The following is a 57671-nucleotide window of genomic DNA, read 5'->3' as shown; positions in this document are numbered from 1 at the left end:
CCGTCCACGCTGCGGCAGCTGATGAGCACGGTGCCACGCTCGGTGTAACGCAGGGCGTTGTTGGTCAAATTCATGACCATGCGCTGCAGCAGCATGGGATCCGTCAGCGCCCAGTGCCGACTAGGGCGCACGCGCAGCCGCAGACCTTTGCCCTCGGCCAGCGGCACCAGCGCCTTGCGCAGACTGGCAAACAGTTCGCCGATGTTGACGGCCCCCCGCTGCACCTGCACAGCACCAGCGTCCAGGCGCGAAATGTCCAGCAGGCCGTCCAACAAATCCTGCATAGACTGCACCGAAGCTTCCAAGCTGGCTACTAGCTGGCGTGTGGGAATGTCCAGTGGCAGCTGCCCCAGCCGGGCGACGAACATGCCCAGCGCGTGGGTGGGCTGCCGCAGGTCATGGCTGGCTGCTGCCAAAAACCGCGACTTGGCCAGCGTGGCGGTTTCGGCCTCTTCTTTTTTCAGCCGCAACTCGCGTGTAGCCGACTCCACCCGGAATTCCATTTCCTCGCGACCCCAGGCCAGGCGCTGCGCCATCTGATTCAAGCGGGTTTGCAACACATACAGCGGATCGGTGGGCAAGGCTTCCGAGCTGGGAGTCAAGTCACCCTCGCCGATGCGTTCGATCATGCGTGACACGCGCAACACCGGTCGCACCACACCTTCGCCCATGCGAGTGGCCAAAAAGCCCCCCAGCACCAAGCCCGCAAATCCCACGGCCAAGGCCAGTAACAGCAACTCGCGTTCACGCGCCAGCAAGCGGCCACGGGAAATTTCCACCACCACGTGACCCAGCACCAGAGGCGCCGGCGGTGTGGGTGGGGCCACACTGGAGCCAAAGAAGTCATCCAGCGGCACGCTACTGGAGGCCACAGGCTCGGCCAGCACATCGATGTCGCGGCTGCGCTGAAAAGCCTGGTACACCGCTCCCGTGGCCTCTTGCAAGCCTTTGTACTGCAGCACCCCGGTGCTGGCCAGCATGCGACCGTCCACATCGAAGACCGCCACCGAGCGCACATCGGCCTCACGCTGCATGCCACCCAACACCACCTGCAGCGCCGACACATTGCCCGAAAACAGTCCGTACTCGCTGGCCAGTGCCGCCTGGCGCGCCATCAGTTTGGCGCGCAGGTCGTGCGACTCATCCAGGTCCGCTACACGGCTGGTCCAAAAAATCGCGACCAGCGCCACCACCACCAGAAAAACCGGCAGCAACGCAGCAGCCAGCATGCGGGCGCGAATGCCTGGGAACATCATGGACGTTTCTCCAGGCGGCGAAGGCGCTCACTGAGCACCCCTTCGTCCAGAGTCAACCCCAACGACCTGGCTACGTAATCGTTCACCAAGACGCTGAACTCCAACGGGTACTGCGACGCCGGCACGGCCCCTCCCTGCAACACCGCACGCGCCATGGTGGCGGCCTGCCCTCCGATCTGGCGCGGAGCGCTGTGCAAGGACATCAGGGCCCCAGCCTTGGTGTAAGCCGGCGAAAACGCCAGCAAGGGCACACGCGAACGGTAGGTCGCCAACAGGATGTTGGAAATGGTGGTGCCGTTGTAGACCGCGGGATCGGCCACCGCCAGCAGCACATCGGTGTCGCTGAGCACGGTTTTGAGCCCGGCGTACAGGGTGATCGGCGAGGTGACGGTGCCGCCCACAATTTCCAGTCCGCGCGACTGCGCGGCCGCGACCAACCCCACCTGCTGCTGCATCGACTCATGGCCCCACAGCACGCCCACGCGCTTGGCATCTGGCAGGGCCAGGCGCAGCAGGTCCAACTGGCGCGGAAAGGGTTGATCCAGGTACAGGGCAGCAACACCGGCAGTGGATTTGTGCACGGTCTCGCGCACGATGCGCTCAAAGCCCAGGCGCGGAATCAGGGCCGCGATGATGGGGGGACGCCCCTCCCGCGGCAAGGCACGGCCCAGGGCCTCCGCCCCCAAGGTAATCCAGACCTTGCCGCCCTGCAGTCCCGCCACCTCGGCACCAGGCGCGTCCGGCACCACCAGTTGCACAATCTCCGCGCGGTCCATACCCGAACGCACCAACTCGGCCACCACAGCCTGGGCGGCTTCGGAATACCCTGCGCTACGCTCGCTGCTGAGAATGACAACGTCCGCACCCCAGCACGCACCGGCGCACCCGAGCGCCAGCGCAGCCAGACATCGGAGAAGCACTGCCAGACCCTGCATCCGCTCAGTTCTCCACCCGCAGGCTGACCATGGCCCTGCGCTCGAACATGAACTTGGCGTCGCCATCGCGCGATGGCACGTCGAGGTTTTGCAGTGTGAAGGCCCATTCGGCCTTGTTCTTGCCGAGTAAAAATCCCTTGGCAATCCGCAAGTCGGTGCGACCCACGGAGTACAGCTTGTCGCTGCCCGACATGAGGCCAATGTCCTCGGACTGTTGGTGCATCAGCGACAACGTGGTGCCCGACGACAGCGTATGCACCGCCATCAGCGATGCTGCAAAGCGTGCCGCGCCATGGGTGGTTTTGAAGCGCTCAGCCCCGGCAATTTGGGTCCAGGTCTGGGAGGCAAACAGTTGGGTGGCCGCGCTGGGCTTCCACTGGATCTGGTGCTCCACCCCGGTGATGCTGAAGTTCTCGATGTTCTGGTAGTCCTCAGGCGACAGATTGGCAGGGCGCTCAATGCCATCCGTAATGCGTTCATCGAAGAAACGCACGTCGCCAGAGATGCCTTGTTTCAGCAGGTTGTAGTTGTAGCCCAGCTCACGGGTGTAGATTTTCTCGGGCAGCAATTGCCCGGTACTTTGCACCGTGGTGATGGGACTGGCGCCATTGATGTCGTAGTAGCGCACCGCAGCGTATTTCTCATAGGCACTGGGTGGGCGGAAGGCACTGGACACACCGGCACGGAGCGTGTGGCCTGGCAGTGCATGCCAGTTCACCATCAGGCGTGGCGAGAAGGTGCCCCCCCCCATGTCGCTCTGCTCAGCCATGGCGCCGGCATTCAACACCCATTCGGGTTGCAGGCGCCATTCAGCGCTGCCAAACAGGCGCGAGAAGTTGGACGTCACCTGGTCACGCATGTCGAAGCTGGAGTGCGAGGTCACCTGCTCGCGCCGCACCTCCAGCCCCCATACCGTACGAAGACGCAGGGTGTGCACCACAGTGTGTTGCAAGCTCAGGGCGTCGTTCACCTCGCGCGCGCTGAAATCAATTGGAATGCCGTAGTAGTTCACGCCCGCGTCATTGCTCAGGTAAGGGAACCTGTCTTTGTGCGTGTTCTCAGTGTGCGAAAAGCTGAACTGGAGGTCCTGGTCGTTCTCCAGGGGTTTGCGCCAGTCCACCTGCACAAACTGCGACCCCAAAAACCGCATGCGCTGCATATTGCCTGGGGAATCGGCGGAGCCACGCCCGGCGTCGATATCCAAGGCGCCCACGCGCATGTCCAGCTCTGCACCGCCATCCATATCCAGCGACGCCACCCCATTTACCCGCGACACGCGGTTGCCGCCGTAAGTCCTTTTCAGGCCCTGGTCACCGCGGGTATCCACGCTGAGCCGGTAGGTGGTGCCCGGCAGGCCCCAACCAATGCTGGCACCCGCGTCGGCCACGTTGTTGTCACCCAGGGTCAGGGAGGCCGTGGAGCCCACTTCGCGTACATCGCGCGAAATAATGTTGATCACGCCCAGGAAAGCACGGGCGCCATAGGTGGCGGAGTTGGACCCCCGCAAAACCTCAATGCGCGCAATGTCGTCCAGCGCCAGGGTTTGCAAACCCAGCCCCGCCGAGCCCTGCAAATGGCCGGAGTACACCGAGCGACCATCGACCAATACCTGGATGCGGTTGGCCCAGTCGTCACTGCGGCCATGGTAGGAGGCCAATGGCGCATCGGTTTCAAAGGATGTGGTCGTCTGAAAGCCAGGCACCAGGCGCAACAGGTCGGCCACATCACGCGCGCCAGAGTTGCGGATAAATTGCCGGTCCAGCACGGTGACGGCCCCCGGTGCTTCGTCCACGGGCTGCGACAGGCGCGATACCGACAACACCACCGGCATGTCACCCAAAAAGTCGCGTTCGCTCACAGCCGTGCCCGTTTGGGCTTCGGCCAGCGCACTGGACAGCAGGAGGGTGACAGCGATAAGTTTGGTAGACATAGGCGTTTCTCCAACGAAAGACCTTGTATTACTTGTAGGGTGATTTTGCACTGGGTTTCTGGGTGTGCCGGGCAAGGCGTGGACAATATGCCCATGGCTGCACCCAGTACACAACGGATAGTCCCTTTGGTCGACCAGCGCTCGGCATCGCTGCAGGTGCCGCGCTCTGTGTTGGAGTCGGCTGTGCACGTCCCAGCAACGGGTCACCTGGGTGACCGATTGGGTCGGCCTCTGCGAGATTTGCGCATCAGCGTGACGGACCGCTGCAACTTCCGTTGCAGCTACTGCATGCCCAAGGACGTGTTCGACAAGGATTACGCCTACCTGCCTCACAGCGACCTGCTCAGCTTTGAAGAAATCACCCGCCTGGCGCGCCACTTTGTCGCCCATGGGGTGTCCAAGATCCGCCTGACAGGGGGGGAGCCTCTGCTGCGCAAAAACATCGAAGTATTGATTGCCCAACTGGCGCAGCTGCGCACGCCCGAGGGATATACCCCCGACCTGACCCTGACCACCAATGGATCCTTGCTCGCACGCAAAGCCACAGCATTGAAGGAGGCAGGACTGCAGCGGGTCACGGTGAGCCTGGACGGCCTGGACGACACGGTGTTTCGCCAGATGAACGATGTGGATTTTCCTGTAGCCGATGTGCTGCATGGCATCGACGCCGCACTGGCCGCGGGCCTGGGACCGGTGAAGGTCAATATGGTGGTGAAACGCGGCACCAACGACCAGGAAATTTTGCCCATGGCCCGCCACTTCAAGGGGACCGGCGTGGTGCTGCGCTTCATTGAGTACATGGACGTGGGTGCTACCAATGGCTGGCGCATGGACGAAGTACTGCCGTCGGCCCAGGTGGTGGAACGCATCCGCGAGGAATTCCCCCTGCTTGCGCTGGACCACAGTACCCCGGGAGAAACGGCAGAGCGCTGGGGCTATGCCAACCCCCAAGGCTTGCACGACACCACGGCCGGAGAAATTGGCGTGATCAGCAGCGTGACCCAGGCATTCTGCGGCAGCTGCAACCGTGCCCGCCTCTCAACAGAAGGCCAGCTCTACACCTGCCTGTTTGCCAGCCAAGGCCACGACCTGCGCAGCCTGCTGCGGGGCGGCCACAGCGAGGCCGATCTGGCGTCGGCCATTGCCCACATCTGGCGAGGCCGAAGCGACCGCTACTCGGAATTGCGAGTCAGCCAGCCCGCTGACGCGGCCACCAGCGCCCGCCGTGTGGAGATGAGTTATATCGGCGGGTAAAGAGGTAGATCGCCTGGCCTCAGGCCGTGTCTTTTTTGGCACCCGGCGCATGCTTGCGCGCCAGCAGCGTGTACATGGTGGGCACCACAAACACGGTGAGCAAGGTGCCCACGGTCATACCGCCCACAATCACCCAACCAATTTGCTGACGGCTTTCGGCTCCCGCGCCTTTGGCAAAGGCCAGCGGAATGGCGCCCAGCACCATGGCGCCGGTGGTCATCAGAATGGGGCGAATGCGCTGCGAGGCCGATTGTTGGATGGCCTGCAGAGTCGCCATGCCCTGCTCACGCAGCTGGTTGGCAAACTCCACCATCAAAATGCCGTGTTTGGTGATGAGCCCCACCAGGGTGATCAAACCGATCTGGCTGAACACGTTCAGAGTCCCACCCGACCATTTGAGCGCCACCAGGGCGCCCGCCATGGAGAGCGGCACGCTCAGCATGATCACCAGCGGGTCCACAAAACTTTCAAACTGCGCCGCCAACACCAAGAAAATGAACACCAGCGCCAGCAAGAACACCAGCGTCAATGAATCCGACGACTTCTTGAACTCGCGACTGGAACCGTTCACGTCGGTGGCATAGCCGGGCTTCAAAACCTTTTTGGCGGTTGCATCCAGAAAATCCAGCGCCTGGCCCAGCGAGTAGTCGGCCGACAAATTGGCCGTGATGGTGGCAGAGCGCCGCTGGCCAAAGTGGTTGAGCTCGCGCGGCACCACCACCTCACGGATTTTTACCAGGGCAGACAGGGGCACCATGGCATCGCCCTTGGCCCGCACAAAGATCTTGTCAATGTCTTCCGGTGCGTCGTGGCCGCTGGCCAGCGTCTGCACCACCACGTCGTACTGCTCACCTTCGCGCTTGTAGCGCGTGACGTTGCGACCACCCAGAATAGTTTCTACTGAGCGGGCAATGGTGTCCACACCCACCCCCAGGTCGGCAGCGCGCTCACGGTCTACCTCCATGCGGAACTCGGGCTTGTTCAAACGCAGATCGGTGTCCACTTGCAGGAAACCGGGGTTCTTGGCCAACTCGTCCTGAAAGGCACGCACGGTTTGTGACAGGTTCTGGTAGCTCTCGGAGGTGATGATCACGAAGTTCACCGGGCGCTGGGTAAAGCCCTGCCCCAAGGACGGAGGGGTGACGGGAAATGCGGTCACACCCGACAGGCCCGAGATGCGCGGCGTCATCTCCTTGGCCATTTCCAGCGTGGTGCGCTTGCGCTCTTCCCAGGGTACAGCCCGGAAAAACACGTTGCCTTGTGCCACGGTGGGGTTGCCGATGGTGGAAAAGACGCGGTCAAACTCCGGGTAGCTCTCGCCCACCTTTTCAATGGCTCGTGCATAGCGGTTGGTGTAGTCCAGCGTCGAACCATCGGGTGCGTTGAGCTGCGCCAACACCACGCCCCGGTCTTCCAGCGGGGAGAGTTCGCGCTTGATGTCAGACATCACCGACCAGGACACCACGCCGCTGCCCAGCATGGCCAGGACCACCAACCAGCGGTGGCGCAACGTCCACGCCAGCACCCAGCCATAACCCTTGGTGAAGGACTCTAGTAGATGCTCCATGGTGCGGTCAAACCAACCCGGTTTGGGGTTGTGGCGCAACAGCACCGAAGACATCATGGGCGAGAGTGTCAGCGCGACCACACCCGACACCGTGACGGCGCCTGCCAGTGCCAGCGCAAATTCAGTGAACAGGCGCCCTGTGCGCCCTGGCGCAAAGGCCAACGGCACGTACACGGCCACCAGCGTGAGCGTCATCGCCACAATAGCAAAACCCACTTCGCGCGCCCCGCGGATGGCCGCCTGGAAGGGCGGCATGCCATCTTCAATGTGGCGGTAGATGTTTTCCAGCATCACGATGGCATCGTCCACCACCAAGCCAATTGCCAACACCAAAGCTAGCAGCGTCAGCGTGTTGATGCTGAACCCGGCGAGTGCCATCAGCGCAAAGGTGCCAATCAAGGCGACCGGAATCGTGACCAGCGGGATGATGGCGGCACGCAGCGTACGCAGGAACAGAAAGATCACCAGCGCCACCAGCACCGAGGCTTCCACAATGGTCTGGTATACGGCCTTGATCGAGCGGTCAATAAACACCGAGTTGTCGTTGGCCACATCCACGGTCACGCCGGGTGGCAGGTCTTTCTGGATCTTGACCATCAGCTGGCGCACGCCGGCTGACAGGTCCAGCGGGTTGGCTGTAGCCTGACGAATCACGCCTACACCAATCGCATCGCGGCCGTTCAGCCGCACACTGGTACGTTCATTAGCGGGGCCTTGCTGTACGCGGGCCACATCGCCAATGCGTACCGGAAAACCGTTCACCGATTTCACCACCACCTGCGCGAACTCCTGTGGGCGACGCAAATCGGTGGCCGCCGTCACATTGAATTCGCGTAGGGTACTTTCGATGCGTCCCGCAGGCACTTCGATATTGGATCGGCGCAGGGCATCCTCCACATCCTGGATCGTCAGGCGGTAGGCCGCCAGCTTGGCAGGGTCCAGCGCGATCTGCATGGAGAACTTGCGCTCACCCTGCACCGTCACATCGGCCGCGCCGGGTGCCGTCTGCAAAATGGGCTTGACCAGGGTATTGGCCATTTCCGAGAGCTGCAATGCGGAATGCGTGTCCGAACTCAATGAAAGGAAAATCACGGGAAAGGCATCCGCTTCCACCTTGGCGATCACCGGCTCGTCTATACCCTGTGGCAGACGCTGCCGCACGCGTGAGGTCTTGTCGCGCACATCGGCCGCGGCCGAGTCGGCATCGCGTGACAGCGCAAAACGAATGGAGATCTGGCTGCGCTCCTGGCGGCTGCTGGACGTGATGACGTCCACTCCTTCGATACCGGCCAGGGAGTCTTCCAGAACCTTGGTGACCTGGGCTTCCACCACCTCACTGGATGCACCTGAAAACTGGGTGGTGACCGTCACCACGGGCTCGTCGATCTTGGGATACTCGCGCACCGAAAGTCGGTTAAACGACACCGCCCCCACGAGCATGATCAACAGGGACAGTACGGTCGCGAAGACCGGACGACGAATAGAGGTTTCCGCCAACTGCATGGTGCGCTTGCCTCAGTAAATTAGCGGGGTGTGGATGCGGTGGCCACTGGCGCGGACGCGGCACCCGCAGGCGCCCCGGCTGGCCGACCCAACTCCACGATGCGCAGCGGGGTACCGTCTTTTTGCAGGCGCTGCTGACCGGCCACCACAATGGTCTGGCCCTCACTGACACCTTCCTGCACCTCCACCTTGCCCTGGCGGCGCACCCCCAGCTTGACCTCCTGGCGCAACGACACCCACTGGGTGTCGGCCGGCAAACCGGTGGCAGCCGGAACCTGTGAAGGCTCTACCACCCGAATCACAAACTGCTTGCCACCCTGGGGAACAATCGCCTCCTCGGGCAATACCAATGCCGAATCATTGACGCCAAACACCGCGGTCACGCGTGCAAACATGCCCGGGCGCAGCGGCCCAGTAGCTCCACCCTTGGCAGCGCCAGCCGGTTTCCCTGCATGTGCAGACTTTTGTTCGGGTTTGGTGGGGGCTTTGGCAGCCTCTTTGGTCGCAGGCACCGCGGCTTCGCCCGCCGTGTTGGGCAACATGGCCCGGATTCCAATGGAGCGGCCATTGGCGTCGAGCAGCGGATCAATCGCCTCAATGCGCGCCTTGAACAAGCGCCCGGGAAACGCGTCCAGCGCCATTTCCACGCCCTGCCCCAGCTTGATCTTGCGCTGGTAACGCTCTGGCAGGCGGAAGTCGACCAGCATGCTGCTGGTGTCTTCCAGGTTCACCAGGTCTGCGCCGTCTTTCACATAGTCGCCCAGGTTCACATTGCGCAGGCCCACGGTGCCATCAAACGGCGCCACGATCGCCATGCGCCCTAAGCGCGCCTGAGCCAGCGCCAGTTGGGCTTGGGCCACCTGCACATTGGCAGCGCTCTCATCGAGCACGCGCTGGGCCACGAAGTTCTGTGCCACCAACTCCTGGTTGCGCTTGAGGTTGGCCTGGGCAATGGACACCTGGGCCTGGGCCTGGCTCAACTCGGCACGCTGCAGCGTGTCATCCAGTTGCACCAACAGTTGCCCTTTGCGTACCTGCGCACCATCCTGAAATCCCAGGCTCACTACCCGGCCCGCCACTTCGGGGCGCAGCATCACGCTCTGGCGAGAGCGCAAACTGCCCACCGATTGGGCATCGTCTTGCAAGGACACCTGCTCCACTTTGGCCACTTCCACCCCCGCAGCACGGGGAGCAGCGCCTGCCGGCGATTTGGTGGCCGAGGCAGTGCTGGTCGAGTTACTCGTAATCTCTAGCGGACCTTGTGGCCGGGATTGGTACCACCACGCAGCAGCAGACAAGCCTGCGATGCCTAACACCGCGACCGAGGTATAGATAACTTTAGATGCCATGAGGTGGTAACCGAAAAGAATGGAAGACAGCGCTCGCGAATGTAACAGGACGTTATTTAATGCCCATGTCAGAGCGGAGAAAGCGTGCCGGCTAGCGCGCTTTCAGCGCAACTTCTACGCCCTGGTTGGCCAGTGCATCGGCGCGCTCGTTGCCGGGGTCACCAGCGTGGCCTTTCACCCAGCGCCAATCGATCTTGTGGCCACCGCCGGACACCAGGGCGTCCAATTGCTGCCACAGGTCCACATTCTTGACGGGCTGCTTGGCTGCCGTTTTCCAACCCTTGGCCTTCCAGCCCACCAGCCACTCGGTGATGCCCTTGAGCACGTACTGGCTATCTAAGTGCAGCACCACGGCGCAGGGGCGCTTGAGCGCGGTCAGCGCCTGGATCACTGCCATCATCTCCATGCGGTTATTGGTGGTGCCCAGTTCACCACCACACAGTTCTTTTTCAGTGCCATCCGGCGAGCGCAGCAACACGCCCCAGCCACCAGGGCCGGGGTTGCCCTTGCAGGCGCCATCGGTGTAAATCACCACGGAATTCAATGCTTGGTTCAATCGTTTTTCCTTGTTTCAATCGGATGCATTCTCTGCGCTGCGGGGGCCACTTGCTTCGCCAACGCCGGTGTCGCACGCCAGGCTGCCCCCAGCATGCGCACACCGCGCACGCGTTTGACGGCCACCACAAAATAGGCAGCGCCAAAAATCGTCCACCAGCGCGAGCCCACGCTGTCCATCCAGGCCGTACGCTGCAGCCACTTCTGGCTGTCCACCGCTGGGCGGTAGCAGCCAAAGCGCCCCACTTCTACCTCGAAACTCAGCAGGCGCAGCCAATCGCGCAAGCGCCAGTAGCCGATGTGGTCGCCACAGTCTGGAAGAAACAGCGTGCCAAAGCCCAGTTTTTGGTACAGACGCGCGCGCCGCTGGCGCAGGCCCCATAGGCTGGTGGGATTCATGCCGCACAGCACCACACGCCCGTCCGGTACCAGCACACGCTCCACCTCGCGCAAAGTTGCGTGAGGGTCAGCGCTGAATTCCAGGGTGTGGGGCAGTACCACCAGGTCCAGGCTGCACGCCGGGAACGGCAGGGCCGCAAAGTCGGTCAACAAATCAACAGTCTGCAAACCTTCACCCTGGGCAGCACCTGCGTGCTGTACGGCCATCCAGCGATGCGGCATGCGGTTGGCCTGCAAGCCGGCAAGCTCGGGCACGCCCAGCTGCAGGGCGTGGTAGCCAAAAATGTCCGCAACCGCGCTTTCCAACTGCTGGTGCTCCCATTCCAGCAGGTACTGACCCGCCGGTGTCTGGAACCAATCCTGCAAACCTATAATTTGTTCGCTCATGAAGTTAATACCACTGCCCGCTTTTACTGACAACTACATCTGGATGTTGCACGATGGACAAGGGGCGCTGGTGGTGGACCCGGGGGACGCTGCGCCCGTATTGCAGGCGCTGCAGCGTGAAGGCGTACAACTTCGTGGCATTCTAGTCACTCACCACCATGCCGACCACACGGGCGGTGTGGATGCTTTGCGAGAAGCCACGGGTGCCCAAGTGTTTGGCCCGGCCCGCGAGACCATCCCCGAACCCCTACAGCGCCTGACCCAAGGCGACCGCGTGGAATGCCTAGGTCTGCATTTCGAGGTGATGGATGTTCCGGGCCACACCGCGGGACATATTGCCTATTTTTGTCCCAACATGGATGGACTACCGTTGGTGTTTTGTGGCGACACGCTGTTCAGCGGCGGCTGTGGGCGTCTGTTTGAAGGTACCGCAGCACAGTTGGACCATTCCCTGCAAAGCCTGGCGGCGTTGCCGCCCGAAACGCGGGTATGCTGCACCCACGAATACACCCTGAGCAACCTGCGCTTTGCCATGGAAGTCGACGCCGGCAATGCTGATCTGCAGGACTACCAGGGCCATTGCCAAGCGCTGCGCGCCCAAGGCCTGCCGACCCTGCCGTCCTCCATCGCGCTGGAACAACGCATCAACCCTTTTTTACGCAGCACGCAACCCGCCCTCCAGGCCTCCGCCCGCCGCTTTGACAGCCGCAGCGTGGACCAGCATGGCGTGTTTGCCACCCTGCGACTATGGAAAAACGAATACCGATGAGCCTTTTCAAAATCGCTGGCCTGGCCGCCGTACTGCTGCTCGGCGCCTGTGCCACCACCGGCCCTGACACCACTGCAACGCCGTCGCCCCAGACCACCACCTCCACGCCAGCCCCTCGCTCTAGCGATGGCCTGACACTCCAATCGAGCCGCGAACTCAAACGCCCTGCGCCCGCCCCTGCCGCGGCGGCACGAGCCACTGAGCGCAGCGCCGACAACAACAGCCCGCTGAGTCCGATCGACACCCAGAGCCTGTCCTCGCGCACCGTGGTCGCGCTAGCACCGCCAGCCGACTTGTGGGAGCGCATCCGCCGTGGCTATGCCATGCCCGATCTGCAAAACGACCTGGTGCACGACCGCGAGCAGTGGTACGCCACGCGCCCGGACTACATTTTTCGCATGACCGAGCGTTCCAAGAAGTACCTGTTCCATATCGTGGAGGAGCTGGAAGTGCGTGGAATGCCGACCGAGTTGGCCCTGCTGCCCTTTATCGAGAGCGCTTTCAACCCTCAGGCTGTATCGGGTGCCAAGGCCGCCGGCATGTGGCAATTCATGCCGGCCACGGGCAAGTACTTCGAGCTCAAGCAAAACACCTTTCGCGACGACCGCCGTGACGTGCTGGCATCCACCCGCGCTGCGCTGGACTACCTGCAGAAGTTGTATGGCATGTTTGGTGACTGGCACTTGGCGCTGGCTGCCTACAACTGGGGCGAAGGCAGTGTTCAGCGCGCTGTTGGCAAAAACAAGCGCGCTGGCCTTGCCACCAGCTACGTGGACCTCAACATGCCCATGGAAACCCGGTTTTACGTGCCCAAGCTGCAGGCCGTGAAAAATATCGTCTCCAACCCCGCACAGTTCGGCTCCAAGCTGCCGCTGATTGAAAACCACCCGTATTTCCAAACCGTCACCATCCGTCGCGACATTGATGTGGCGCTGGCTGCCAAGCTGGCCGAGGTGCCCGTGGATGACTTCAAGGCACTGAACCCCTCGATCAACCGCCCCGTGATTCTGGCCGCGGGTACGCCCCAAATTCTGCTGCCCTGGGACAACGCCGAGGTGTTCCAGTCCAACCTGGAAGCCTTTGGCGGTGGCCGCCTGGCCAGTTGGACCGCCTGGGTGGCCCCGACCACCCAACGTCCGGCCGATGTGGCCAAGCGCGTGGGCATGTCGGAAAGCGAACTGCGCAGCATGAACAACATCCCGCCGCGGGTGTTGATCCGTGCTGGCTCAACCCTGCTGGTGCCACGCTCGGCCAACATGCAGGATGTGACCGTCAAGGTGGCGGACAACGGCCAGCTGTCCCTGGCACCCGAGGTCGTGCTCAAGCGCAGCACCGTGCGCGCCAGCAAGGGCGAAACCGTAGCCAGCATTGCCCGCAAATACAAGGTGAGTGCGGCCACAGTGGCCGAGTGGAACAAGGTCAGCGCCAGCGCCAGCTTCAAGGCGGGACAGCATGTGGTGGTCTACCTGCCCGCGGGCAAAGGCCACGCACGCACTGTCAGCGCCAAGGCCGGCGGCAAACACGCGGGCACCAAGGTAGCGGCCAAGTCTGGCCACGCTGCGGCAGCCAAGGGCAAGGTAACCGCTAAAAAGAGTGGCAAGTCCAGCGGAACCAAACTGGCCCGCCACTGACCCTGCCCGTGCAGCGGGGCTTAGCGGTAGCCCACCAGCAGAATGCCGATATTCACCGCAAAGCCCGCACACCACACCACTGAGCGGGCGGTGCCCATGCCGGACACATACATCATGATGTAGAGCATGCGCAGCACCACAAACAGGAAGGCCAGGATATCCAGGCGCGCCTGGTGTGCCCCCAATTGGTGGGCAATGATGACCGCACCGATAAAGAAGGGAAGCGCCTCAAAGCTATTGGCCTGGGCGGCGTTGGCACGTGCGCGCCAGTCAGTTTGGCGGGCCAGCCAGTCGCGCGGATTCACATTGTCAAAGCCACCCTCGCGGCGGGGCAGGCCGATGCGGCCGGACTTGGCCAACCCCGCACAGGCAATCGGCAGCACGGCGGCGATCAGCACACACCAGTAGGCAACGGTGAAGTGGGCGTATTGCATGAACAACTTACTTTCTCAAAAACAGACGGTGCACCGCGCAGTTCAACGCCGGTCCACCAAGGCATGGGCAATGGTGCCCAGATCCACATACTCCAGCTCACTGCCCACAGGCACCCCACGCGCCAGGCGCGTGGGCCGCAAGCCCCGAGTCTTCAGGCCCTCGGCGATCACGTAGGCCGTGGCCTCGCCTTCGGCGGTGAAGTTGGTGGCCAAAATGACCTCCTGCACCACGCCATCACAGGCGCGTTCAAACAGCTTTTTCAGCCCCAGGTCATTGGGGCCTACGCCGTCCAGCGGGCTCAGCTTACCCATAAGCACAAAGTACAAGCCCTTATAAGCACCGGTGCGCTCCATGGCCGACTGGTCAGCCGGGGTTTCCACCACACAGAGCTGGCTGCGGTCGCGCCGCACGTCTTCACAGGTGGCGCAGACCTGCGCCTCGGTGAAGGTGTGGCAGCGCTCGCAGTGGTGCACATGGGCAGAGGCTTCATGCAAAGCCTGTGCCAGCAATTGGGCGCCAGGCCGGTCGTGCTGCAGCAGGTGAAACGCCATGCGCTGCGCAGACTTCACCCCCACGCCCGGCAAGCGGCGCAGCGCCTGGATCAGGGCGTCAAGGGCGTTGGTGTCAGACAAGATGGGAGCGCGTCAGAACGGGAACTTCATGCCGCCAGGCAGACCGGGCATGCCCGCGGTGAGCTTGCCCATCTTCTCGGTCGAGGTCTCTTCGGCTTTGCGCACGGCGGCGTTGAAGGCCGCGGCCACCAGGTCTTCCAGCATGTCCTTGTCGTCTGCCAGCAGGCTGGGGTCGATGGTGATGCGCTTGACGTCGTGCTTGCAGGTCATGGTGACTTTCACCAGGCCGGCACCGGACTCACCGGTGACTTCGATGTTACCCAGCTCGTCCTGGGCCTTTTTCATGTTGTCCTGCATCGCCTGTGCCTGCTTCATGAGGCCAGCGAGTTGTCCTTTGTTGAACATGGATTTCCTTGAGAGTGAGGGAGAAAAAAAGCAAAGCGCCCCGTTACAGGGGCTTGATGGAGCCGGGCACGATTTTCGCGCCAAAGTCCCGCATCATGGTTTGCACGAAAGGGTTGCCCAGAATTATCTTCTCGGCGGTGAGCTGTTTTTCGGCCGACGCCGCGGCATTGCGCCGGCCAGGGCAATCGGTGACGCGACCAATTTCCACAGCCAGCGTAACCGGAAAGCCCGCCGCGTTCAGCGCCTGCGTCAGGCGGTCGCGCGTGCCGGGCTGGTTCAATGTTTCGCGCTCCAGGCGCAGCAGCCACTGGTCGGTGTCACGCGCCACCAGTTGGCTTTGCAGCGCCAGCTCCCGCACAAAGGCGTTGATGGACTCGGCCGCAATCAGCTGCTGCACCGTGGCATGCCAGAAATCGCCCTCTTCGGTAGGAATCAGCACCGCGGGCGCCTGAGACGCCACGGCATCGGCCCGGTTTTCCACCTGCGTGCGCACGGGAACCGCTACAACTTTAGTAGCTACTGGCGCAAGAACCACGGGGGCTAGCGGCCCATTTTCTTCTTCATAGAGGTCGTCTGGCTCTTGCGACTCAGCGGGACCACTCTCGCGCACCGACAGCACCTGGCCCGGTGGAATCACCTCGGTTTCGACGGGGGCAGCCTGTGCTACGGGTACCGCTTCGGCGGGCGTGGGGGCGTCTTCCCAGGGTTGCACCGGGGCCGGTAACGGTGGCTTGGCGGGGGCAGCGACTGCCACAGGTGCAGCGGGTACAACCGCTGGCGGTGCAGTGCGCAAGGGCGTTGGCGCAGCAGCCACGCGCGGTGCGGCGTCAACTAGAGTTTTTTTTTCAGCCAGTGGCATCGTGCCAGCGCGGGGTGCAGCGCCCTCCACCGCAGGTTTGAAGGCCAACAGGCGCAACAGCACCATGGTCAACGCGGCATATTCGTCGGGCGCCAGGCCCAGATCGGCCCGGCCATGCAGGCAGATGCTGTAAAGCAACTGGGTTTCATCTGCCGCCATCAGGTCGGCCAAGCGTGCCGTGTCGGCAGCTTCGGGGTCAGAGTCGTCCGCCGCCCCGCCGCCCACGGCTTGCAGCACCGCCATGCGCTGCAGCACGGTGGACATTTCCTCCAACGTGGACGCCGCGCTTAAGCCATTCAGGCGCAGAGCCTCGGAGGTTTCCACCACCGTCTTGCCATCACCCAGCGCCAGCGCCTCAATCAGGCGGAACACGTAGCTGCGGTCCACGCTGCCCAGCATCTGGCGCACCGTGGCTTCCTGCAACTGGCCAGAACCAAAGGCAATCGCCTGGTCGGTCAGGCTCAAGGCGTCGCGCATGGAGCCGCGTGCGGCGCGGGCCAGCAGTCGCAGCGCCTGCACTTCGGAGCTGACCTGCTCCACTTCCAGCACCTTGGTCAGGTGTTCACGGATGGTCTCAGGCGCCATAGGCCGCAGGTTGAACTGCAGGCAACGGCTCAGCACGGTCACCGGCACCTTTTGCGGGTCGGTGGTGGCCAGCACAAATTTCAAATACTCAGGGGGCTCTTCCAGCGTCTTCAACATGGCGTTGAAGGCCGTGTTAGTGAGCATGTGCACTTCGTCGATCATGAAGACCTTGAAGCGCCCCTGCACCGGCTTGTAGACCGCCTGCTCCAGCAGGGCCTGCACTTCGTCCACGCCACGGTTGCTGGCGGCGTCCAGTTCGGTGTAATCGACAAACCGGCCGCTATCAATATCAGAGCACGCCTGGCAGACCCCACAAGGGGTAGCGGTGATTCCACCACTACCATCGACACCCTGGCAGTTGAGCGATTTGGCCAGAATGCGCGACACCGTGGTCTTGCCCACGCCGCGGGTTCCCGTGAACAGGTAGGCATGGTGCAAGCGCTGGGTGGTCAGCGCGTTGGTCAGGGCTTGCACCACGTGGTCCTGCCCCACCATTTCGGTGAAGTTGCGCGGACGGTACTTGCGGGCGAGCACGAGATAAGACATGGCTGGATTCTAGTGTGCCGGCGTCACCGCTCTCAGGTAGACTGGGCAATAGGAAAGCCACTTTCTCCATCCACACCATGCTGTCCCGCCTGCGCCAACGCCTGCCACAGCTGCTCTGTGCGTGGCTGATGTGCGTCATGCCTCTGGTGGCCCACGCTGGCGATGTGTTGCGGGTACTGGCCTGGCCCGGCTACGCCGACCCCGACGTGGTCAAAGCCTTTGAGCAGCGCACTGGCGCCCGGGTAGAGATCACCTTCGTCGATTCGGACGAAGTGCTGTGGCAACGCATCACCCAAAACCAGGCCGAAGACTTCGACCTGTTTGCCGTCAACACGGCCGAGCTACAGCGCTATATCCCCAAAGGCTTGGTGGTGCCCATCAACACCCGCGCCATCCCCAACACCCACCTGCAGTTACCCCGCTTTCAGCAGCTCAAGAGCATTCCGGGCATCGTGCATGGCAACCAAGCCTATGCGGTGCCCTACACCTACTCCGAAATGGGGCTGATCTACGACCGCGCGCAATTTGCCACACCGCCCAACTCCATACAGGCACTGTGGGATCCGAAATACAAGGGCCGGGTGCTGGTCTACAACGGGGGCACGCACAATTTCTCTCTGGCAGCCCAAATGCTGGGCGACAAAACCCCCTTTCAGGTAGACGCCAAGGAATGGCCCGCCGCCGTGCAACAGTTGTTGGCACTGCGGCGCAATGCGTTGACCTTCTACACCCAGCCCGAAGAGTCGGTGGAGTGGTTCAAGCGCAGCAAGGCCGCCCTGCTGTTTGCCAACTATGGCTCGCAACAGGTCAAGCTACTGCAAGCGGCCGGCCTGAATGTGGGCTACACCATCCCCAAGGAAGGGGCGTTGGCTTGGTTGGACTGCTGGGCCATCACGCGCGGCGCCAAAAACATGGCGCTGGCTGAGGCCTGGATCGACTACATGCTGGAGCCCGAACCCGGTCAAGTGCTGCTGAGCCGCCAGGGCCTGGCCAACACCACGTCCGAGTCGCCCTACCTGCACCCTGGTGACCGGCTGATCTGGCTGGAACCCGTAGAAGACGTAGACCGCCGTAACTTGCTGTGGTCGCGCATTGTTTCGGGTGACCGGGCCAACAAGGTGCTGGCGCCGTGAAGTTCGGCATCACCTCGCGCCTGGCGCTGGTGCTGGCACTGGTGGGCATGCTGGTGTCCGGGTTCACCGGGTTTTACGCCTTCAGCGTGAGCCGCAGCCTGCTGGTGCAAAGTGCACAAAACGAACTGCTCACCTCCACGCAGGTGCTGGCACGGCGCCTAGCGCTGACCCGGCAGGAAATCTCGCGCAACCTGCTGGTACTGGCCACCCACCCGGCAGCGCTGGCCAGCTTGCAGGGCAAAGGCCCGGCATCCGAACAACAGCTGGTCACCCTGTTCGAATTGGTCATGGAGGCCAACCCGGCTTACTTTCAGGTGCGGCTGATCTCCGTGCAAGACGGCGGCCCGGAGCAGGTGCGGGTGGACCGCGACAGCGGCACGCTGCTGCGCGTCACCGGTGATGATTTGCAGGAAAAAGGCCACTTCCCCTACGTCTATGAAACCCTGAAGCTGCCTTTCGGCGAGACCTACTTGTCGCCCATCACCATCAACCATGAGCGTGGCGCCCACGCCGGGCTGGAGCGCCCCACGGTGCAACTGGCCACACCGGTGACCGACGCCCGGGGTACCGTGTTTGGCGTGTTGGTGATCAATGTGGACCTGAATGGCGTGTTTGCCATGCTGTCGGCAGATTTGCCGCCAGATTTCCAGCTGTTTCTGGCCAACCGCAACGGAGACTTTCTGATCCACCCTGATCCCACACACGCCTTTGGTTTCGACAAGGGCCGACGCTACCTGGTGCAGCAGGAGTTTCCTGAAACCGCAGACTTGGTCACCGGAAAAGCTACCAAAGCCTTCGCCCAATCCAACCAGGGCGCCTATGCCGACGCGCCTATTCTGCTCAGTTTTATGGGGCGCCCGCTGGATGTGGCCAGCGGTGAAGACCGCTTGATTTTGGGCCTGGCCCAACCCCTAGAGAGCGTGCTGCGACAGGCCGACCAGCTGGGTGCAGGCATCCTGCGCATCGTGGCACTGGTATGCCTGGGCTGCCTGGTGTTGGCCATATTTCTGGCACGCGCCATTACCCGGCCCATCAACATGATGAATATGGCCATCCAGCGCTTCTCCAACGACAACCATATGCTCAGCCTGCCGGTGGCGCGCCAGGACGAAATCGGCATGCTGGCGCGCAGCTTTCAGCACATGCAAAACCTGATCAAGCGCCAGGTGGAAGACCTGCAGGACAGCCGCGAAGAACTGGAACACCTGGCCCAGCACGACATGCTGACCGACCTGCCCAACCGGCGCATGTTCATGGAGCGGCTGGAGCAGGCCATCGCACGTGCGCTGCGCAATGATGAAGAATTTGCGTTGCTGTTCATTGACGTGGACAACTTCAAACAGATCAACGACACGCTGGGTCACGCCGCGGGCGATGCCGTACTCCGAACGGTAGCCCAGCGCCTGGCCGGCAGCACACGCAAAGTGGACACTGTCGCCCGTCTGGGAGGCGATGAGTTTGTGGTGCTGCTGGACAATTTTTCGCAGCGGGAACAGATTGCAGGCTTCACCGAGAAGCTGCTGGCGGTGCTCAAGACGCCGATGCCCTTTGGAGAAAACCCGATACATGTGGAGTTCAGCATCGGCATCAGCCAGTTCCCAGAGAACGGGGCCACCTCGGAAGACATCATCAACAACGCCGACCGCGCCATGTACAAAACCAAGGCCGGTGGACGCAATGGCTACCGCTTCACCTCGGATGCCAACACCCAGCCCAACCTGTTGTGAGAATTGAGAAAGCGCCGCCCCGCATTGGGTACAATGCGCCTTGACGGGCCTTCCCGCATGGTGAAGCGGCCAACCGGGTCAGGTGGGGAACCAAGCAGCCCTAACTGTGGAGCCAGTGCCGGGGTCAGGCTCGTCAACTCCCCTTTCTCACCCTTGAGGAATTCCAGGATTGAGTTTCAAGGCGCTCTCTCGTTGGATTTTCTCAGCGTTGCTGGCGCTTGGCGTTAGCGCGACCTGCGCACTCACGGCGCCTGCCGACCCTAGCTTCCCCACACTCCTGCTGTCCGAAACCACCGGAACCAGCCAGGACATTGGCACCCGCATGGGCTACTTGGTGGACGGCAGCCGCGCCGCCAAACTGGAGCAGGTCCGATTGCCCGGCCAGGCCTGGCAAACCATAGACCGAACCAGCCCCAACTTTGGCTTTACCGACAAGGCCTACTGGTTCCGGTTTGTCATCAACAACCCCACCGACAAACCCCAACAGCGCCTGCTGGAATTGCCACGGCCTTTTCTGGACGATGTGCGGCTGTTTCACCTGGTAGCCGGCGAGGTGCAGACCCGCTATGCGCTGGGGGACGAGCAACCCTTTGCCCAGCGCGTGGTGCAGCACCAAAACTTCGTGATGCCGCTCACGCTGGTGCCCGGCCCGCAAGAGATCTATCTGCGCCTGGCCTCCAGCGGCACCATTGAGGCGCCCCTGCGCCTGTGGGAGCCCGCCGCATTTTTCGAAGCCGCCGCGCGCGAACACCTGCTGGCCGGTGCCGTGCTGGGCATTCTGGTGGTGATGATTGTTTACAACCTGTTCGTGTTCTTGGCCACTCGCGATGTGAACTACCTCTACTACATCGCCTTTGTGTCCAGCTACCTGCTGTTCTGGGCCACGCTGTGGGGCTATGCCTTTGCCTACCTGTGGCCCAACGAGATCCGCTGGAACAGCGAGGCGGTGCCGGTGTTCATTGCCACAGCCTGCATCTCGGCCTGTTTGTTTGCCAGCAGTTTTCTCAAACTCAGGCGCTTCTCCAAAACCGCCTATTGGTCGGTCCAGACCCTGGCATGGGTCAATGGGGGCCTGCTGTTGACCAGCTTTTACATCCCCTACGAGCTCATCATCCGGGTGAACTCGGTCATGATCCTGACGGTGGCTGTGGTGGCGCTGGGCATTGGCTACTGGCGCTGGTGGAAAGGTGCGCGGTTTGCACGCTTTTACTGCCTGGCCTGGACATCGGTGCTGGTGGGGGTGTGCGTGCTAACGATTGGCAAGTTCGGCATTCTTCCAGCCAACTTCTGGACCGAGAACGCCTCACAAATCGGCGCACTGATGCTGGTCATACTGCTCTCGTTCACGCTGGCCGACCGCATCAACACCGACCGCAGCCTGCGCATCGACGCCCAGGCCATTGCCTTGGCGCATGCCCGCAAGGCGCGCGAATCACAGCGCGCGCTGATCGAATCCACCGCCCAGGCCAACCGCGAGTTGGAAAGCCGGGTACGCGACCGTACCGACGAACTCAACGAGGCACTGTCCAAGCTGCAGACCGTGAATGCAGAGTTGCAGCGCCTGTCCCACACCGATGGCCTCACTCAGGTGGGCAACCGCGCCTACTTTGACCTGGCACTGGCCTCCGAGCACAAGCGCGCCAGCCGACTCAAGCAGCCACTGGCATTGATGTTGTTTGACATCGACCACTTCAAGTCCGTCAACGACACATGGGGCCACCCGGCGGGCGATGCCTGCCTGCGCTACCTGGCCGAATACATGCGCCAGAAGGTGCAGCGCGCTGGCGACGTGCTGGCCCGTTACGGCGGGGAAGAGTTTGTGGTGCTATTGATCAACAGCACCCTGGGCGACGCGCTGGAGCTGGCCGAAGAGTTCCGCGAAGACATCGCCGGGTTGGCAATTCCGATCGAAGGGCAAAGCCTGCGCATCACCGCCAGCTTTGGCGTGGCCAGCGCCATCCCCGACGCCAGCACCACCCCGGCCACCCTGGTGGCCGACGCCGACAAGGCCCTCTACGAGGCCAAACACGGCGGACGCAACTGCGTGCGTGCCGCCGCACCCCGCCTACCCGTCTGACCCCGCCGCAGCGGGCGAGCCTCAGCCCCGCAAATAGGCCAGCACGCCCTGCCCGGCCTTGGCGCCGCTGGCGAAGCAAGCCTGTAGCAGATAACCCCCGGTGGGGGCCTCCCAGTCCAGCATCTCGCCCGCACAGAACACGCCAGGCAACTGCGACAGCATCAGCTCCGATGTCAGCACTTCAAACAACACCCCGCCAGCCGTGCTGATGGCTTCATCCAGCGGACGCGTGGCCTGGAGGGTGATGGGCAAGGCTTTGATGGCAGCGGCCAAGCGGGCTGGGTCGTTCACCGCCTCCTTGGGAAGCAACTCATGCAGGATGGCAGACTTGATGCCATCCAGGTGCAGGCGGCTTTTCAGGTGGCTGGACAGCGAACGGCTGCCACGTGGGTGGCTGACCTCGGTCAGCACCTTCTCCAGCGGCATGGCGGGCAGCAAATCCAGATGGAAGGTGGCACTCCTGGTGCGCAAAATCTCATCGCGCAGCAGGCCGGACACGGCGTACACGAGGCTGCCCTCCACCCCGGTAGCCGTGGCCACAAATTCGCCCTTGCGTTGAAACGTCACCCCTTCGGTGTTGGAAAACGCGATCGCCACCGACTTGAACGGCTGACCCGCAAACTTGGTGCGGAAAAACTCGCTCCAGCCTCCCTGCACTTCAAAGCCACAGTTGGCAGGCAGCAGTGGCGCCACAGTCACGCCCTGCTGCGCCAGCAAGGGCACCCAGGCCCCATCAGACCCCAGGCGAGCCCAACTGCCGCCGCCCAGCGCCAGCACCGTGGCTTTGGCCCGCACGGGCTGGCGCCCTTGCGGAGTGTCCAACAGCAATGTTTGCGCATCCCAGCCCACCCAGCGGTGGCGCATGTGGAATTGCACGCCCACCGCATCCGCCTGCGTCGGGTTGCGCAGGCGCTGCAGCCAGGCGCGCAGCAGCGGCGCAGCTTTCATGTCCTTGGGAAACACGCGGCCCGAGGTGCCGACAAAGGTCTCAATGCCCAGGCCGAGCGCCCAGGCGCGCAGGCCGTCGGCATCCAGCCCCTGCAGCAGCGGGGCTATGACTTCACGCCGAGCGCCATAGCGGCTGGCAAAGCGCTCGGGCTCGTCCGAATGGGTGAGATTGAGCCCGCCCTTGCCGGCCAGCAAAAACTTGCGGCCCACGCTGGGCATGGCGTCAAACAGGTGCACTGCCACACCGGCATCGGCCAGCACCTGCGCGGCCATCAGGCCCGCGGGGCCGCCGCCAATGACCGCGACCTCCACCTCCAACAAGGGCAATGGAGACAGGGTGACGGGCGAGGAATCAGAAACAGTCATTCAAGGAATATCCGGGGTAAGTTCTATCAGGCGCCCCTGGGGCGTCAAAAAGGCAGCGCGCACGGTCTGGCCGGGATAGGCCAGTTGCACGACGCTGCGGTAGGTCAAAAGTTGGGCACGCAGCTCGGCCTGTTCTTGCGGGCGGGCGGTGGACTTGTAGTCCAGCACCCACCAGCTATTGTCGTCGCGGCGCTGCACCAGGCGGTCCATGCGCAGCACGCGGCCCTGGTGGGTGATGGCCACCTCGTTCGCGTGCCACTGCAGCACCTCTGCGTCCCAGGCCCAAGCGCCCTCGCCTTGCAAAATGGCCTGCGCCATACGGGCCGCCGTCTGGGTCTGCGCAGCGTCCAGCGCAAAGGCCTGACCCGCGCGCAGCAGGTGTTGGTCATTCCAGGGCGCCCATTCCAGCAGCCGGTGCATGGCCTGACCGACGCGGGAATCCAGGCTGTCGGGCACCACCTCTGCTACCAAAACAGGAGCTGTTCGCGCACTATCGACGGGGGCTAGAGGCAGATTTGGCAATACTTTCAGAGCGACAACGCCAGTATCAACCCCTGCCAACGCCAACGGTGCAGCAGGTGCGGTGTCGCCCAGCGGCCATGGCGCCTCGCTGGCGTGGGCCTGCAGACGCTGCCACCAACTGCCCGGGCTCTCGCGGTGCGGCGCCATGCTGGAAAGCACCAGCGTGGTCTGGGTGCGGGTCAGCGCCACGTAGAGAGCGTTGAGCTCTTCGCGGCTGCGCGCCTGCTGCTCGGCCGCCAGCGTGTCGGCCACGCAGGCGGGTGGGCGTGATTCGCTGGCCAGGAATACAAAGCGGCGCGGGTACGCGTCTTCACCCGGCCAGTCCACCAGCACACCCATGGTCTCGGATTTGTTGGGCTCGCCATCGGTGTCCAGCATCAGCACCAGCGGTGCCTCCAGCCCCTTGGCACCGTGGATGGTCAGCAGACGCACGGCGCGTGAATCGGCCCGCACTGGCGCCGCAATGCCACCGGCGCGCAGTGCGCGCACCAAGCCATAGGCCGTGGTGTAGCGCCCACCGTCTACCTGCAGCACGGCGTTGAGCAGCGCCCGCACATTGGCCAGCACGCTGTCGCGCAGTGTGGCGGGCGCCGCCGCGGCAAAGCGCGCGAGCACATCGCCGTCGTCATAGATGGCACTCAGTGCATCGTGCGGGGGCAGCGTGTCCAGCCACTGCTTCCATCGGGCCAGCGTGGCACCCAAGGGTTGCAGGGCAGGCGGCAAAGCGGTGGCCGTCTGCAGGGTTTCCAGCCAGCTCACAGTGGGGGGGGTGTCGTCCACCGCGCGGGCTTGGGCCTGCAGGGCGCGCTGCTGCAGCACCAGAGCCACCAGATCGTCATCGCTGGCACTGAACAGCGGAGACTTGAGCGCGCGCGCCATGGAGAGGTCATGCTGGGGCGACACCAGCACGTCGAGCAGAGCCACCAGGTCTTGCACCTCGGGGGCATCGCCCAGTTCATTCTTCTCGGGCTGCTGGGCGGGGATGTGCAGTTGCGCCAGTTCCTGCTGCATGAGCGCCAAACGCTCACGTTTGCGCGCCAGCACCATCACGTGCTGGGGCAGCAGAGTGCTGCCGGGCTGTGCCAGTTGCTGCGCCAGCCAGCGGGCGGCTTGGCGACATTCCAGGGTCTTGCGTGTGTCCTCAACCTCGTGGCGCGGCACAGTCAGGCTGTCGCGCCACACGGCCTCGGGTGCGCTGGCGTCCTCCGCCTCGCCGATGTCGCGCTCTATGCGCGGCAGGTGCAGCACCGTGCCCAGTGCCTGCGACTCGGTGCTGTGGTCGCGGAAGCCGTCAAACGCGCCTTCGCTCTGCGCCTGCGCCATCACGGCGTTCACCACGCCAATGATGGCGGGCGCGTTGCGTCGCGTGTGGTCGCAGCTCAGCAGGTCACCGCCCAGCCCCTGCACCACAAAGGCCTTGGCTGCGCGGAACACCTGCGGCTCGGCGCGGCGGAAGCGGTAAATGCTTTGCTTGGGGTCGCCCACAATGAACACACTGGGCGCATTGCCCGCCCCAGCGTACGACGACAGCCAGCTGCTGAGCGCCTGCCACTGCAGCGGGTTGGTGTCCTGAAACTCGTCAATCAGCAAATGGCGCACGCGGGCATCCAGCCGTTCCTGCACCCAGCCGCTGAGTTCCACATCCGACATCAGCGTGAGCGCAGCGCGCTCCAGGTCGCCCATGTCAATCCAACCGCGCTCGCGTTTGAGGGCCGCGTAGTCCTCCAACAGGCCACGTGCCAGTCGCGCCATGCGCTGCTGGTGCAGCCAGGCTTCGTGCTGTGCCCGCGCATCCACCACCTGGGCCAGCAGCGCCTGCGCGGCTTGCACCGTGGCAATACCCGCCAGCTTGTCACTGAACTTGCGCGGCGTGCCCTTTTGCGTCATCAGCGCATCCACCATGCCAGCCATGTCACCGTCGGTCAGGGCGCGCTCCAGGGCGGAGGCCTGTTTGGTTGCGGTAACCAGCGTGCTGGCACCCAGCGCACGCGCGCTGTCCCAAAGCAACTGCTGCACCGCTGGCTGGGCCAAACGGTCTTGCGGGGCCAGTAGTCCGACAAAGTCCGGATACTGCGCTACGAAGTGGGCCACTGAGGCATCCACCACGCCCTGGGCATCGGCCAGTGCAAATTCGGTGCGTTTGTTGAGTGCGGCCTCCAGCGCTTTGTGCGTCTGGTGGCGGCCAAAGGTGGCTACGGCGACACGGTAGTCGGCGCTGGCTATGTCGTCCTGCACGATGCGGCTTTGAAAACGCCCCCACACCTGCGCCACGGCCTGGGCATCGTTTTCCAACAGCTCGTACTGCGTGGGCAAGCCCATCTGGTGCAGCACCGCCAGCGGCGCGCTACGCAGCAGCGCCGCAAACCAGCTGTGGAAGGTGCGTATCTGCACCGGCCGCCCGCTGCCCAGCAGCTGAGCGTGCAGGCCACGCAGGGTTTGCAGCTGTGCGGCCGTAGGCTCGCCACGCAGACCGCGCTGCTGCAAGGCCCCCCGCAGCGCAGCGTCATCCGCCGCAGCAAATTCGTGCAACCATTCCTGCAGGCGCTGGCGCATTTCGCCGGCTGCCTTCTTGGTAAAGGTGATGGCCAGAATGTCTTGCGGCGCAGCACCCTCCAGCAGCGCCCGCACCATGCGCGAGACCAGCATCCAGGTCTTGCCCGCACCGGCACAGGCCTCTACCGCCACGCTGCGGCGCGGATCACAGGCAATCTCGTAGAAGCGCTGGCGCTCGACCAGCGCGCCGTTGTGTTCAAACGCGGCGGCGGTGCTCATGCGGCGGCCCACCCGTCTTTGCGGCACAGGCCGCGCGCCTGGCAAAAGTCGCAGGCCACACCATCGCCCAAGGCGGGCAACGGTTCGCCCTCGGCAATGCGCTGCATGTCGTCCAGCATGCCGGCGATCAGCGCATCGCGCGCGTGCACCACGTCGGTCTGCTCGCACAGCACGGTGCCATCGCGCTCGCCCACATTCACATAGGCCGCACGCAACGTATCGTGCGGCAGCAGCGCCGCATAGAAGGCAATCTGCGTGTCCTCCATGGGGTCCTTCACGCGCAATCGCGTCTTCGCCGTGGGCTCGGTCTTGTAGTCCAGCACCATCACCGAACCGTCCTTCAGGGTGTCGGTGCGGTCAATCCGACCGACCAGCTTTAAACTGCCAATGCGCTGGGTGTGCGAGGTCTCACCACTGGCAAACATTCCGCCTTCTGCCTCGTACTTGTCCAACCATTGCAGATAGCCATCCCGCACCGCGGGCCAGGCCGCAGCAAACGGCAAGAACTCGCCCTGTGGCAAGGCCATGGCCGCGGTCTGCGCCTCGGCCATCTGGTCCAGCAGCGCGGAGCGCCTGGTCCGTTCGGCCATCGGCTGCGCAGCCAGCGCCTCATGGAAGCGTTGCAGCACTGCATGCAGCCAGAGGCCAAAGTCGCGTTTGTCGACACCGGCATCCAACTCATCGTCTGATTTCAGCCCCAGCTGGCGCAGGGCGAAAAACCGATAAGGGCATTGGCGCAAGTCTTCGTAGGCACTGGCAGAAAGTTGCGCCACGGGGACTTGGTCGCCATGCGGCTGGGGCGGCGCCACGGGAGCCATCGGCATTGCGCGCAAGGCACGCGGCTCCTTGGCCCAAAGAAGATCCGGTTGTTGAAGTTGCAGCAGTTGCACCAAGGCGCTGGGCATCAAGGCCTCGCCCGCGTCGTCACTGGTGCGCCACAGCACATCGCACTGCGGCGACTGCAACGCAAACTGCCAGGCTGCGCGCAGTTGCACCTCCAGATCAGCGCGCGCGGGCAAGCCCAGTGCCGCGCGTTGCACGGGCGTCCAGCCGCCGGGAGGTTCAGGGGACGGGTTCAGGCGCACCTCGTCGCATCCCGCCAGCACCACGGCCGCAAAGGGTCGGCCCAGCATCTGGCTCATGGGCAAGATCACCACCTGCTCTTCATCGGGGTAATCAGGCTGAAAACTGGTGCTCTCCAGCGCATGGTTCACCCAGGCGGTGAATTCAGTCAAATCCCATTTGCTCTGGGCCCACAGGGCTTGCGCCAGCAACCCGGTCCAGCGGGCCGGGTCTTCAGGTGCCAGACGCAACGCCGCCAGCACCTCGGCACCAGCACCGTCCTGCTGTAGTTGCGGCCACAAGCCGCCGGCTTGCAGCGCCTGTTCCAGCGCTGCCAGCCAAGCCTGCAACGACTTGCGCCCCGTCAAGCCACCTCGCCAAGCCTGCACGGTGGCATGGGCTTCCACCAGGCTGGGATCACGCACCAGGCTTGGCATCGTCGCAGCATCGCGCCAGTCCCGTATCTGGTCGCGCCGCAACGCGCGCTCCAGCCGGTGTACCCAAGGCTGGGCCGCCGGCGATTGCTTGAGCCAGGCCAGCACGGCATCCGCCGAGGCATTCCACACTGCCGCGCGCAGCCCCGCCATCACAGAGGCGGCCGCCAGGCTGGTTGATAGCTTCCAGCCGTTTTCATCGCGCATGCGCACACCGGCGCCCTCCAGCATGGCGCGTACCCGGCGCGTCAGCGCCCGGTCGGACGACACCAGCGCCAATGGAAACCGGTCTTCTGCAATATGGCGCAGAGCGCAGGCCGCCGCGCGCTGGGCTTCGTCTTCTGCGTCCAGACAGGCATGCAACGCCACGGCAACAACGGGCTCCACAATGCCAGTGGCCAGTGGCAGTGCGACCAGCTTGTGTTGCCACAGCGGCTGTAAGCCCGCGGCCAACGGGTCTGCAGCCAGCCCCTGCACCAGAATCAAACAGTCCAACGACGCCACTGCATCGGCATCAAACAGCGCATCGCTGGCATAGGCCGAGGCAGCAGCCCATTCCACAGCGACCCGCGCCACCTGCGCCTCCCAGGCCAGGGCCTCACTTTCCATGCCCAGCACCGCCTGAAACCTGGCCGACTGCGCCCAGGCGGCACGCCCCTGCGGCCCCACGGCAGCGGCCAAGGGTGCCAATTGGCAGGCGGCCTGTACCAGCAAAGGTGCCAGGTCTTCCCTCCCCGCCATGCCGCTACGGGCCAGCAAGGCCTGGGCAGTCAAGGTGTCCATGGCCGCATCAAAGGTAATGTCCAAAGGACTGGGCGTAAACCCACCGTTGGCCGCCACCCAGTTCAAGGTGGTTTCAAACCGGGGCGCAAACCCCAAGGGAAAGGTGCTGGGCCACAGGCGCTGGGCCAGCGGCAACAATTGGGCATAGGGCAGCAGCACCAGCGTGCGGGCGGGGTGGGCGCCCAGACGCTGTATTTCGGCGGCAATGCGCGCCAACAGCCCGGTTTCGGGGGCCACCCACAAGGCCATAGCGGGATGTTCTACGCCATATGCAAAGGCCCTGAGCGCCTTTGGAAAATCGTTTTTGGCTATGCTGGCCATAGGCGCAAAGGCATCGGTGGTGGGCTTGGTTTCTGTCACAATGCCGCAACTTTAGCTGTTATAGCAATCTCCCAAAGGAAACCATCATGGCCAGCGAACTCATCAAACACGTTACCGATGCCACATTTGAAGCCGATGTACTGGGTGCGGCACAGCCCATCCTCGTGGACTACTGGGCAGAGTGGTGCGGCCCTTGCAAGATGATCGCCCCCATCCTGGACGAAGTTTCGACCACCTATGAAGGCAAGCTGCAAGTGGCCAAGATGAATGTGGACGAAAACCGCGACATCCCTGCCAAGTTCGGCATCCGCGGCATCCCCACCCTGATGCTGTTCAAGGGTGGCCAATTGGCCGCTACCAAGGTTGGCGCCCTGAGCAAGGCCCAACTGACTGCGTTTATCGACCAGCAACTGGCCTAAAACGCCAAATCTGCAACCCGCAACCGTGACACTGCAGCACGGTTGCGTTTTCCTGTCATAATAAATCCCGTTCACCCGCCCATTCCAAGGCAGGCGCCGATTCCCGGCACAGAACGCAGAGGCGCTTACCCAGTTTTGCCTCTCCCCCATTCCCCCAGATTTTTGTAATTCGCCGAACATCGGTCAACGCCCTTACCGGGACTCACTCCATGCACTTAAACGAACTCAAGGCACTGCACGTGTCTGAAGTCCTCAAGCAAGCCGAAGAACTTGAGATTGAAAACACGGGCCGCATGCGCAAGCAGGAGCTGATGTTCGCCATCATCAAGAAGCGGGCCCGTACCGGAGAGCAGATCATTGCGGACGGCGTGCTGGAAATCCTGCCCGACGGCTTTGGCTTTCTGCGCAGCCCGGACACCAGCTACACGGCTAGCACGGACGACATCTACATCAGCCCGAGCCAAGTGCGCCGCTTCAACCTGCACACCGGCGACATGATTGAAGGCGAAGTGCGTACTCCCAAGGATGGCGAGCGCTACTTTGCACTGAACAAGCTGGACAAGGTCAACGGTGGCCCGCCCGAAGGCAACAAGCACAAGGTCATGTTTGAAAACTTGACGCCGCTGTTCCCCAAAGAGCAGATGAAGCTGGAACAGGACATCAAGGGCGAAGAGAACATCACCGGTCGCGTGATCGACATCATTGCCCCTATTGGCAAAGGCCAGCGCGCCCTGATCGTGGCCCAGCCCAAGAGTGGCAAGACGGTGATGATGCAGCACATTGCGCACGCCATTTCCGCCAACTACCCCGACAGCTATTTGATGGTCTTGCTCATTGACGAGCGCCCAGAAGAAGTGACCGAAATGCAGCGCACCGTCAAGGGCGAGGTGATTGCCTCTACCTTCGACGAACCCGCGGCCCGCCACGTGCACGTCGCCGAAATGGTGATCGAACGCGCCAAGCGCCTGGTCGAGCTGAAAAAAGACGTGGTCATCCTGCTCGACTCGATCACCCGTCTGGCCCGCGCTTATAACAACGTGGTTCCCTCCTCCGGCAAGGTCTTGACCGGTGGTGTGGACTCCAATGCCTTGCAGCGCCCCAAACGCTTCCTGGGCGCCGCCCGCAATGTGGAGGAAGGCGGCTCGCTGACCATCATCGCCACAGCCCTGGTCGACACCGGCAGCCGCATGGATGAAGTGATCTTTGAAGAATTCAAGGGCACGGGCAACTCCGAAATTCACCTGGACCGCCGCCTGTACGAGAAGCGCGTCTTCCCGTCCATCCAGCTCAACCGCAGTGGCACGCGCCGCGAAGAATTGCTATTGCAGCCCGAAATTCTGCAAAAAACTCGCATCCTGCGCCAGTTCCTCTACAACATGGACGAAATCGAGTCCATGGAGATGGTGCTCAAGCAAATGCGTGCCACGAAGAACAACAGCGAGTTCTTCGACATGATGCGTCGGGGCGGATAAGCTATAATCTTGGGTTTAGCGACAAGTACACGGGTTTTGAATTGGGCAGAGGTTTGCCCGAGGGCCTGATGCGGCTAGCGCAACTGATGGAGAAGATATGAAAGAAGGCATTCACCCCAATTACCGCGAAGTGTGCTTCCAGGACATGTCCAACGGCTTCAAGTTCGTGACACGTTCCTGCGCCAACACCAAGGAAATGATCGACATGGAAGATGGCCGCAAACTGCCTCTGTTCAAGCTCGACACGACCAGCGAATCGCACCCTTTCTACACTGGTACACAAAAATCCGTGGACAACATGGGTGGCCGCGTGGAGAAGTTCCGCAACCGCTTTGGCAAGACCGCAGCCAAGTAATCTCTGGTTTCAGGCCTTGGCCTGTTGACCCACAAGAGGCAGCCCGGAGAACCGAGCTGCCTTTTTTTTGCCTGACTTTGAATTCCTCCCTCCGCCTGTGAACCACCCCAATCCCGCCATCGTGGCCCAAGCGGCCGTGCGCCGCCTCCCGCGCTGGGCCCTGGTGCTTTTGTGCCTGGCCTATGTGTGTGCCGGATTTCTGGGCCGCGAAGCATGGCGCAGCGAAGACATGGCCGCTTTGGGCTACATGGGCGCTTTGGCCCAGGGCGTGACAAGCTGGATGCAGCCTGAACTGCTGGGACTAACGCCCGACAACGGCGCCCTGCTGCCCTACTGGCTGGGGGCTTGGGCCATCCAGTTGGCACCATCGTCCGGGGTGCCACTGGACTTTGCGGCGCGTGTGCCGTTTGGCTTGTTGATGGCTCTGGCCCTGCTGTCCACCTGGTACGGAACCTATTACCTAGGCCGCAGCCCCTTGGCGCAACCGGTAGCCTTTGCTTTTGGCGGCGAGGCACTGCCGACCGACTATGCGCGTGCCATGGCCGATGCCGGAGTGCTGGCCTTTGTGGCCAGCTTGGGGCTCGCCCAGCTGGCACATGAAACGACGCCAGCACTCGCCCAACTGGCGTTTAGTGCCCTGCTGTTTTATGCCGTAAGCGCCTTGCCTTACCGCAAGGTGGGGCCAGCCGTGGCGATGCTCGTCGGCTTGGCGGGCCTGGCCCTCTCGGGCGCACCGGCGCTGGCCGTGTTGTTTGGATTGGGTGGTGCGGTGGTGCACTGGCGCGAACAACCTGAAGAAGCCTCGACCTCAGGCAAACTGCCACAACGCACGTGGGAAAGCCTGGCCATGTTGCTGGCTACCTTGGCGGTTGCCCTCTTGGCCAAGGAGCTGAACTTGTGGCGTTGGAAAATTGTGTGGCCCAGTTGGAGCTGGGCGGACTGGAACGGTTATGCCCAACTGCTGATCTGGTTTACTTGGCCTAGTTGGCCGCTAGCGCTATGGACGGTATGGCGATGGCGCCACCAGTTGTTTACCCTGCGCATGGCACGTCACGTGGCATTGCCGACTTGGTTTGCCCTAGTCACCATTCTGGCCACACTGCTATCCAGCGCGTCAGACCGTACGCTGTTGCTAGCGCTGCCCGCCATGGCATCGTTGGCCGCCTTCGCGTTGCCTACCCTCAAGCGGCAGGTGGCAGCCCTGATTGACTGGTTCACCCTGCTGTTTTTCTCGGGCTGCGGTTTCACCATCTGGGTGGTGTGGATTGCCATGCAAACCGGTGTGCCGCACCAACCAGCCGCCAACGTCGCGCGTCTGGCCCCGGGTTTTGAACCCAGCTTCTCCGCTGTGGCGTTGGGCTTCGCTCTGGCGGCTACGCTGGCCTGGGCATGGCTGGTGCGCTGGCGCGTGGGACGCCACCGTGCGGCTATTTGGAAGAGTTTGGTGCTGCCCGCAGGCGGTGCAGCTCTGTGTTGGCTGCTGTTGATGACCCTGTGGATGCCGCTGCTGAACTATGCGCAAAGCTACACGCCTTTGGTGCGAACTACTGCGCAGTTAGTGGGCAAGAGCTGTGTGGAGGTAGCCAATGTCAACCCCGCACACGTCGCCGCCCTACAGTGGTACGGTCATGTGGACTTGCAGAACCGCAACCCCACCACACCCTGCCCCTGGCTGGTGAGCGAACCAGGGCTTGACATGGAAGTCAGCGAGCAGATCGACACCACGGTGTGGGCCCCTCACACGCTCGTGCGCCATCCTGTGGACAAGGGCGAAGCGATCTGGCTGCTGCACCGCCGCTAGATGCTCCGCAGCTGCCCGACTAGGCAGCGAGGCGAATAGGCTGCAAGGTTGGACGCACCCGCGGTGGGGAGAAGAAGATCGAAAAACTCGATCCTTTGCCCGGCACACTCTCAATGCTCAACTCTGCCGCGTGGCGTTGCGCCACATGCTTCACGATGGCCAAACCCAGACCCGTGCCACCCGTATCGCGCGAGCGGCTACGGTCTATCCGATAAAAGCGTTCGGTCAGGCGTGGCAAATGCTCAGGGGCAATGCCGGGCCCGGTGTCTTGGACGGAGAGCATGCCTCCGCCCACGGGCGAAGCCCGCCACACCACACGGATGCTCTTGTCCGCCGGCGTGTAACGGATGGCATTGCCAATCAGGTTGAACACCGCGCTGTGCAGCTCGGTCAAGGAACCGGCGATTTCCGAGTCCTCACCCATGTCAAACGCAATGTCCTGGGTCTCGCCCCACAGCATGCGCGACAAGTCACCGGCTTCTTGCCGACATTGCCGCAACAGGCCGTGCACCGACACCCAGTCCTGGGCCGATGGCAAGGGGCTGCCTTCCAGGCGCGATAGCATGAGCAAATCATTCACCAAGGTCTGCATGCGCTCGGCCTGCTGGGACATCAGCCCCAGATAGCGCTGACGCTCGGGCTCTTCCAATGGCAACGACTGCAAGGTTTCCACAAACCCGGCCAGGACCGTCAGCGGCGTGCGGATCTCGTGAGAGACATTGGCCACAAAGTCGCGGCGCATGGCCTCGGCCTGCTCCACCGCTGTGATATCCCGCGACAGCAGCAAGTTGCGCCCTTCGCCATAAGGGTGCAGATGCACTGAGAGCTGAACCGGTTTGGAGCTGGTGCTATCGCGGCCTGGCATGACCACGTCGTGCCGGAAATCACGGTCAGCGATGTAGGCGGCAAAACCGGGGTCGCGCACCAGGTTGCCAAAGTGCTGCAGCATGTCGCGCCGCACATCGAAGCCAAAATGCTGGGCTGCCGTCTGGTTGAACCACTCGATACGCCCCTGCGCGTCTAGCAGTACCACGCCATTCGGAGAGGCCTGCAGCGCCGCCAGAAAATCCTGCAGCTTGCTTTCACTCTCAATGACTTGGCGTTCGCGGGTGCGCAACAGGCGGCGCATGCGGTCTGCCGCCTCGCCCCACAGGCCCTGGCCCAGCGCAATATCTGTGGATTCGCCGCGGCGCAACCACCCCAGCAAGCGCATGCCGCGCGATGCATCCAGCAGCAGCCACACATAGCCACCGCCGACAGCAGCAATAGTGGCACCCCAGATTCGGTCCACCTCGGGAGACAAATACCAACCCAACGCCCCTGCCACACCCTGCAAGAGCACAAACGACAACAAACGCCACACCATAGAGGGGGCGCCGCGTCAGGCGCTGGCCTTGTCAGCCACCACGGCGACGGCAGGCTTGGCGGTCAGGCGGTAGCCCGCGCCGCGCACAGTCTCCACCATGGCACCAGCCTGGGCCAGCGCTTCGCGCAGCCGCTTCACATGCACATCCACCGTGCGTTCTTCGATATACACATGGTCACCCCACACCTTGTCCAGCAACTGCGCGCGGCTGTGCACGCGCTCGGCGTGGCCCATGAGGTAATGCAGCAGCTTGAATTCGGTAGGCCCAAGTTTGAGCGCCTGCTCTTGAAACGACACGCGGTGCGTGGCGGGGTCCAAGCTCAAACCGGCAATCGCAATCAGCTCACCCGCATCCTCGGGTGCACGGCGGCGCAGCACTGCGCGCACGCGGGCCAGCAGCTCCTTGGTGGAAAACGGCTTGGCAATGTAGTCGTCTGCGCCCGCATCCAGTCCTGCCACACGGTCCGCCTCATCGCCACGGGCGGTGAGCATGATGATGGGGATGTCCTTGGTGCGCGGATCGGTGCGCCAGCGCTTGGCCAGGGTCAGTCCACTTTCACCGGGCAGCATCCAGTCCAGCAGGATCAGATCGGGCAGGCCCGCGTCAATCTCGCGTTGGGCGGAATCGCTGTCCATGGCCCAGCGCGGACGAAATCCGTTGTGCCGCAGGTTCACGGCAATCAACTCGGCGATGGCCGATTCGTCCTCCACGATCAAGACGGCGGGCATGTTTCTCATTTGACGATGGACTCGATTTTTTCCATGGTGGTGTGACGAACATCTTCGCCCTTGACCACGTAGATGATGAACTCCGCAATGTTCTTGGCATGGTCGCCGATACGCTCAATCGCCTTGGCCAGGAACAACAGGTCCAGGCTGGGGGAGATCATGCGCGGGTCTTCCATCATGTAGGTGACCAGCTTGCGCACAAAGCCATCGAACTCCGCGTCGATCAGGTCATCCTCTTTCAGGATGGTGACCGCCGCGTTCACGTCCAGGCGGGCAAACGCGTCTAGCGCTTTGTTCAGCAGGCCAGAAGCCAGGTCCGCCGCCACGCGCAGCTCCAGCGACGGCAAGCTGCGTGGTGCGCCGCTCTGGATGATGGAGCGCACCATGCGAGCAATCTTCTCGGCCTCATCCCCCACGCGCTCCAGGTTAGCGGTGGTCTTGGAGATGGCGATCAGCAAACGCAGGTCACGTGCGGTGGGCTGGCGGCGGGCAATGATGGAGGACAGATCGCGGTCAATCTCGATCTCCATGGCGTTGACACGCACTTCGCGAGCGGTGACTTCATCGGCCACCTCCACGCTGAATTGCGAGAGCGCGTAGATGGCCTGGCGGATCTGGGATTCGACCAGACCGCCCAATTCCATCACCTGCGAGGACACGGAAGTCAGTTCGCTGTCGAACTGCGTAGACAAATGTTTATCGGACATAGGTTCCTCTCTGCTCTCAACCGAAACGGCCGGTGATGTAGTCTTCTGTCTCTTTGCGTGTGGGCTTGAAGAACATCTGTTCCGTGGCACCAAACTCCACCAGGTCGCCCAGGTACATATAGGCGGTGAAGTCGCTGCAGCGGGCGGCCTGCTGCATGTTGTGGGTCACGATGACGACGGTGTAGTCGTTCTTCAGTTCGACGATCAGCTCTTCCACCTTGGCGGTGGAAATCGGGTCCAACGCCGAGCAGGGCTCGTCCAGCAGCAGCACCTCAGGCTTGATGGCGATGCCGCGCGCAATGCACAGGCGCTGCTGCTGGCCGCCCGACAGGCTGGAGCCGCTTTGGTGCAGCTTGTCTTTCACCTCGGTCCACAGGGCCGATTTGCGCAGTGCCCACTCCACACGCTCTTCCATGTCAGTGGCGTTGAGCGACTCGAACAACTTCACGCCGAAGGCGATGTTGTCGAAGATGGACATGGGGAACGGTGTGGGCTTCTGGAACACCATGCCGACCTTGGCGCGCAGCAGGGCCACGTCTTCCTTGCTAGTCAACAGGTTTTGACCATCCAGCAGGATTTGGCCTTCGGCACGCTGTTCAGGGTACAGCTCGAACATACGGTTGAAGATGCGCAGCAGCGTGGACTTGCCACAGCCCGATGGGCCGATGAAGGCAGTGACCTTCTTCTCGGGGATTTCCAGGTTGATGCCTTTGAGGGCGTGGAACTTGCCGTAGTAGAAGTTCAGATTCTTGACGGAGATCTTGGACTTCAGGGGGGTATTGAGGGTTTGGATCATGGTTTTACTCGGTTCGGTGTGGGCGCTTGGGCCTCAGGCCTTGGTACGGGTCAACACGCGGGCCAATATGTTCAGGCCCAACACAGCCATGGTGATCAGGAACACACCGGCCCAAGCCAGTTGCTGCCAGTTTTCATAAGGGCTCATGGCGAATTTGAAGATGGTGACCGGCAGGCTGGCCATGGGTTCGCTCAAGCTGGACGTCCAGAACTGGTTGCTCAGCGCGGTGAACAACAGTGGTGCAGTCTCACCCGCAATACGGGCCACGGCCAGCAACACACCCGTGATCACGCCAGCACGGGCCGACTTGAGGGTGATGCTCAGAATCACCTTCCACTTGGGCGCGCCCAGGGCATACGCCGCTTCGCGCAGGCCGGAGGGAACCAACTGCAGCATGTTCTCGGTGGTGCGGATGACCACCGGAATCACGATCAACGACAGTGCCATGACGCCGGCATAGCCCGAGAAAGACTTGAAGCGCGACACCACCACGGCGTAGACAAACAGGCCCACGATGATGGATGGTGCCGACAACAAGATGTCGTTCACAAAGCGCACCAGGGATGCCAGCCAGCTCTTGCTGTCGAACTCGGCCAGGTAGATACCGGCCATGATGCCAATCGGTGTGCCCACAAAGGTGGCCAGCATCACCATCAAAAAGGAGCCGTAGATGGCATTGGCCAAGCCGCCCACCTCGTTGGGCGGCGGTGTCATCTGCGTCAGCGTGGCGAACGTCATGCCGCCAATGCCCAAGCGGAAGGTTTCCCACAGGATCCAGAACAGCCAGACTAGGCCAAAGGCCATAGCGGCCATGGCCAGTGTGGTGGCAACCACGTTGACCCGCTTGCGCTGGGCAAAGCGTGCGGCGCGTACTTGGTGCAGTGCGGTACTCATGTTTTAACGCCTTCTGCCTTGCGCAGACGCGACAACAGCAGTTTGGAAAGAGAGAGGATCACAAAGGTGATGAAGAACAGCACCAACCCCAGGTACATCAGCGCGGCCTGGTGCAGGCCTTCGGCGGCCTCGGCAAATTCGTTGGCCAGGGCCGAGGTGATGCTGTTGGCGGCCTGGAACACACTGAGCGAGTCCAGTTGGTTGAAGTTACCGATCACAAAGGTCACAGCCATGGTCTCGCCAATGGCGCGGCCCAGGCCCAGCATGATGCCGCCGATGACACCCGTCTTGGTGTAAGGCAGCACGACCTTGTAGACCACCTCCCAGGTGGTAGCACCCAGACCGTAGGCCGACTCTTTGAGCAGCGGGGGCGTGACTTCAAACACATCGCGCATCACCGCCGAGATGAACGGGATGATCATGATGGCCAGGATGATGCCGGCCGACAAGATGCCGATACCTACGGGTGGGCCCGACACAAAGGCACCCAGGTAGGGCACACCGGTCAGCAGCGCCTGCAGGGGCTGCTGCACATAGGTGGCCAGCACCGGGCCGAACACCAAGAGACCCCACATGCCGTAGACGATGGAGGGCACGGCAGCCAGCAGTTCGATGGCAGTACCCAGCGGGCGCTTGAGCCAGGTGGGCGACAGCTCGGTCAGGAACAGGGCGATGCCAAAGCTCACAGGCACCGCAATCAACAAGGCGATCAACGAGGTCGCCAGCGTGCCGTAAATCATGACCAGACCACCGAAGTCCTCCTGCACCGGATCCCAGACGGTCCGGGTCAGAAAGCTCAGGCCGTATTTGCTGATGGCTGGCCAGGCGCTGATGGTCAGCGAGGTCAGGATCGCCAGCAGCAGGGCCAGTGTCAGCAGGGCCGCACCCTTGGCCATCCAGCCAAAAATGCGGTCTGCCATGGGGCCCGAACGGGCACGTTTCACAGGCGGTGGTTGGGTCATGGCACGCGAAGAAAAAGTAGCAGTCGGGCTGGACGGGGAATCCCCATGCACGAGTGTAGATGACATGGGGAGGTTCTCCATCAGGTCCGTGTCAACGCGCTTTTACTTGTAGGCAACGGCCTTGCCAGCGCCGTCCTTGATCTCGCCCCAGGACTTCTGGATCAGTGCAATCACCGATGCAGGCATGGGCACGTAGTCCAGGTCAGCCGCTGTTTTTTCGCCGTTGGCGTAGGCCCAGTTGAAGAACTTCAGGGCTTCGGTACCGTTGGCGGGCTTGTCCTGCTTGGCGTGCATCAGGATGTAGGTGGCGCCGGTGATGGGCCACGAATCCTTGCCAGCCTGGTTCGTCAGGATTTGGTAGAAGGACTTGTTCCAGTCAGCACCAGCAGCAGCAGCCTTGAAGGTGTCGTCTTCAGGCTTTACGAAGTTACCGGCAGCGTTTTGCATCACGGCGTAGTTCAGCTTGTTTTGCTTGACGTAGGAGTACTCCACATAACCCATGGAGTTGGGCAGGCGGGATACGAAAGCGGCCACGCCTTCGTTGCCCTTGCCACCGGCGCCCACGGGCCAGTTCACGGCTGTACCCTCGCCCACTTTGGCCTTCCATTCAGCATTTACCTTGCTCAGGTAGTTGGTGAAGATGAAGGTGGTGCCGGAACCATCGGCGCGGCGCACTTGGGCGATAGCTGCGTCAGGCAGGGGCAGCGTGGGGTTCAGCGCCTTCAGGGCGGGGTCGTTCCACTTGGCAATCTTGCCCAGGTAGATGTCGCCCAGCACTTGGCCGTTGAGTTTCAGTTGGCCGGGTTCTATGCCCTTGACGTTGATCACAGGAACCACGCCACCGATCACGGTGGGGAACTGCACTTGGCCCTTGGTCTTGAGCACGTCGTCGGTCAGGGGCATGTCGGAAGCGCCGAAATCCACGGTCTTGGAGTCGATTTGCTTGATGCCGCCGCCGGAGCCGATGGACTGGTAGTTCACCTTCACACCGGTGGCCTTGTTGTAGTCAGACGCCCATTTGGCATAGATGGGCGCGGGAAAAGTTGCGCCCGCACCGGTAATTTCCTGCGCCGAAGCGCCCGTTGCAAAGCCCAGCATGGCCGTCATGGCGGTTGCCAAGGCTGCGCGTTGGAACAAGTTTTTCATGGATGACCTTCAGTCAGTTGGTTAAGGAACTAGGAACGGCTGAACTTTAAGAAGCTTTTATGACAAGCATGTGACATCAATAGCGCCGAGCGCCCGCACTGCATTTTTGGCATTTGTCATTCATTTTTCAAACTGGCGTCACAAAGTCGTCATAAAAACTTTTTACGCTGCACGCTTGCCTGCTGCACACCCGTCCGGCTGAGGTTTATGCATCAAATAGCCTTCTAGCCCTTATGGAATATGCGCAAGCAGCTCCTGATTCAATAGCAAAAAATACCCATGAACCCATCGCTGGACACCTCCACCCCCCTGCTCACCCGCCGCCGCCTGCTGCGCGCCCTGCCCCTGGGGGCCGCTGCATGCGCCTGGCCCGCCTGGGCCCAGGGCCCCAAGGCGGGCACGCCCGGCCCCACGGTGCTGCAGGTGGTGGACACCTCGGCCAGCCAAATCGACGTATCCCGAGACTTTCTGGTCGGTGCCCGCGCAGCGTGGCAAGACACCAATGCCCGCGGTGGCCTGCGCGGCAAGGCTGTGCGCCACCTGGTGCTGGAGGTGGACGGCAGCGCCAGTTCGGTACGTTCCGCAGTGGACGCCCTCAAGAACCTGACCGATTGCGTGGCCGTGGTCGGCACCGCCGGCGACCGGGCGGCCAGCCAGCTCGCCACCCTGCTGCGCCGCGAGGCGCCCGACATTGCCCACGTGGCGCCCTGGTTGCACAACGCCGGTGCGGACAACCAGGACAGTACCTTTGGCATCTTTGCCACGCGGCAAGAGCAAATCGCCCACGCGGTGAAATCACTGTCCGTCATGGGCGTATCGGAGATCGGTGCCGTATTTGGCTCGCAAGCCGAGTACGCCAGCTACCGCGACGACCTGGAGCAGGTGGCCAGTGGCCTGGGCATGCGCCTGAAAACCTACTACCCGTCCAACGGTCTGCAGGCCCTGGCTGGAACCCTGAATGCCCAGAGCCCGCGCATCCTGATTTTTCTGGGCGGCACGCCCGAGCTGGTGCAGTTTGCCCAGGGCATCGAAAAACAGGCCGCCCAGCGCTATATCGTGGCCATGTCCGACGTCAATCTGCAGGCTTTGCAACAACTGGGCGTCTCGCGCTTCACCCCAGTGATTGCCACCCAGGCCGTGCCCCTGGTCAATGGCAACCAGCCCATTGTGCGCAGCTACCGCGAGACACTCACCCGCCTGTACGACGAACCGCCTACGCCGCAAAGCCTGGCTGGCTATATCTCTGCCCGCTACGCACAAGAGGTGCTGCAGGCCGTGGAAGGCCCGCTGAACCGTGCCAGCGCCCTGCAGGCGTTTGCCCGGCGCACCCCTATGGACCTGGGTGGCTTTCGCATCAATCCCGACAACAAGCGTAAAAACAGCGCCTTCGTGACCCAAAGCATGGTGGCCGCAGACGGACGGCTGGTGGGCTGACGCCAAGCCCCCCGGTGGACAACGCCGGTGCTATGCTCCGCCACGCTTTTCACATTTTTTACCTTTGGCAACGTCGATGCAAAACGGAAACCGCCTGGCCGCTGTGGACTTGGGCTCCAACAGCTTTCGCCTGGAAATTGGGCGGGTAGACCACGGTGAGTTTCTTCGCACCGAATACCTCAAAGAGACCGTGCGCCAAGGCGGCGGTTTGGACGAAGACCGCAACCTGACCCCCGCCGCCATGGAGGCCGGCTGGGAATGCCTGGCCCGCTTTGGCGAACGGCTGGCCGGCTTCAAGCCGCACGAGGTGCGCGCCGTGGCCACACAGACCCTGCGCGAGGCCCGCAACCGTGACGCCTTTCTCGAGCGCGCCAACGCCGTGCTCGGCTTCCCCATCGACGTCATTTCAGGCCGTGAAGAGGCCCGCCTGATCTACCAGGGCGTGGCCCAAATGCTGCCCGCCTCCGACGAGCGCCGCCTGGTCATCGACATTGGTGGCCGCTCGACCGAGCTGATTTTGGGCACGGGCCTCACGCCCACGGTGATGGAATCGTTTCGCGTGGGCAGCATCGCCTGGTCCAAGCGCTATTTCCCCGATGGTGGTTTCAGCAAGAAGTCTTTTGAGATGGCTGAGATTGCCGCCAAGGCTGTGCTCGACGAGGCACTGGACGCCTATCCGCGCGACCGCTGGGACACGGCCTACGGCTCGGCCGGCACCGTGGGCGCCATTGGCGACGTACTGGTGGCCGCCGGTTGGCCAGCGGGCGTGGTCACCCAAGACGGGCTGGATTGGCTGCTGGAACGTCTGATTGCCGCCCAAAGCGCCGACCGCCTACGCATGCCCGGCATGCGTGAGGACCGCCGCGCCATCATTGGCGGCGGCGTGAGCGTGATGCGCGCCGTCTTCAGCCTGCTGGGCATCACTGAGATGCAGCACGCCGCAGGCGGATTGCGCCACGGCCTGATCTGCGACCTGCTGGGCGCCACCCAGCAATTTGGCGACATGCGCGTCAAAAGCGTGGAACGCCTGGCCCACAAATTCAGCGTGGACACGGTCCACGGCGAGCGTGTGGGCAAAGTCGCCACACTGCTGCTGCAACAAGCCTTGGGTATTTCCGATGCCCAGGCGAAAGACGAAGAGTCAGACGTGGGTAGTCAGCTGCGCAAGCTGCAATGGGCTGCCATGCTGCACGAGATCGGCAGCCATATCTCCCACAGCGATTACCACAAGCACGGCGCCTACATCCTGGACAACGCCGACGCGGTGGGCTTTTCGCTGTCGGAAATGCACCGCCTGAGCCTGCTGGTGCTGGGACACCGCGGCAAGCTGCGCAAACTGGAATCGTCATTGGGTCAGGACGATTTGGTGTTGCAGCTGCTATGTCTGCGCCTGGCCGTCATCCTGTGCCACGCGCGCCGTGCGCCCGATCTGCAAGGCATGGCGCTGCGCCGGGCCAATGCGAAAAGCCGCCAGCTGGAATTGGTGTGCCGCCCTGGCTGGGCCGCGGCCTTCCCCCAATCGGCCCACCTGCTGCGCGAAGAAACCCAGGCCTGGCAAAAGACGCCCTGGAGCCTGGAGATCAGCGGGCTGTAAGCCCTCTGGCTCGGTCAACGCGTAGGCTGAACTCCGTTGACCATCGTTCCAGTAGCGCTGGCTACTTTGCTGGGGTTAGCCGATGAATGTCGGGGGCAAAATCTGTCAGCAGGTCAGCTCTTGACACTCCCAACCACTTGCCAAGCGTTCCCATTGTCTTCTCCTGATCGGTGAATGAAAGCTGGGGGATGCACGCGCCTTAGGGCGACGGACCCTGATCCGCCCCACCCATCGCTGCCACCTTTTGGACGTGCTGGACGAAAAATTCGAGGAAGGCGCGTGTGCGCAGCGGCAGAAACCGCCTTCTGGGCATGGTGGCAACGAGCTTCAGTCCTCCACGCTGACCCATGGTGCAAGCACGCGATGCAGCTGTCCGCCATGCGGGCGGGCGGTCAATGCAAGCTCGGGCAGCAAGGTGAGGCCCGCGCCTGCCAACGCGGCTTGATATGCCGTCTCCTCGATTTCCAGCAGGATCAGGCGCAGCCGCGACAGGTAGCCCTCGCCGGCCTGGGTGAGCGACATCTTCCGCGTCGTGCGATGCAGCAGTCGAACGCCAAGCGATTGCTCAAGGTCCTGGATTTGACGGGTAACAACGGCCGGCGTGAGCTCCATCTTTCGTGCGGCTGCGGCAAAGCCGCCTTCATCCACCACGCACTGGAAGACACGCATTGATTGAAAGAGATCCATGGTGAAGTTTCTGGCAAATGGCACAGTCAGCTTGCCGGATTGCGTGCCATGACGATCCACGCCGCGCCGTTGATCATCACTGACCGCTCGCCGGGGACGCCCGCGAAGACAGCACGCGACAGCAGGCCGACTTCTAGCGCCATCCTGCGTCGTCGATCGCAGCATCCCGTGTCTCGCCCTTTCCGAACGGGACGGAAGCATCGAAGGGCGCAATAGCTATATCGGTGAAGCCAGCCGCCGTCAGAATGCGCGACACCCGCCCCGGGTCGCCGAACGAAAATGGGCCGGACGCTTCGGGATCGGGCGGCGCTCGGCGGAAGGATGCCCTTGATCACGCCCATTGGCAGGCGCACCCAATCGTTCTCGGCCGCGCCGCAGCCAACGTCCACCACGCGCTCGCCCTTCGCGGGCGCAGCGGCTTCGATCGCGGCCCGGCCAAACGCTGCCACCACTGCGTCGAGCCGGGCTTGGTTAGCGACCCAGCGCTCCCCGCTTTGGCCATTCCAGCTCGCGGCCAGATCGGCGTCTTGCTCTGCCATATATATCCTCGCTCTGATTTGTTCTTAAGTAACCATCCCTTGCATTCAAATGTGAGTCGCTCAAAGCGTGGGACTAGGGCACGATAGTCTGGCTGTTCTAGAAGGCCATGGCGTTCTAGGAGTCTGGGCGGCAGGCTAGATGGCGGTAGTCGATTCAGGCAAGCCCGAACGTTTTTCTCAGACCCTTCTCAACCAGCCCGGCGGGCATGAAGCGGCGCAGCTTGGCCAGAAGGGACGCTTCGCCTTTGGGCGTGTGGCGCATCTTCCACGGACCAAGTGCCGCGCTGACCATCGTCGCCACAACGCCTTCAGGCGTGGGCGCCTTTTGCACGTTGTTCTGGAAGGCTTTGGCGACGATGGCAAGCTCTTTGCTGTAGTCCGGGATTCTGGCAGCGGTCTGGGGCGCGTTGAGATCAAGGTTGGTTTTGGTGAAGGAGGGCTCGACCAGCGACACGCGGATGCCGAATTGGCGGACTTCATGATCCAGTGACTCGGACAGCCCTTCAACAGCGTATTTGGAGGCCGCATACAAGGCCATGTACGGCGAACATAGAAAGCCCACCACCGAGCTGACATTGACGATGCGACCGGAACGCTGCTGACGCATGTGCGGCAGCACGGCCTTGATCACGCGCAAGAGGCCAAAAAGGTTGGTTTCGAACAGCTCTTTAGCTTCGGCAATCGAGGTTTCTTCAGTCGCGCCCAGCAGGGTCACACCCGCATTGTTGACCAGCACATCGATGCGCTTGGCCTGCGCGATGATGGTCTGTATGCCTCGATCAACGGAAACATCGTCGCGTATGTCCATCTCAATGAGCGTGACGCCAGGTATGGCTTGGGCCTTTGCCGTGTTGCGCACGGTGCCGAAGACCCGGCAGCCTTGTTCGGCAAACTTTGTGGCGGCGGCGTGCCCGATGCCTGACGACACGCCGGTGATGAGGATAACTTTGGAATTCGACATGGCAGTTCCTTTGTGTAGAGGATGTGGAGTGAGGAGGATCATTTGTGTAAGGAGGCAGGTCTGATCGGATTGCGTGCCATGACGATCCACGCTGCGCCGTCGATCATCACCGAACACTCGCCGGGGAGGCCCGCGAAGACGGCACGAACCGCGGCCGAGGCGCGGGCGCGGATGTCGTCGGGCTGATCAGCGAGCGCGCGCGACAGCGGGCCGACCTCGAGCGCCATCTTCACCGCATCGTCGATCGCAGCGTCCCGCGTCCCGCCCTCGCCGAACGGGACGGAAGCATCGAAGGGCGCGATAGCGATATCGGTGAAGCCCGCTGCTGTCAGGATGCGCGCCACTCGTCCCCGGTCGCCGAACGAAAATGGGCCGGGCGCTTCGGGATCGGGCAGCGCGGTCAATGGGACGATGCTCTTGAGCGCGCCAATCGGCAGGCGCACCCAATCGTTCTCGGCCACGCCGCGCCAGCAGACGAAAGCGACCCGCCCGCCCGGCCGGAGCGCGCGTCGCAAGTGGGCGAACGCCCCTGTCGGATCGTCGAAGAACATCACCCCGAAACGCGAAAACAGGATGTCGAACGCGCCCTCGGGCAGCTCGGCGCTGCTGGCGTCGGCCACCCGGAACAGGGCCGGCGTATCCTGTGGTGCAAGCGCGCGCGCTCGGTCGATCAGCGCTTCGGATATGTCCACTCCCAGCACTTGGCCCCCCGGGCCAACGCGGGCGGCCAGAGCCAAACTCGACGCGCCCGCGCCGCAGCCGACGTCCAGCACGCGCTCGCCCGTCGCGGGCGCGACGGCTTCGATCGCGGCTTGGCCGAACACCGCCACCATGGCGTCGAGCCGGGCCTGGTTGGCGACCCAGCGCTCCCCGCTTTGGCCATTCCAGTCGGCGGTCTGATAGGCATTTTGCTCTGTCATGCTATCTCCTTGTTCTGATTCGTTCTTAACTAGCTACCCTTTTATCGAGGCAGGGGGAAATGACGCTACTCGGCCCCATGCCGCGATCCGTTCCGCGATCGCCTCGGGGGCCTCGATGTGCAGGAAGTGACCGACGTCGGGGACGACCTCCAGCGCGTGTGGGCCGGCGAACCGATGTCGGTCGTCGACCTGCTGGGGGAGGATGCAGCCGTCGTCTGCACCGTGGAGCTGCAGCAGGGGCACCGCGATCGGCTGAGACAGGCGGCGCATCGCCCCAAGCATGCCGGGCCGCAGCAGCCCTCGGTAGTAGCGCAAGGGCGCAGGCATGCTCGCCCGCAGGGTCTCGTGTAGCTCCGCCTGGAGAGCTGGATCGAGCGAGAGGCCGGGCGACCACTGACGCCATAGGTGGTCGATGAGGGCGAGATCTCGGGCGCTGGCGATCCAGCCGCTTCCCGGCAGCTGGAAGAGCCCCATGTACCAGCTCCGGCGTAGCTGAGCGAGGCGCGGCTGGCTCAGAAACGTCAATGGGTGGGGAAATGCCAGCGTGACTGCGCGTTCGATCCGCTCCGGCGCGGTGACGCAGACATCGTATGTGATCGCACCGCCCCAGTCGTGGCCAATCAACTCTACGGCTCGCCCGGGAGACCAGCGGTCGATAAGCGCGAGCACGTCGCCGGTGAGGGCCGCCATGTCGAACGGCCCCGCAGTTGGGGACGGGGCGTAACCGCGAAGCCAGGGGGCGACGACGCGACGTCCACGGCGACCGAGCTCGGCAAGAAAGGGCTTTGCGGTCGGCGGATGGTCCGGGAAGCCGTGCAAGACAAGTGTCGGCCGACCATGGGGATCACCCCCCTGCAGCGCGTGAAAGCTGCCGTGCGGCAGGTCGAAGGTGACGTGTTCGAACTCCATGTGTGTCTTCTCAAACCAGCATCGACTGCTGGGCGAAGATGCCCGCCATCGCGCCCTGCGAGGATGCCTGGGTGACCGAGGGCAAGAAGGGCGTCGTAAGGTCGCCGGCGGCGTAGATGCCGGGCATGCTGGTCTGGCGGCGCTCGTCGACCTTGAGAACGATGCCGGTGGGCGTATCGACCGTGGCCAGGCCCAGTGATGCATGCAGGCTTGCGGACGGTTTGTTGCGCGGATGGGCGAACAGGATGTCGACCGCGATATTGCGGCCGGTATCGAGATTGACGGTGGTGATATGGCCCTTGTGATGGGCGATCTCCACGATCCGTCCATCGACCACAGGGATGTTGCGGCCAGCCAGATCGGCCCGGATATCGGGCGCAACGTCGTGGCCATCGGCGAAGACAGTCAATTTTTCGGTCCAATCGAGGAACAGCCTGGCCTGATTGTGCGATTGCGGGCCGGACCAGACGAGGCCCCAATGCTGGCCGGCAACTTCAAAGCCGTCGCAATAGGGGCAGGGCACGATGGACGTGCCCCAGCTTTCGGCAAAACCCGGAACATCAGGCATCTGGTCGGCAATGCCATAGCTCAGGATCAGGCGGCGCGCCGCGAGGCTTTTGCCATCGGCAGTGAGGACGGAGAAATTGTCGATGGCGCCGGAGACGCTGTCGGCCCGGGCATTGACCAGGTTGACCGTGGAATAACGCGTCAGCTGCTTCCGCGCTTCGGCCAGGATGTCCAGTGGTGGCTTGTGATCGTGGCCGAGCAGGCCGTGCGAGTGGCCAGCGAAGCGATTGCGCGGCAGGCCGGTATCGAGAACAGTGACTTTGCGGCGGGCACGGCCGAGTTGCAGGGCGGCGGCGAGGCCGGCAAAGCTGCCGCCGATGATGATGACGTCATTCATGGTGATGGGCTCCTTGTTGTGGATGAAGGGAGGGGGCTGGGTAATTATTTATTGGACTACAAGTACAGTAATATGCAGCATATATAATAGACTGTCAAGTCCAATTAATATCCACGCATCACCGTCAGTTATTGGACCAAAAGTCCAATAATGTGCGTAACCTATAGTGAACTGCCAAATCCACTAAATCTGCCCATGACCCTTCCCCCAGCTACCGCTTCCAAGCCCCAACGCGGGCGGCCACGCGATCCCGAGCGCGTCCGGCGCATCCTGGAAGCCGCGCAAAGGCACTTCAACGAGCATGGCCTGGAGCGTGCCAGCGTGGATGCCATCGCTGCGGACGCCGGTGTGTCCAAGATGACCGTGTACAACAACTTCGGCTCCAAGGAGGGACTGTTCCAGGCGGTCGTGCGTGATAGGACAGCACCGGTGGTGACTGGAGTTCCGGGCGCAGGGGCGCTGGACCCGGACCAGCCGGAGAAGGCGCTGCTGGCGGTCGGCACCCGGTTTCTTGCGCTGGCGCGCGGGGATGCCCTAGGCGCGATGCGCGCTGTCTACGGCGTCGCGGGAGCGCAGCCGGAAGCCTGCCGTGCGTTCTACCAGGAAGGCCCGGAACGGGCGAACGGCGAGCTTGCTGCATACCTGCGCCGTGCCCACTCGGCGGGTACGCTGAAGGTGCGGAACCCGCTTCAGGCAGCGGACCTGTTCCTGTCGATGTTCCTGGGCTCCGGACACATTCGCGGACTGCTGAAGCTCGAGATGCCGGATTCCCGGGAAGACAAGGCTCTTCTGCGGGAGGCCGTGCGGGTTTTCATGGCGGCCTACGGCGCGTAGGCTCCACAATGCGGCCTGAGGTCGCGAGCCAACGTGGACGCCATCGCGGCGGAAGCCGGCGTCTCGAATATGGCAGCACGAAGGCAAGGCCCTACTGCGCGAGGCCGTGCGCGCGTTCATGACCCGCTACGAGGCGGCGGGCTGAAGCAGACATTGGGCAGCGACGGCACCTGGCCCATAGTGTCAATTCACACTCATTTTCTGGCATCGCCCGGCGACAGCTCGGCCAAACCAAAACTTGTAATTCAGCGGAGTAGTGGTTCACCAGACACGTGGCGTTCCCACAAACCCACACCGGCCTGTTTGGCATCGTGCTTGGCCAGGGCCGCCAGGTTGGCCACATCCTCGGCGCGGGTATATCGGCTGCCGTCGATCGCCACCGCGCCTATCGACAGCGTGGTGCAAGGGAAGAAACGCATCACGCCGTGGCGGTCTTCGGCCTGAATGCCGCCCTGCGCCCGGGCTTGCTCGTCAAACATGGCCTGCGCGCGCTCGGCAAACTCCTGCACCAGGCGCTCGCAGCGCTGTTGCCAGTCCGGGCTCTGGAACAGCAGGATGAAATCATCACCGCCCACGTGGCCCAGAAAGTCGCGCTGGGGGTCGCACTGCTCCATGGCAATGCGTGCCAGCAGGCGAATCATCTCGTCACCGCGCCAGTAGCCGTAGTAGTCGTTGAAGGGTTTGAAGTTGTTCAGGTCTGCATAGCAGGCGACAAAGTGCACTTCTTTTTTTAGCAGCCGCTCGATGTGCTGGCTGATGGGGATGTTGCCGGGCAAAAAGGTCAGCGGATTGGCATGGCGGGCTGCTTCGATGCGGGTCTCGGTCACCGAACGCACCAGTTGGTCGCCCGTGCCCAAGCCCACATAACGGCCGTTCTCGATGGCGATAAAACCGTCAGACAAATAGCGCTGATCTTGCGAAGTCAATATGCCCACCAATTCGTCCACACAGTGCTCACGCTCGATCAGGCGCGGTTCGCGGTTGGCATGCACGGCGCAGGACTTGCGGCCCCAGACCTCGCGGTAATAGAGCTTGGTGTATTCGTTCATGAACTGCGCGCGGTTGATGATGCCTATCGGGCTGTCACCATCCAACAGTGCCACGGCATGCAGCGTGGGATGCTCCAGAAACAGTTCGGCCAGCGCGTCGTTGTTGGTTACAGGCGTCACGGTGGGCGCGCGCATGAGCGACAGGCTACGCAAATGCCCGCCCTGCGACGCCCGACTGAGCTCGGGGAATACCGCCACCTGGCGCTCATTGAGCACACGTTGCGGGTCTACCCCCAGGTACTTCAGCGGAGTGCGGTCCGGGTGGCCCAGAAAGTAGCCCTGGCCGTACTCCAGCCCCAGGTCGCGCAGCACGCGCAGGTCTTCGGCGGTCTCTATACCCTCGGCCACCAGGGAGCTGCCAAAGATGGTGGCAATCTGCTGCAGCGCCTGGATGGTCTTGAGCTTGTCGCCATGCTCGCTGATGTTGCGCGTGAAGTACTTGTCGATCTTCACCACCTCGGGTTTGAGTTGGGACCAGAGGCGCAGGCTAGAGCGGCCATCCCCAAAATCGTCCAGTGCCAGCGACACACCCGCAGAGCGGATATCGTTCACCACCTCGGCCAGGCGGTCCATATTGTCCACACGCTCGTGCTCCGTGATCTCCAGCACCAGCATGCGCGGCACCACGCGCATCTCCTGGATCCAGCGCAGCAGCCCGTCGCGCCCCTGAAGCTCAACAATGCGGGTCAGCGCATTGGCGCTGATGTTCACAAACAACCGCCCCACCCCGCGCATCTGGCCCCAGTTGCGCAGCGCGGCCATGACACAGGCGCACTCAAATTCGTAGCCCAGGTTCTCCAGCGCAGCAGCCCGCAGCAGGTTGTCGGGGGTATGCAAAGGCGTGCCCGCAGGGCCGCGGATCAAGGCCTCATGCGCGTAGATGGACGCATCTGCCAGATTCACAATGGGCTGGAACACGGGATACAAAGTCCCCTCTCTCAGCACTTTTTCCAGCGGGCCAGATTCGCCCTTCACCACGGAGCGGGCGGCCACCAAACGCAAGGTTGATGTTGGCATGGCATGGGTTCCAAAACGACTAGAGGGGCAGTCTAGGGAGTCGACGTGACAACTCCGTGACAAAACTGTGTCATGCGATTTTGTGAAAAATTACAAACGATATAAACTGTATATACCGTTTATTTTTTCAAAGGAAACCACGTGACGACTGCAGACAATGCCACCGGCGCAGAGACCCAAGCCCCCGCAAAAACAAGTGCCAAAGCTCCAGCCAAGACAGTGGCAAAAACCACTACCAAAGCACCCGCCAAGGCCGTGACCAAGCCCGCTGCAAAAACCCCGGCAAAAGCGAAAGCCGTTGCGGCCAAAAAGTCTGTTGCCGCCGTGCAAAAGCCTGCGCCCAAGGCCGCCGCTGCAAAACCCGCCAAGCCCGTGAAAGTCGTTGCCAAGAAGCCGGTGGCTAAACCGGTGGCAGCTCCCGTGGCAAAGGTGAAGAAGCCCAAGATGGTTCGTGACAGCATCACCATTCCCAAGCCCGAATACGACGTGCTGACCGTGCTGAAGCTGCGCGCTGCCAAGCAAGGCACACCCGCCAAAAAGACCGAGCTGATTCGCGCTGGCATCAAAGTACTGGCGGCGTTGTCAGACACCGCGTTCAAGGCCGCGCTGCAAGCCGTGCCCAGCCTGAAGACCGGCCGCCCTGCCAAGGCAAAGAAGGCCTGAGACAGATCTGGCCTAGAGCACCTCGGGGGATTGCACCGTGACCACCATGGTCTGGGCAATGCCCTCGCGTTCGCGGTAGCGCAGCCACCAGATAGCGCCTTTTTTTACGGCGCAGTCCGCCTCGGCCAACCCCAGCAGGCGCGCAATGGTGTTACCCAGGGTGGGCTGGTGGCCCACTACCAGCACACAGCCCTTGGCATGTGGCCAGTGCACCAGGTCCAGTAAATCATCGACGGTGGACAGCGGCGCCAACGCCGCATGGGTCTTGAACTTGCGGCCCAGTGCCTGGGCCGTCTGCTCGGTGCGCAAGGCCGGGCTCGCCCATATCTTGGCACCGTCCGGCAACTGGCGGTCCAGCCAACCCGCCATGCGGGTCGCCTGCTTCTCGCCTTTGGCGGTGAGGGTGCGCACCATGTCGTCCCCCACCAGCTCCAGATCAATGGCCTCTGCGTGCCGCCACAAAATCAGATCCATCGCAGTCACTCCCTTTTTTATCCTTTGTCATTGCGCGCGTAGCGGCCCATCAGCGCCGCTTGTGCACCGTGGGCTGGCACATCGGCGCATGCCTCTTGCCGGCGGTACACCCCGTCGCCCCCCAGGTCCCAGGCATCCACGCCATCATGCAGATAGGCCACCAGGCACTCATCCACAATGCGCTGGCGCTGCACAGGGTCCGTCACCGGCCAGGCCAGCTCTACCCGCCGCACCATGTTGCGGTTCATCCAGTCGGCGCTGGACAGGTAGAGGTCTTCCACCTCGCCCTGACGGAAATAAAACACGCGTGAGTGCTCCAAAAAACGCCCGATCACGGAGCGCACGCGGATGTTGTCGGTGTAGCCCGGCACCTGGGCCGGCAGCATGCAGGCGCCGCGCACGATCAAATCAATCTTCACGCCCCGACTGCCCGCGGTCATCAGGCTGCGGATCAGCGCCTCATCGGTCAGCGAATTCATCTTCACCACGATGCGCGTCTCCACGCCGCGCGCCGCGACTTCACCCAGAGCGTCAATCTTGGCAATCAGTTTGCGGTGCAAATAAAACGGCGCCAGCCACAGCTTGGACAAGCGCGGCAGCTTACTCTGACTGGCCAAGTGCACAAACACATGCTCCATGTCCGTGGTGAGCGCCACGTCCGCCGTGAGGTGGCTCACGTCGGTATACAGCTTGGCGGTGCGCGGGTTGTAGTTGCCGGTAGACAGGTGTCCATAGCGCTTGAGCGACTTGCCCTCGCGCCGTGTGATCAGCATCATCTTGGCGTGGGTCTTGAGACCCACCACGCCGTACACCACCTGGGCACCGATGGACTCGAGCATCTCGGCCCAGTTGATATTGGCCTCTTCGTCGAAGCGGGCCTTCAGCTCCACTACCACGGTCACTTCCTTGCCGCGACGCACCGCTTCACGCAGCAAGTCCATCAATTCGGAGTCCGCCCCCGTGCGATAAATGGTCTGCTTGATGGCCAGCACCTGTGGGTCGTTCACGGCTTCGCGCAAGAACGTCAACACGCCGTCAAAGCTCTCGAACGGCTGGTGAATCAGGATATCGCGCTGCTTGAGCTGGTCAAAGATGGAATGGCTCGATTGGATCTGCACCGGGTAGGCCGCGCGGTACGGCGCAAAGCACAGGTCAGGGCGGTTCGCCAGGTCGATCAGCTGCGTCAGACGCACCAGGTTCACCGGACCGTGCACGCGGTACAGCGCCTTGGCGGGCAGCGCAAACTGCTTGAGCAAAAAGTCCGCCAGGTGTTCGGAGCAACCGGCTGACACCTCCAGCCGCACGGCCTGGCCGTAGTGGCGGTGCACCAGGCCCTGGCGCAAGGCAGTACGCAGGTTTTGCACATCGTCTTCGTCCACCGCCAGGTCAGAGTGACGCGTCACGCGGAACTGCGAAAACTGACCCACCACGCGCCCAGGGAACAACTCGTCTAGGTGCGCCCGAATGACGCTGGACAGCGACACGAACCAGGCCTTGTTGCCCACCAGCTTCTCGGGCATGCGGATCAGGCGCGGCAGCACGCGCGGCACTTTCACGATCGCGATTTCGTTCTCACGCCCAAAGGCATCCTTGCCACTCAGCCGCACGATGAAGTTCAGCGATTTGTTGGCCACCTGGGGAAACGGGTGCGAGGGGTCCAGCCCCACGGGGATCAGCAGTGGGCGTACCTCGCGCTCGAAGTACTGCTTCACCCAGGCGCGCTGCGCTGCATTGCGCTCGCCATGCGAGAGGATGCGCAAACCCTGCGCCTCCAGCCCCGGCATCAGTTTTTCGTTGTACAGCGCGTACTGGCGCGCCACCAGTTGGTGCAGGGCATCGGCCAACCGGTCGAAGGTATCAACCGAGTACTGTCCTTTGCGATCATTGGCCTGGAAGGCGCTCAGGTGGGGCTCAGCCCGCACCTCAAAAAATTCATCCAGATTGCTGGAGACGATGCAGAGATAGCGCAGCCGCTCCAACAATGGCACATCGTCACGCACCGCCCAGTCCAGCACCCGCTCGTTGAACGCCAGGATGCTGTGGTCACGGTCCAGCAGTGCGGGGGGCGCGGATTGCACCAGCGCGAGAGGCTTGCGGGGGAAAGACTGCATGAACGGCATCCATTTGTGACACAACGGTGAACGATTGTTTACGCCCTAGATGACAGTTGTGTGACATCTTGCGCCACGGGCTGGGGCAGCGTCCGTGCGGTGTGCGTGGGCACCAAATGACCCGCAAACAACAGTGAAGCATAGGCCCAGCTGAAGTGCAGCGCCCGCGTGCGCGCCTCATGGCGCGGCACGGCCAGCGCGGCGTACCAGGCCGCGGTCAGGTCATCGTCCAGCACCCCGCCCTGCGCGGGTGTACCCACCACCTCGTTGGGCCCCTCCACCGGGTAGGCCGCCACCGGCGTGCCGCAGGCCATGGCCTCCAGCATCACCAGGCCAAAGGTTTCCGAGCGGCTAGGCATGACAAACACATCAGCCGCAGCATAGACCTTGGCCAGCTCGTCACGCGGCAGTACGCCCAGCCAGCGCACATGGGGGTAGCGCTCGCGCAGGCTGGCTTCCAGCGGGCCTACGCCGCACACCACCTTGGTGCCGGGAACGTCCATATCCAAAAAGGCTGCGATGTTTTTTTCGTACGACACCCGGCCCACAAACAGCGACACGGGGCGCGCCAGCACACCGAGTGCGGGGTACACCTTGGGCACCTCCTGGTACTGGAACAACTGCATGTCCACGCCATGCGTCCAGCTGCGCAGGTTGCGAAAGCCCTTGGCATCCAGCATGCGCAGCACGCTGGGCGTTGGCACCATCACGCCCGATGAAGGCTTGTGGAAATGGCGGAACAGCGCATAGCCCATCCACAGCGGAATCTTGAGCGCTGCCTGCAATATCTCGGGGAACCGCGTGTGGTACGCGGTGGTGAAGGCCAGCTTGTGCTTGCGGCAGTAGCTGCGTGCGGCCCAGCCCAGCGGCCCCTCGGTGGCCAGGTGGATGGCGTCGGGCGCGCAGGCATCCAGCATCTGCGCCAGGGCCTTGGCGGGGCGCACGGCCAGGTCTATACCCGCGTAGCCCGGGCATGGGCGTGTGGGGAACAGGCCGGGGTGGATCACCTCCACCACATGGCCCAGGCCTTCGAGTTCGCGCACCAGTTCCACCAGAGTGGTGACCACCCCGTTGACCTGGGGTTGCCATGCGTCGGTAATCAGGGCGAGCTTCATGCGTGGGTTTCCTGCAGTGCGGGGGTGGCCACCGCGGTGGCCGGTGGGGTGGGCGATCCTGCCCAGTAAATGAGTTCGAGCTGACCGTCCAGGTGCTCCACCAGCGCGGTGCGGCTTTCCACCCAGTCGCCATCGTTGCAGTACAGCGTGCCGTCGATAGTGCGCATTTCGGCATGGTGGATGTGGCCGCAGACCACGCCATCGTGTCCGCGGCGGCGTGCCTCGTGGGCCACGGCTCTCTCAAAGTCGGTCACATAATTCAGCGCCTTCTTGACCTTCTGCTTGAGGTAGGCCGAGAGCGACCAGTACGGCAGGCCAATGCGCGCGCGCAGGGTGTTGAGGTAGCGGTTGAGCTTGAGCGTGAACTCGTAGGCGTTGTCACCCAGGTAGGCCAGCCACTTGGCGCACTGGATCACGCCGTCGAAGTAGTCGCCGTGTGTGACCCACAGCGTGCGGCCATCGGCGGTGGTGTGCACCGTGTCTTCGTACACCTCGATGCCGCCGAACTGGTGGCCTACAAAAGCACGGGCAAACTCGTCGTGGTTGCCGGGGATGAAGACCACGCGGCAGCCCTTGCGTGCGCGGCGCAGCAGTTTTTGCACCACATCGTTGTGCGCCTGCGGCCAAAACCAGCGGCGGCGCAGCTGCCAGCCGTCCACAATGTCGCCCACCAGGTACAGGTGATCGCTGGGGTGGTGCTTCAGAAAGTCCAGCAGAGGCTTGGCCTGGCAACCGGCGGTGCCCAGGTGGATGTCGGACACAAACACCGCGCGGTAGCGGCGCTGGCCCACCTCGTCGTCATCGGCTTCGGCGCCTGGCGCCAAACCCTGCCAGTTGGCTCCCAGAGCGTCGAAGGCGGTGCGCATCAGGCCCCCAGAAAGTGCTTGCGGTAGCGGGAGGGCAAATCGGCGATGCGCATGAGCATCGGCAAATCCGCCGAATTGAAGTCCGGGTCCCAGGCTGGCGCGCCCAGCACCTTGGCCCCCAGGCGCAGGTAGCCCTTGATAAGTGCAGGCGGCTCCACGTCCAGCGTGCTGTCCAGCTGATCGATGGGCAGCGGCAGACGGGGCCGCACGTGGTATTCGATGGGGGCCAGGTGCGTGGCTTCCACCTGGCGCCAGATGCTGGCCGCCACGTCGCCGCCGACCACGCCGTTGTGCAGCATGGGAATGCTGGCGCAGCCAATCATGGTGTCGAGCTGGTTGCGCACCATGAATTCGGCCAGCGCGCCCCACAGCGCCATGATGACGCCGCCGTGGCGGTGGTCGGGGTGCACACAGCTGCGGCCCAGTTCCACCATGCGCTCGCGCAGGCTGCGCAGGCGGGTCAGGTCGAATTCGGTATCGCTGTAGAAGCTGCCCACGCGCTTGGCCTGGGTGGGCGTGAGCACGCGGTAGGTGCCGACCACCTGGCCGCTGGCCTGGTCGCGCACGATCAAGTGCTCGCAGTAGTTGTCAAACAGGTCCACATCGTGGCCGGCAATCGGGGTATTCAGGCGGGCGCCCAATTCGCCGGCAAACACATCAAAGCGTAAGCGCTGGGCGGCGCGCACTTCGTCCTGGTGCTTGGCCCAGAACACTTCGATGCCACCGCGCGCGGGCGCGGTCTGCAAAGGGCTTGTCGTTTGCACCGCGAGGGGGTGCAGCGTGGGTGTGGCCAGTGTTGGCACGGCGATGGCGGATGTTGTTGGCATTCTTGTCCCCTTCCTTGAGCGTGATTGCACTGACCGGGAAGTGTGAAGAGCGTCTGTGACCCACACATGGCAGTTGCATGAAGCTTTTATGACGTAACACTTGGTTGTGCAGATTGATTCAATATTTCAAGTATTATTGAAACATGAACACCATCGCCTTTGATGAACCCCAAGCCCTCAAGGCCCTGACCGCCCTGGCCCAGGCCCAGCGCCTGCGTGCCTTCAAGGCCCTGGTGGTGGCAGGCCCCGAAGGCCTGACCCCCGGCACCCTGGCCCAGCAGCTGGAGAGCGCCCCCAGCGCCCTGTCCTTCCACCTCAAGGAGCTGGCCCATTCCGGCCTGGTGGACATTGAGCAACGTGGGCGCAATCTCATCTACCGCGCCAACTTTGCACAGATGAACGGCCTGCTGGCCTATATGACCATGCACTGCTGCCAAGGCGAGAGCTGCGAGCTAACCGACGCCACGACAGGCACATGCTGCTGAGCACCATGACCACTTCCGTATCTACCCCACCCCTTCGCCAGCGGTTGCTCGCAGAGTTCATAGGCACCGCCGCCCTGCTCTGCGCCATCATTGGCTCCGGCGTCATGGCCCAGCGCATCAGCGGTGGCAACGACGGCGTGGCGCTGCTGGCCAACACCCTAGCCACGGTGTTTGCGCTGTACGTGTTGATTGAAACCCTTGGCCCGGTCAGCGGCGCGCACTTCAACCCGCTGGTCACGCTGCTTATGTGGTCAAAACGGCAGCTAGCCCCCGAGAACACTGCGCAAGCAGCTATTCTTTTAATAGCATCCCAGTTGCTCGGCGCCATCGCCGGCGCGGCCTTGGCCAATGCCATGTTCGAGCTCCCGGCCCTGCACCTGAGCCAACACCTGCGCGGCGGCAGCGGTCAGTGGCTGGCCGAAGCGGTGGCCACCGCCGGGCTGGTCTTCACCATCCTGCGTGCGCCGCCCGGCAAGGCCCCTGCGCTGGTGGCGTGCTACATCGGCGCGGCCTACTGGTTCACAGCCAGCACCTCGTTCGCCAACCCCGCCGC

48 protein-coding genes, 1 other RNA gene and 1 pseudogene (2 of these 50 running past the window's edge) are annotated in these 57671 nt (G+C 62.8%); 17 read left to right on the top strand and 33 right to left on the bottom strand.

The window, feature by feature from the left end; all coding sequences use genetic code 11:
• The 3 genes in view from J2X15_RS09845 to J2X15_RS09835 are tightly spaced (at most 4 nt apart) and all read right to left on the bottom strand, a layout consistent with a single transcriptional unit that may run on beyond the window.
• Positions 1 to 1256, bottom strand: the 5' portion of a protein-coding gene (locus tag J2X15_RS09845) for a hybrid sensor histidine kinase/response regulator (RefSeq protein ID WP_310342103.1). The gene continues 688 nt to the left of window position 1, outside the view; the window shows 1256 of its 1944 coding nt (coding positions 1–1256); it begins with the start codon at positions 1254 to 1256; the stop codon falls past the left edge of the window.
• Entirely contained in the window at positions 1253 to 2191 is a 939-nt protein-coding gene (locus tag J2X15_RS09840; protein WP_310342100.1) for an ABC transporter substrate-binding protein, read from the bottom strand. The genes J2X15_RS09845 and J2X15_RS09840 overlap by 4 nt, the downstream gene beginning before the upstream one ends.
• Before the next feature lie 4 nt (positions 2192 to 2195).
• The gene (locus tag J2X15_RS09835) at positions 2196 to 4121 is read right to left on the bottom strand and encodes a TonB-dependent receptor plug domain-containing protein (protein WP_310342098.1); all 1926 of its coding nucleotides are present in this window, start codon (positions 4119 to 4121) and stop codon (positions 2196 to 2198) included.
• Positions 4122 to 4214: 93 nt separating this feature from the next.
• Between J2X15_RS09835 and moaA the strand changes: the two genes are divergently transcribed.
• Positions 4215 to 5375: a GTP 3',8-cyclase MoaA gene (gene moaA, locus J2X15_RS09830; RefSeq protein ID WP_310342096.1), complete on the top strand. Its 1161-nt coding sequence runs from the start codon at positions 4215 to 4217 to the stop codon at positions 5373 to 5375.
• Between the two features lie 19 nt (positions 5376 to 5394).
• Here moaA and J2X15_RS09825 read toward each other — a convergent pair whose 3' ends face one another.
• The 4 genes from J2X15_RS09825 to J2X15_RS09810 form a co-directional block, all read right to left on the bottom strand.
• Positions 5395 to 8445: an efflux RND transporter permease subunit gene (locus J2X15_RS09825; protein WP_310342094.1), complete on the bottom strand. Its 3051-nt coding sequence runs from the start codon at positions 8443 to 8445 to the stop codon at positions 5395 to 5397.
• 20 nt (positions 8446 to 8465) lie between these two features.
• Positions 8466 to 9794, bottom strand: a complete 1329-nt coding sequence (locus J2X15_RS09820; protein ID WP_310342091.1) for an efflux RND transporter periplasmic adaptor subunit — start codon at positions 9792 to 9794, stop codon at positions 8466 to 8468.
• A 91-nt stretch (positions 9795 to 9885) separates the two neighbouring features.
• Positions 9886 to 10338, bottom strand: a complete 453-nt coding sequence (gene rnhA / locus J2X15_RS09815; protein WP_310342130.1) for a ribonuclease HI — start codon at positions 10336 to 10338, stop codon at positions 9886 to 9888.
• An 8-nt stretch (positions 10339 to 10346) separates the two neighbouring features.
• Positions 10347 to 11135 (bottom strand): class I SAM-dependent methyltransferase, encoded by a 789-nt coding sequence (locus J2X15_RS09810; RefSeq protein ID WP_310342088.1) that lies wholly within the window; start codon positions 11133 to 11135, stop codon positions 10347 to 10349.
• Between J2X15_RS09810 and gloB the strand changes: the two genes are divergently transcribed.
• Together gloB and J2X15_RS09800 are read left to right on the top strand one after the other, a co-directional pair.
• The gene (gloB, locus tag J2X15_RS09805) at positions 11134 to 11904 is read left to right on the top strand and encodes a hydroxyacylglutathione hydrolase (protein ID WP_310342087.1); all 771 of its coding nucleotides are present in this window, start codon (positions 11134 to 11136) and stop codon (positions 11902 to 11904) included. The two genes, J2X15_RS09810 and gloB, sit on opposite strands and share 2 nt — an antisense overlap.
• Complete coding sequence (locus tag J2X15_RS09800) at positions 11901 to 13535, top strand: transglycosylase SLT domain-containing protein (protein ID WP_310342085.1); 1635 nt, start codon at positions 11901 to 11903, stop codon at positions 13533 to 13535. Before gloB ends, J2X15_RS09800 begins: the two co-directional genes overlap by 4 nt.
• A 20-nt stretch (positions 13536 to 13555) precedes the next feature.
• On the opposite strand, the gene J2X15_RS09795 is transcribed toward J2X15_RS09800, so the two are convergent.
• The 4 genes from J2X15_RS09795 to dnaX are packed head-to-tail and all read right to left on the bottom strand — an operon-like array spanning position 13556 to position 16937.
• The gene (locus J2X15_RS09795) at positions 13556 to 13969 is read right to left on the bottom strand and encodes an MAPEG family protein (RefSeq protein ID WP_310342082.1); all 414 of its coding nucleotides are present in this window, start codon (positions 13967 to 13969) and stop codon (positions 13556 to 13558) included.
• A 42-nt stretch (positions 13970 to 14011) separates the two neighbouring features.
• Positions 14012 to 14602, bottom strand: coding sequence for a recombination mediator RecR (gene recR, locus J2X15_RS09790; RefSeq protein WP_310342079.1), 591 nt, complete (start codon positions 14600 to 14602; stop codon positions 14012 to 14014).
• 12 nt (positions 14603 to 14614) lie between these two features.
• Positions 14615 to 14947 carry a YbaB/EbfC family nucleoid-associated protein gene (locus J2X15_RS09785; protein WP_105259658.1) on the bottom strand — a complete coding sequence of 111 codons (333 nt, stop codon included), beginning with the start codon at positions 14945 to 14947 and terminating at the stop codon, positions 14615 to 14617.
• Positions 14948 to 14990: 43 nt separating this feature from the next.
• Positions 14991 to 16937 carry a DNA polymerase III subunit gamma/tau gene (gene dnaX, locus J2X15_RS09780; protein ID WP_310342075.1) on the bottom strand — a complete coding sequence of 649 codons (1947 nt, stop codon included), beginning with the start codon at positions 16935 to 16937 and terminating at the stop codon, positions 14991 to 14993.
• Positions 16938 to 17014: 77 nt separating this feature from the next.
• Between dnaX and J2X15_RS09775 the strand changes: the two genes are divergently transcribed.
• The 4 genes from J2X15_RS09775 to J2X15_RS09760 all read left to right on the top strand — a co-directional run bounded on the left by J2X15_RS09775 (position 17015) and on the right by J2X15_RS09760 (position 21874).
• The gene (locus J2X15_RS09775) at positions 17015 to 18070 is read left to right on the top strand and encodes an extracellular solute-binding protein (protein ID WP_310342073.1); all 1056 of its coding nucleotides are present in this window, start codon (positions 17015 to 17017) and stop codon (positions 18068 to 18070) included.
• Positions 18067 to 19797: a diguanylate cyclase domain-containing protein gene (locus J2X15_RS09770; protein WP_310342070.1), complete on the top strand. Its 1731-nt coding sequence runs from the start codon at positions 18067 to 18069 to the stop codon at positions 19795 to 19797. The genes J2X15_RS09775 and J2X15_RS09770 overlap by 4 nt, the downstream gene beginning before the upstream one ends.
• Positions 19798 to 19839: 42 nt before the next feature.
• Positions 19840 to 19935: signal recognition particle sRNA small type (gene ffs, locus J2X15_RS09765), an RNA gene on the top strand.
• A gap of 31 nt (positions 19936 to 19966) precedes the next feature.
• Positions 19967 to 21874: a sensor domain-containing diguanylate cyclase gene (locus J2X15_RS09760; protein ID WP_310342067.1), complete on the top strand. Its 1908-nt coding sequence runs from the start codon at positions 19967 to 19969 to the stop codon at positions 21872 to 21874.
• Positions 21875 to 21895: 21 nt separating this feature from the next.
• Here J2X15_RS09760 and J2X15_RS09755 read toward each other — a convergent pair whose 3' ends face one another.
• From J2X15_RS09755 to J2X15_RS09745, 3 genes are read right to left on the bottom strand one after another with little or no spacing between them, the layout of a single operon-like run.
• Positions 21896 to 23188 (bottom strand): TIGR03862 family flavoprotein, encoded by a 1293-nt coding sequence (locus J2X15_RS09755; RefSeq protein ID WP_310342063.1) that lies wholly within the window; start codon positions 23186 to 23188, stop codon positions 21896 to 21898.
• On the bottom strand, positions 23189 to 26482 hold the full coding sequence (locus J2X15_RS09750) for a UvrD-helicase domain-containing protein (RefSeq protein ID WP_310342060.1): 3294 nt from the start codon (positions 26480 to 26482) through the stop codon (positions 23189 to 23191).
• Complete coding sequence (locus J2X15_RS09745; protein WP_310342057.1) at positions 26479 to 29010, bottom strand: PD-(D/E)XK nuclease family protein; 2532 nt, start codon at positions 29008 to 29010, stop codon at positions 26479 to 26481. Before J2X15_RS09745 ends, J2X15_RS09750 begins: the two co-directional genes overlap by 4 nt.
• Before the next feature lie 158 nt (positions 29011 to 29168).
• On the opposite strand from J2X15_RS09745, the gene trxA reads away from it, so the two are divergent.
• The 4 genes from trxA to J2X15_RS09725 all read left to right on the top strand — a co-directional run bounded on the left by trxA (position 29169) and on the right by J2X15_RS09725 (position 33129).
• Complete coding sequence (gene trxA / locus J2X15_RS09740; protein ID WP_310342054.1) at positions 29169 to 29501, top strand: thioredoxin TrxA; 333 nt, start codon at positions 29169 to 29171, stop codon at positions 29499 to 29501.
• 209 nt (positions 29502 to 29710) lie between these two features.
• The gene (gene rho, locus J2X15_RS09735; RefSeq protein ID WP_310342052.1) at positions 29711 to 30973 is read left to right on the top strand and encodes a transcription termination factor Rho; all 1263 of its coding nucleotides are present in this window, start codon (positions 29711 to 29713) and stop codon (positions 30971 to 30973) included.
• 97 nt (positions 30974 to 31070) lie between these two features.
• Entirely contained in the window at positions 31071 to 31328 is a 258-nt protein-coding gene (locus J2X15_RS09730) for a type B 50S ribosomal protein L31 (RefSeq protein ID WP_138516054.1), read from the top strand.
• A gap of 97 nt (positions 31329 to 31425) precedes the next feature.
• Positions 31426 to 33129: a hypothetical protein gene (locus J2X15_RS09725; protein WP_310342042.1), complete on the top strand. Its 1704-nt coding sequence runs from the start codon at positions 31426 to 31428 to the stop codon at positions 33127 to 33129.
• A gap of 19 nt (positions 33130 to 33148) precedes the next feature.
• Here the strand turns inward: J2X15_RS09725 and phoR are convergent, their stop codons facing one another.
• The 7 genes from phoR to pstS form a co-directional block, all read right to left on the bottom strand.
• On the bottom strand, positions 33149 to 34495 hold the full coding sequence (gene phoR, locus J2X15_RS09720) for a phosphate regulon sensor histidine kinase PhoR (RefSeq protein ID WP_310342039.1): 1347 nt from the start codon (positions 34493 to 34495) through the stop codon (positions 33149 to 33151).
• A gap of 15 nt (positions 34496 to 34510) precedes the next feature.
• A complete protein-coding gene (phoB, locus tag J2X15_RS09715; RefSeq protein WP_310342036.1) occupies positions 34511 to 35233 on the bottom strand; it encodes a phosphate regulon transcriptional regulator PhoB in 723 nt (240 codons plus the stop codon).
• On the bottom strand, positions 35230 to 35931 hold the full coding sequence (phoU, locus tag J2X15_RS09710) for a phosphate signaling complex protein PhoU (RefSeq protein ID WP_310342034.1): 702 nt from the start codon (positions 35929 to 35931) through the stop codon (positions 35230 to 35232). The genes phoB and phoU overlap by 4 nt, the downstream gene beginning before the upstream one ends.
• 16 nt (positions 35932 to 35947) lie before the next feature.
• Complete coding sequence (pstB, locus tag J2X15_RS09705; RefSeq protein ID WP_310342032.1) at positions 35948 to 36727, bottom strand: phosphate ABC transporter ATP-binding protein PstB; 780 nt, start codon at positions 36725 to 36727, stop codon at positions 35948 to 35950.
• Positions 36728 to 36760: 33 nt separating this feature from the next.
• Complete coding sequence (gene pstA / locus J2X15_RS09700) at positions 36761 to 37621, bottom strand: phosphate ABC transporter permease PstA (protein WP_310342029.1); 861 nt, start codon at positions 37619 to 37621, stop codon at positions 36761 to 36763.
• Positions 37618 to 38583, bottom strand: a complete 966-nt coding sequence (gene pstC / locus J2X15_RS09695; protein ID WP_310342129.1) for a phosphate ABC transporter permease subunit PstC — start codon at positions 38581 to 38583, stop codon at positions 37618 to 37620. The genes pstA and pstC overlap by 4 nt, the downstream gene beginning before the upstream one ends.
• A gap of 102 nt (positions 38584 to 38685) precedes the next feature.
• Positions 38686 to 39729: a phosphate ABC transporter substrate-binding protein PstS gene (gene pstS / locus J2X15_RS09690; RefSeq protein ID WP_310342027.1), complete on the bottom strand. Its 1044-nt coding sequence runs from the start codon at positions 39727 to 39729 to the stop codon at positions 38686 to 38688.
• A gap of 279 nt (positions 39730 to 40008) precedes the next feature.
• Between pstS and J2X15_RS09685 the strand changes: the two genes are divergently transcribed.
• Entirely contained in the window at positions 40009 to 41163 is a 1155-nt protein-coding gene (locus J2X15_RS09685) for an ABC transporter substrate-binding protein (RefSeq protein ID WP_310342024.1), read from the top strand.
• Between the two features lie 76 nt (positions 41164 to 41239).
• Complete coding sequence (locus tag J2X15_RS09680; RefSeq protein WP_310342021.1) at positions 41240 to 42757, top strand: Ppx/GppA phosphatase family protein; 1518 nt, start codon at positions 41240 to 41242, stop codon at positions 42755 to 42757.
• A gap of 327 nt (positions 42758 to 43084) precedes the next feature.
• Here J2X15_RS09680 and J2X15_RS09675 read toward each other — a convergent pair whose 3' ends face one another.
• The 6 genes and pseudogenes from J2X15_RS09675 to J2X15_RS09650 all read right to left on the bottom strand — a co-directional run bounded on the left by J2X15_RS09675 (position 43085) and on the right by J2X15_RS09650 (position 47677).
• Complete coding sequence (locus J2X15_RS09675; protein WP_310342018.1) at positions 43085 to 43444, bottom strand: LysR family transcriptional regulator; 360 nt, start codon at positions 43442 to 43444, stop codon at positions 43085 to 43087.
• A gap of 26 nt (positions 43445 to 43470) precedes the next feature.
• Positions 43471 to 43983: pseudogene (locus J2X15_RS09670) on the bottom strand (hypothetical protein).
• 154 nt (positions 43984 to 44137) lie between these two features.
• Positions 44138 to 44944: an oxidoreductase gene (locus J2X15_RS09665; RefSeq protein ID WP_310342016.1), complete on the bottom strand. Its 807-nt coding sequence runs from the start codon at positions 44942 to 44944 to the stop codon at positions 44138 to 44140.
• Positions 44945 to 44982: 38 nt separating this feature from the next.
• On the bottom strand, positions 44983 to 45864 hold the full coding sequence (locus J2X15_RS09660; RefSeq protein WP_310342014.1) for a class I SAM-dependent methyltransferase: 882 nt from the start codon (positions 45862 to 45864) through the stop codon (positions 44983 to 44985).
• Between the two features lie 33 nt (positions 45865 to 45897).
• Positions 45898 to 46773, bottom strand: a complete 876-nt coding sequence (locus tag J2X15_RS09655; RefSeq protein ID WP_310342011.1) for an alpha/beta fold hydrolase — start codon at positions 46771 to 46773, stop codon at positions 45898 to 45900.
• Positions 46774 to 46783: 10 nt separating this feature from the next.
• Positions 46784 to 47677, bottom strand: coding sequence for an NAD(P)/FAD-dependent oxidoreductase (locus J2X15_RS09650; RefSeq protein ID WP_310342008.1), 894 nt, complete (start codon positions 47675 to 47677; stop codon positions 46784 to 46786).
• Positions 47678 to 47872: 195 nt separating this feature from the next.
• Between J2X15_RS09650 and J2X15_RS09645 the strand changes: the two genes are divergently transcribed.
• Positions 47873 to 48511, top strand: a complete 639-nt coding sequence (locus tag J2X15_RS09645; protein WP_310342007.1) for a TetR/AcrR family transcriptional regulator — start codon at positions 47873 to 47875, stop codon at positions 48509 to 48511.
• Positions 48512 to 48756: 245 nt separating this feature from the next.
• Here the strand turns inward: J2X15_RS09645 and J2X15_RS09640 are convergent, their stop codons facing one another.
• A complete protein-coding gene (locus J2X15_RS09640; protein WP_310342004.1) occupies positions 48757 to 50577 on the bottom strand; it encodes an EAL domain-containing protein in 1821 nt (606 codons plus the stop codon).
• 141 nt (positions 50578 to 50718) lie between these two features.
• On the opposite strand from J2X15_RS09640, the gene J2X15_RS09635 reads away from it, so the two are divergent.
• On the top strand, positions 50719 to 51240 hold the full coding sequence (locus J2X15_RS09635) for a hypothetical protein (RefSeq protein ID WP_310342002.1): 522 nt from the start codon (positions 50719 to 50721) through the stop codon (positions 51238 to 51240).
• Positions 51241 to 51252: 12 nt separating this feature from the next.
• Here J2X15_RS09635 and J2X15_RS09630 read toward each other — a convergent pair whose 3' ends face one another.
• Genes J2X15_RS09630 through J2X15_RS09610 form a run of 5 tightly spaced genes read right to left on the bottom strand, consistent with a single transcriptional unit; the run spans position 51253 to position 56633 of the window.
• Positions 51253 to 51714, bottom strand: coding sequence for a SixA phosphatase family protein (locus tag J2X15_RS09630; RefSeq protein WP_310341999.1), 462 nt, complete (start codon positions 51712 to 51714; stop codon positions 51253 to 51255).
• Positions 51715 to 51731: 17 nt separating this feature from the next.
• A complete protein-coding gene (gene ppk1 / locus J2X15_RS09625; protein ID WP_310341996.1) occupies positions 51732 to 53825 on the bottom strand; it encodes a polyphosphate kinase 1 in 2094 nt (697 codons plus the stop codon).
• Positions 53826 to 53863: 38 nt separating this feature from the next.
• Positions 53864 to 54940 (bottom strand): glycosyltransferase family 4 protein, encoded by a 1077-nt coding sequence (locus J2X15_RS09620; protein WP_310341993.1) that lies wholly within the window; start codon positions 54938 to 54940, stop codon positions 53864 to 53866.
• Positions 54937 to 55806 carry a UDP-2,3-diacylglucosamine diphosphatase gene (locus J2X15_RS09615; protein ID WP_310341990.1) on the bottom strand — a complete coding sequence of 290 codons (870 nt, stop codon included), beginning with the start codon at positions 55804 to 55806 and terminating at the stop codon, positions 54937 to 54939. The genes J2X15_RS09620 and J2X15_RS09615 overlap by 4 nt, the downstream gene beginning before the upstream one ends.
• A complete protein-coding gene (locus J2X15_RS09610) occupies positions 55806 to 56633 on the bottom strand; it encodes a GNAT family N-acetyltransferase (protein ID WP_310341987.1) in 828 nt (275 codons plus the stop codon). Before J2X15_RS09610 ends, J2X15_RS09615 begins: the two co-directional genes overlap by 1 nt.
• Before the next feature lie 143 nt (positions 56634 to 56776).
• Here J2X15_RS09610 and J2X15_RS09605 point away from each other — a divergent pair, with 143 nt between their 5' ends.
• Both J2X15_RS09605 and J2X15_RS09600 read left to right on the top strand, forming a co-directional pair.
• On the top strand, positions 56777 to 57118 hold the full coding sequence (locus J2X15_RS09605) for an ArsR/SmtB family transcription factor (RefSeq protein WP_310341984.1): 342 nt from the start codon (positions 56777 to 56779) through the stop codon (positions 57116 to 57118).
• Positions 57119 to 57123: 5 nt separating this feature from the next.
• Positions 57124 to 57671, top strand: the 5' portion of a protein-coding gene (locus J2X15_RS09600; RefSeq protein ID WP_310341981.1) for an MIP/aquaporin family protein. The gene runs 142 nt beyond the window's last position; the window shows 548 of its 690 coding nt (coding positions 1–548); it begins with the start codon at positions 57124 to 57126; its stop codon lies beyond the right edge, outside the window.

The sequence above is a fragment of the Rhodoferax saidenbachensis genome, from assembly GCF_031457975.1.
In the GTDB taxonomy this organism is placed as follows: Bacteria; Pseudomonadota; Gammaproteobacteria; order Burkholderiales; family Burkholderiaceae_C; genus Allorhodoferax; species Allorhodoferax saidenbachensis_A.
This window is presented reverse-complemented; position numbering and strand designations above follow the sequence as displayed.

Excerpts from the sequence above, each read along its gene's own strand:
- J2X15_RS09840 (WP_310342100.1), bottom strand. The coding sequence starts at position 2,191 with ATGCAGGGTCTGGCAGTGCTTCTCCGATGTCTGGCTGCGCTGGCGCTC.
- J2X15_RS09835 (WP_310342098.1), bottom strand. The coding sequence starts at position 4,121 with ATGTCTACCAAACTTATCGCTGTCACCCTCCTGCTGTCCAGTGCGCTG.
- moaA (WP_310342096.1), top strand. The coding sequence starts at position 4,215 with ATGGCTGCACCCAGTACACAACGGATAGTCCCTTTGGTCGACCAGCGC.
- J2X15_RS09825 (WP_310342094.1), bottom strand. The coding sequence starts at position 8,445 with ATGCAGTTGGCGGAAACCTCTATTCGTCGTCCGGTCTTCGCGACCGTA.
- J2X15_RS09820 (WP_310342091.1), bottom strand. The coding sequence starts at position 9,794 with ATGGCATCTAAAGTTATCTATACCTCGGTCGCGGTGTTAGGCATCGCA.
- gloB (WP_310342087.1), top strand. The coding sequence starts at position 11,134 with ATGAAGTTAATACCACTGCCCGCTTTTACTGACAACTACATCTGGATG.
- J2X15_RS09810 (WP_310342088.1), bottom strand. The coding sequence starts at position 11,135 with ATGAGCGAACAAATTATAGGTTTGCAGGATTGGTTCCAGACACCGGCG.
- J2X15_RS09800 (WP_310342085.1), top strand. The coding sequence starts at position 11,901 with ATGAGCCTTTTCAAAATCGCTGGCCTGGCCGCCGTACTGCTGCTCGGC.
- J2X15_RS09795 (WP_310342082.1), bottom strand. The coding sequence starts at position 13,969 with ATGCAATACGCCCACTTCACCGTTGCCTACTGGTGTGTGCTGATCGCC.
- J2X15_RS09785 (WP_105259658.1), bottom strand. The coding sequence starts at position 14,947 with ATGTTCAACAAAGGACAACTCGCTGGCCTCATGAAGCAGGCACAGGCG.
- dnaX (WP_310342075.1), bottom strand. The coding sequence starts at position 16,937 with ATGTCTTATCTCGTGCTCGCCCGCAAGTACCGTCCGCGCAACTTCACC.
- J2X15_RS09775 (WP_310342073.1), top strand. The coding sequence starts at position 17,015 with ATGCTGTCCCGCCTGCGCCAACGCCTGCCACAGCTGCTCTGTGCGTGG.
- J2X15_RS09755 (WP_310342063.1), bottom strand. The coding sequence starts at position 23,188 with ATGACTGTTTCTGATTCCTCGCCCGTCACCCTGTCTCCATTGCCCTTG.
- J2X15_RS09750 (WP_310342060.1), bottom strand. The coding sequence starts at position 26,482 with ATGAGCACCGCCGCCGCGTTTGAACACAACGGCGCGCTGGTCGAGCGC.
- J2X15_RS09745 (WP_310342057.1), bottom strand. The coding sequence starts at position 29,010 with ATGGCCTTGTGGGTGGCCCCCGAAACCGGGCTGTTGGCGCGCATTGCC.
- trxA (WP_310342054.1), top strand. The coding sequence starts at position 29,169 with ATGGCCAGCGAACTCATCAAACACGTTACCGATGCCACATTTGAAGCC.
- rho (WP_310342052.1), top strand. The coding sequence starts at position 29,711 with ATGCACTTAAACGAACTCAAGGCACTGCACGTGTCTGAAGTCCTCAAG.
- J2X15_RS09730 (WP_138516054.1), top strand. The coding sequence starts at position 31,071 with ATGAAAGAAGGCATTCACCCCAATTACCGCGAAGTGTGCTTCCAGGAC.
- phoR (WP_310342039.1), bottom strand. The coding sequence starts at position 34,495 with ATGGTGTGGCGTTTGTTGTCGTTTGTGCTCTTGCAGGGTGTGGCAGGG.
- phoB (WP_310342036.1), bottom strand. The coding sequence starts at position 35,233 with ATGAGAAACATGCCCGCCGTCTTGATCGTGGAGGACGAATCGGCCATC.
- phoU (WP_310342034.1), bottom strand. The coding sequence starts at position 35,931 with ATGTCCGATAAACATTTGTCTACGCAGTTCGACAGCGAACTGACTTCC.
- pstB (WP_310342032.1), bottom strand. The coding sequence starts at position 36,727 with ATGATCCAAACCCTCAATACCCCCCTGAAGTCCAAGATCTCCGTCAAG.
- pstA (WP_310342029.1), bottom strand. The coding sequence starts at position 37,621 with ATGAGTACCGCACTGCACCAAGTACGCGCCGCACGCTTTGCCCAGCGC.
- pstC (WP_310342129.1), bottom strand. The coding sequence starts at position 38,583 with ATGACCCAACCACCGCCTGTGAAACGTGCCCGTTCGGGCCCCATGGCA.
- pstS (WP_310342027.1), bottom strand. The coding sequence starts at position 39,729 with ATGAAAAACTTGTTCCAACGCGCAGCCTTGGCAACCGCCATGACGGCC.
- J2X15_RS09685 (WP_310342024.1), top strand. The coding sequence starts at position 40,009 with ATGAACCCATCGCTGGACACCTCCACCCCCCTGCTCACCCGCCGCCGC.
- J2X15_RS09680 (WP_310342021.1), top strand. The coding sequence starts at position 41,240 with ATGCAAAACGGAAACCGCCTGGCCGCTGTGGACTTGGGCTCCAACAGC.
- J2X15_RS09675 (WP_310342018.1), bottom strand. The coding sequence starts at position 43,444 with ATGGATCTCTTTCAATCAATGCGTGTCTTCCAGTGCGTGGTGGATGAA.
- J2X15_RS09665 (WP_310342016.1), bottom strand. The coding sequence starts at position 44,944 with ATGTCGAATTCCAAAGTTATCCTCATCACCGGCGTGTCGTCAGGCATC.
- J2X15_RS09660 (WP_310342014.1), bottom strand. The coding sequence starts at position 45,864 with ATGACAGAGCAAAATGCCTATCAGACCGCCGACTGGAATGGCCAAAGC.
- J2X15_RS09655 (WP_310342011.1), bottom strand. The coding sequence starts at position 46,773 with ATGGAGTTCGAACACGTCACCTTCGACCTGCCGCACGGCAGCTTTCAC.
- J2X15_RS09650 (WP_310342008.1), bottom strand. The coding sequence starts at position 47,677 with ATGAATGACGTCATCATCATCGGCGGCAGCTTTGCCGGCCTCGCCGCC.
- J2X15_RS09645 (WP_310342007.1), top strand. The coding sequence starts at position 47,873 with ATGACCCTTCCCCCAGCTACCGCTTCCAAGCCCCAACGCGGGCGGCCA.
- J2X15_RS09640 (WP_310342004.1), bottom strand. The coding sequence starts at position 50,577 with ATGCCAACATCAACCTTGCGTTTGGTGGCCGCCCGCTCCGTGGTGAAG.
- J2X15_RS09630 (WP_310341999.1), bottom strand. The coding sequence starts at position 51,714 with ATGGATCTGATTTTGTGGCGGCACGCAGAGGCCATTGATCTGGAGCTG.
- ppk1 (WP_310341996.1), bottom strand. The coding sequence starts at position 53,825 with ATGCAGTCTTTCCCCCGCAAGCCTCTCGCGCTGGTGCAATCCGCGCCC.
- J2X15_RS09620 (WP_310341993.1), bottom strand. The coding sequence starts at position 54,940 with ATGAAGCTCGCCCTGATTACCGACGCATGGCAACCCCAGGTCAACGGG.
- J2X15_RS09615 (WP_310341990.1), bottom strand. The coding sequence starts at position 55,806 with ATGCGCACCGCCTTCGACGCTCTGGGAGCCAACTGGCAGGGTTTGGCG.
- J2X15_RS09610 (WP_310341987.1), bottom strand. The coding sequence starts at position 56,633 with ATGCCAACAACATCCGCCATCGCCGTGCCAACACTGGCCACACCCACG.
- J2X15_RS09605 (WP_310341984.1), top strand. The coding sequence starts at position 56,777 with ATGAACACCATCGCCTTTGATGAACCCCAAGCCCTCAAGGCCCTGACC.